Source organism: Bradyrhizobium xenonodulans, from assembly GCF_027594865.1.
Classification (GTDB): Bacteria; Pseudomonadota; Alphaproteobacteria; order Rhizobiales; family Xanthobacteraceae; genus Bradyrhizobium; species Bradyrhizobium xenonodulans.
Genome location: NZ_CP089391.1, coordinates 902,962 through 958,171 on the forward strand (window position 1 = coordinate 902,962; position 55,210 = coordinate 958,171).

The 55,210-nt window shown below is 65.1% G+C and carries 58 protein-coding genes and 1 tRNA gene (2 of these 59 running past the window's edge); 35 read left to right on the forward strand and 24 right to left on the reverse strand.

Annotated elements, in window-relative coordinates; translation table 11 throughout:
- The 3 genes in view from I3J27_RS04235 to I3J27_RS04245 are tightly spaced (at most 12 nt apart) and all read left to right on the forward strand, a layout consistent with a single transcriptional unit that may run on beyond the window.
- A protein-coding gene (locus I3J27_RS04235; RefSeq protein WP_270165610.1) for a TRAP transporter permease crosses the window boundary here: on the forward strand, positions 1-156 show its end. Its footprint begins 1,965 nt before the window's first position; the window shows 156 of its 2,121 coding nt (coding positions 1,966-2,121); its start codon lies beyond the left edge, outside the window; the stop codon is at positions 154-156.
- Positions 117-536: a DUF1850 domain-containing protein gene (locus I3J27_RS04240; RefSeq protein ID WP_270173033.1), complete on the forward strand. Its 420-nt coding sequence runs from the start codon at positions 117-119 to the stop codon at positions 534-536. The genes I3J27_RS04235 and I3J27_RS04240 overlap by 40 nt, the downstream gene beginning before the upstream one ends.
- Before the next feature lie 12 nt (positions 537-548).
- A complete protein-coding gene (locus tag I3J27_RS04245) occupies positions 549-1,355 on the forward strand; it encodes an SDR family NAD(P)-dependent oxidoreductase (protein ID WP_270165612.1) in 807 nt (268 codons plus the stop codon).
- Between the two features lie 182 nt (positions 1,356-1,537).
- Here I3J27_RS04245 and I3J27_RS04250 read toward each other — a convergent pair whose 3' ends face one another.
- Both I3J27_RS04250 and I3J27_RS04255 read right to left on the reverse strand, forming a co-directional pair.
- Positions 1,538-2,308 carry a hypothetical protein gene (locus tag I3J27_RS04250; RefSeq protein ID WP_270165618.1) on the reverse strand — a complete coding sequence of 257 codons (771 nt, stop codon included), beginning with the start codon at positions 2,306-2,308 and terminating at the stop codon, positions 1,538-1,540.
- 86 nt (positions 2,309-2,394) lie between these two features.
- Entirely contained in the window at positions 2,395-3,972 is a 1,578-nt protein-coding gene (locus tag I3J27_RS04255; protein WP_270165620.1) for a cation:proton antiporter, read from the reverse strand.
- 91 nt (positions 3,973-4,063) lie between these two features.
- On the opposite strand from I3J27_RS04255, the gene I3J27_RS04260 reads away from it, so the two are divergent.
- The 5 genes from I3J27_RS04260 to I3J27_RS04280 all read left to right on the forward strand — a co-directional run bounded on the left by I3J27_RS04260 (position 4,064) and on the right by I3J27_RS04280 (position 9,792).
- Entirely contained in the window at positions 4,064-4,828 is a 765-nt protein-coding gene (locus tag I3J27_RS04260; protein ID WP_270165622.1) for a tetratricopeptide repeat protein, read from the forward strand.
- Between the two features lie 130 nt (positions 4,829-4,958).
- Positions 4,959-6,344: a tetratricopeptide repeat protein gene (locus I3J27_RS04265; RefSeq protein ID WP_270165624.1), complete on the forward strand. Its 1,386-nt coding sequence runs from the start codon at positions 4,959-4,961 to the stop codon at positions 6,342-6,344.
- Positions 6,345-6,527: 183 nt separating this feature from the next.
- Positions 6,528-8,438 carry a propionyl-CoA synthetase gene (locus I3J27_RS04270; protein WP_270165626.1) on the forward strand — a complete coding sequence of 637 codons (1,911 nt, stop codon included), beginning with the start codon at positions 6,528-6,530 and terminating at the stop codon, positions 8,436-8,438.
- A gap of 171 nt (positions 8,439-8,609) precedes the next feature.
- A complete protein-coding gene (locus I3J27_RS04275; RefSeq protein WP_270165628.1) occupies positions 8,610-8,870 on the forward strand; it encodes a hypothetical protein in 261 nt (86 codons plus the stop codon).
- A 163-nt stretch (positions 8,871-9,033) separates the two neighbouring features.
- Positions 9,034-9,792: an OmpW/AlkL family protein gene (locus I3J27_RS04280; RefSeq protein WP_270165629.1), complete on the forward strand. Its 759-nt coding sequence runs from the start codon at positions 9,034-9,036 to the stop codon at positions 9,790-9,792.
- Between the two features lie 66 nt (positions 9,793-9,858).
- On the opposite strand, the gene I3J27_RS04285 is transcribed toward I3J27_RS04280, so the two are convergent.
- On the reverse strand, positions 9,859-10,554 hold the full coding sequence (locus I3J27_RS04285) for a DUF1013 domain-containing protein (protein WP_270165631.1): 696 nt from the start codon (positions 10,552-10,554) through the stop codon (positions 9,859-9,861).
- 264 nt (positions 10,555-10,818) lie between these two features.
- Here I3J27_RS04285 and ispH point away from each other — a divergent pair, with 264 nt between their 5' ends.
- Genes ispH through rnhA form a run of 3 tightly spaced genes read left to right on the forward strand, consistent with a single transcriptional unit; the run spans position 10,819 to position 13,238 of the window.
- Positions 10,819-11,787: a 4-hydroxy-3-methylbut-2-enyl diphosphate reductase gene (gene ispH, locus I3J27_RS04290; RefSeq protein ID WP_270165633.1), complete on the forward strand. Its 969-nt coding sequence runs from the start codon at positions 10,819-10,821 to the stop codon at positions 11,785-11,787.
- Between the two features lie 6 nt (positions 11,788-11,793).
- Positions 11,794-12,777 (forward strand): homoserine kinase, encoded by a 984-nt coding sequence (locus I3J27_RS04295; protein WP_270165635.1) that lies wholly within the window; start codon positions 11,794-11,796, stop codon positions 12,775-12,777.
- Positions 12,774-13,238, forward strand: coding sequence for a ribonuclease HI (gene rnhA, locus I3J27_RS04300; protein WP_270165637.1), 465 nt, complete (start codon positions 12,774-12,776; stop codon positions 13,236-13,238). Before I3J27_RS04295 ends, rnhA begins: the two co-directional genes overlap by 4 nt.
- A 161-nt stretch (positions 13,239-13,399) precedes the next feature.
- Here the strand turns inward: rnhA and I3J27_RS04305 are convergent, their stop codons facing one another.
- From I3J27_RS04305 to I3J27_RS04330, 6 genes are all read right to left on the reverse strand, one after another.
- Complete coding sequence (locus I3J27_RS04305) at positions 13,400-13,885, reverse strand: peroxiredoxin (protein ID WP_007597501.1); 486 nt, start codon at positions 13,883-13,885, stop codon at positions 13,400-13,402.
- Positions 13,886-13,993: 108 nt separating this feature from the next.
- Complete coding sequence (locus I3J27_RS04310; RefSeq protein ID WP_270165647.1) at positions 13,994-14,548, reverse strand: DUF924 family protein; 555 nt, start codon at positions 14,546-14,548, stop codon at positions 13,994-13,996.
- A 15-nt stretch (positions 14,549-14,563) separates the two neighbouring features.
- Positions 14,564-16,249 carry a long-chain fatty acid--CoA ligase gene (locus I3J27_RS04315; RefSeq protein ID WP_270165649.1) on the reverse strand — a complete coding sequence of 562 codons (1,686 nt, stop codon included), beginning with the start codon at positions 16,247-16,249 and terminating at the stop codon, positions 14,564-14,566.
- A 192-nt stretch (positions 16,250-16,441) separates the two neighbouring features.
- Entirely contained in the window at positions 16,442-17,908 is a 1,467-nt protein-coding gene (locus I3J27_RS04320; protein WP_270165651.1) for a D-alanyl-D-alanine carboxypeptidase family protein, read from the reverse strand.
- Positions 17,909-18,097: 189 nt separating this feature from the next.
- Positions 18,098-19,894 (reverse strand): glucan ABC transporter ATP-binding protein/ permease, encoded by a 1,797-nt coding sequence (locus I3J27_RS04325; RefSeq protein WP_270165653.1) that lies wholly within the window; start codon positions 19,892-19,894, stop codon positions 18,098-18,100.
- A gap of 92 nt (positions 19,895-19,986) precedes the next feature.
- The gene (locus I3J27_RS04330) at positions 19,987-21,036 is read right to left on the reverse strand and encodes an ABC transporter substrate-binding protein (protein WP_270165655.1); all 1,050 of its coding nucleotides are present in this window, start codon (positions 21,034-21,036) and stop codon (positions 19,987-19,989) included.
- Between the two features lie 227 nt (positions 21,037-21,263).
- Between I3J27_RS04330 and I3J27_RS04335 the strand changes: the two genes are divergently transcribed.
- The 7 genes from I3J27_RS04335 to I3J27_RS04365 all read left to right on the forward strand — a co-directional run bounded on the left by I3J27_RS04335 (position 21,264) and on the right by I3J27_RS04365 (position 26,738).
- Positions 21,264-21,623, forward strand: a complete 360-nt coding sequence (locus I3J27_RS04335) for a hypothetical protein (protein WP_270165657.1) — start codon at positions 21,264-21,266, stop codon at positions 21,621-21,623.
- Positions 21,624-21,741: 118 nt separating this feature from the next.
- Positions 21,742-22,146: a phosphoribosyl-ATP diphosphatase gene (hisE, locus tag I3J27_RS04340; protein WP_270165658.1), complete on the forward strand. Its 405-nt coding sequence runs from the start codon at positions 21,742-21,744 to the stop codon at positions 22,144-22,146.
- A gap of 50 nt (positions 22,147-22,196) precedes the next feature.
- A complete protein-coding gene (locus I3J27_RS04345; RefSeq protein WP_270165659.1) occupies positions 22,197-22,799 on the forward strand; it encodes a YqaA family protein in 603 nt (200 codons plus the stop codon).
- Positions 22,800-22,845: 46 nt separating this feature from the next.
- A complete protein-coding gene (locus tag I3J27_RS04350) occupies positions 22,846-23,367 on the forward strand; it encodes a hypothetical protein (RefSeq protein WP_270165661.1) in 522 nt (173 codons plus the stop codon).
- A gap of 30 nt (positions 23,368-23,397) precedes the next feature.
- A complete protein-coding gene (locus tag I3J27_RS04355) occupies positions 23,398-24,798 on the forward strand; it encodes an aspartate ammonia-lyase (RefSeq protein ID WP_270165663.1) in 1,401 nt (466 codons plus the stop codon).
- Positions 24,799-24,984: 186 nt separating this feature from the next.
- Entirely contained in the window at positions 24,985-25,953 is a 969-nt protein-coding gene (locus I3J27_RS04360) for an NAD(P)H-dependent flavin oxidoreductase (RefSeq protein WP_270165665.1), read from the forward strand.
- Positions 25,954-25,964: 11 nt separating this feature from the next.
- The gene (locus I3J27_RS04365; RefSeq protein ID WP_270165667.1) at positions 25,965-26,738 is read left to right on the forward strand and encodes a thioesterase family protein; all 774 of its coding nucleotides are present in this window, start codon (positions 25,965-25,967) and stop codon (positions 26,736-26,738) included.
- 333 nt (positions 26,739-27,071) lie between these two features.
- Here I3J27_RS04365 and I3J27_RS04370 read toward each other — a convergent pair whose 3' ends face one another.
- On the reverse strand, positions 27,072-28,634 hold the full coding sequence (locus I3J27_RS04370) for an AMP-binding protein (protein ID WP_270165669.1): 1,563 nt from the start codon (positions 28,632-28,634) through the stop codon (positions 27,072-27,074).
- 123 nt (positions 28,635-28,757) lie between these two features.
- Between I3J27_RS04370 and I3J27_RS04375 the strand changes: the two genes are divergently transcribed.
- The 4 genes from I3J27_RS04375 (at position 28,758) to I3J27_RS04390 (ending at position 31,741) form a co-directional block, all read left to right on the forward strand.
- The gene (locus I3J27_RS04375) at positions 28,758-29,732 is read left to right on the forward strand and encodes an NAD(P)H-dependent flavin oxidoreductase (RefSeq protein ID WP_270165670.1); all 975 of its coding nucleotides are present in this window, start codon (positions 28,758-28,760) and stop codon (positions 29,730-29,732) included.
- Between the two features lie 135 nt (positions 29,733-29,867).
- Positions 29,868-30,116 (forward strand): hypothetical protein, encoded by a 249-nt coding sequence (locus I3J27_RS04380; RefSeq protein ID WP_270165672.1) that lies wholly within the window; start codon positions 29,868-29,870, stop codon positions 30,114-30,116.
- A 132-nt stretch (positions 30,117-30,248) separates the two neighbouring features.
- A complete protein-coding gene (locus I3J27_RS04385) occupies positions 30,249-30,956 on the forward strand; it encodes a hypothetical protein (RefSeq protein WP_270165674.1) in 708 nt (235 codons plus the stop codon).
- Positions 30,957-31,039: 83 nt separating this feature from the next.
- Positions 31,040-31,741 (forward strand): hypothetical protein, encoded by a 702-nt coding sequence (locus tag I3J27_RS04390; protein ID WP_270165676.1) that lies wholly within the window; start codon positions 31,040-31,042, stop codon positions 31,739-31,741.
- A gap of 9 nt (positions 31,742-31,750) precedes the next feature.
- Here I3J27_RS04390 and I3J27_RS04395 read toward each other — a convergent pair whose 3' ends face one another.
- Positions 31,751-33,331: a GMC family oxidoreductase gene (locus I3J27_RS04395; protein ID WP_270165678.1), complete on the reverse strand. Its 1,581-nt coding sequence runs from the start codon at positions 33,329-33,331 to the stop codon at positions 31,751-31,753.
- A gap of 121 nt (positions 33,332-33,452) precedes the next feature.
- Complete coding sequence (locus I3J27_RS04400; protein WP_270165680.1) at positions 33,453-33,677, reverse strand: cysteine rich repeat-containing protein; 225 nt, start codon at positions 33,675-33,677, stop codon at positions 33,453-33,455.
- A 236-nt stretch (positions 33,678-33,913) separates the two neighbouring features.
- On the opposite strand from I3J27_RS04400, the gene I3J27_RS04405 reads away from it, so the two are divergent.
- Positions 33,914-34,195 (forward strand): hypothetical protein, encoded by a 282-nt coding sequence (locus I3J27_RS04405; RefSeq protein WP_270165682.1) that lies wholly within the window; start codon positions 33,914-33,916, stop codon positions 34,193-34,195.
- 135 nt (positions 34,196-34,330) lie between these two features.
- Here the strand turns inward: I3J27_RS04405 and I3J27_RS04410 are convergent, their stop codons facing one another.
- From I3J27_RS04410 to I3J27_RS04420, 3 genes are all read right to left on the reverse strand, one after another.
- Positions 34,331-36,247, reverse strand: a complete 1,917-nt coding sequence (locus tag I3J27_RS04410) for a sensor histidine kinase (RefSeq protein ID WP_270165684.1) — start codon at positions 36,245-36,247, stop codon at positions 34,331-34,333.
- Positions 36,244-36,927 carry a response regulator transcription factor gene (locus tag I3J27_RS04415; RefSeq protein WP_270165686.1) on the reverse strand — a complete coding sequence of 228 codons (684 nt, stop codon included), beginning with the start codon at positions 36,925-36,927 and terminating at the stop codon, positions 36,244-36,246. The genes I3J27_RS04410 and I3J27_RS04415 overlap by 4 nt, the downstream gene beginning before the upstream one ends.
- A gap of 158 nt (positions 36,928-37,085) precedes the next feature.
- Positions 37,086-37,319 carry a hypothetical protein gene (locus I3J27_RS04420; RefSeq protein WP_270165688.1) on the reverse strand — a complete coding sequence of 78 codons (234 nt, stop codon included), beginning with the start codon at positions 37,317-37,319 and terminating at the stop codon, positions 37,086-37,088.
- A 105-nt stretch (positions 37,320-37,424) separates the two neighbouring features.
- On the opposite strand from I3J27_RS04420, the gene I3J27_RS04425 reads away from it, so the two are divergent.
- Complete coding sequence (locus tag I3J27_RS04425) at positions 37,425-37,919, forward strand: DUF6314 family protein (RefSeq protein ID WP_270165689.1); 495 nt, start codon at positions 37,425-37,427, stop codon at positions 37,917-37,919.
- Positions 37,920-37,953: 34 nt separating this feature from the next.
- On the opposite strand, the gene I3J27_RS04430 is transcribed toward I3J27_RS04425, so the two are convergent.
- Both I3J27_RS04430 and I3J27_RS04435 read right to left on the reverse strand, forming a co-directional pair.
- Entirely contained in the window at positions 37,954-38,256 is a 303-nt protein-coding gene (locus I3J27_RS04430) for a hypothetical protein (protein ID WP_270165691.1), read from the reverse strand.
- Positions 38,257-38,433: 177 nt separating this feature from the next.
- A tRNA-Leu gene (locus I3J27_RS04435) sits at positions 38,434-38,518 on the reverse strand.
- Positions 38,519-38,676: 158 nt separating this feature from the next.
- On the opposite strand from I3J27_RS04435, the gene I3J27_RS04440 reads away from it, so the two are divergent.
- Positions 38,677-39,216, forward strand: coding sequence for a disulfide bond formation protein B (locus tag I3J27_RS04440; protein WP_270165693.1), 540 nt, complete (start codon positions 38,677-38,679; stop codon positions 39,214-39,216).
- Here I3J27_RS04440 and I3J27_RS04445 read toward each other — a convergent pair whose 3' ends face one another.
- Together I3J27_RS04445 and I3J27_RS04450 are read right to left on the reverse strand one after the other, a co-directional pair.
- Positions 39,217-40,302 (reverse strand): AbrB family transcriptional regulator, encoded by a 1,086-nt coding sequence (locus I3J27_RS04445; protein WP_270165695.1) that lies wholly within the window; start codon positions 40,300-40,302, stop codon positions 39,217-39,219.
- 101 nt (positions 40,303-40,403) lie between these two features.
- Positions 40,404-40,685, reverse strand: coding sequence for a PsiF family protein (locus I3J27_RS04450; protein ID WP_270165697.1), 282 nt, complete (start codon positions 40,683-40,685; stop codon positions 40,404-40,406).
- A 209-nt stretch (positions 40,686-40,894) separates the two neighbouring features.
- Here I3J27_RS04450 and I3J27_RS04455 point away from each other — a divergent pair, with 209 nt between their 5' ends.
- Positions 40,895-41,386 carry a hypothetical protein gene (locus I3J27_RS04455; RefSeq protein WP_028159201.1) on the forward strand — a complete coding sequence of 164 codons (492 nt, stop codon included), beginning with the start codon at positions 40,895-40,897 and terminating at the stop codon, positions 41,384-41,386.
- A gap of 59 nt (positions 41,387-41,445) precedes the next feature.
- Here the strand turns inward: I3J27_RS04455 and I3J27_RS04460 are convergent, their stop codons facing one another.
- Positions 41,446-41,994, reverse strand: coding sequence for a TetR/AcrR family transcriptional regulator (locus I3J27_RS04460; RefSeq protein ID WP_270165700.1), 549 nt, complete (start codon positions 41,992-41,994; stop codon positions 41,446-41,448).
- Positions 41,995-42,095: 101 nt separating this feature from the next.
- Between I3J27_RS04460 and I3J27_RS04465 the strand changes: the two genes are divergently transcribed.
- From I3J27_RS04465 to I3J27_RS04475, 3 genes are all read left to right on the forward strand, one after another.
- Positions 42,096-42,524, forward strand: coding sequence for an acyl-CoA thioesterase (locus I3J27_RS04465; protein WP_270165702.1), 429 nt, complete (start codon positions 42,096-42,098; stop codon positions 42,522-42,524).
- 3 nt (positions 42,525-42,527) lie between these two features.
- A complete protein-coding gene (locus I3J27_RS04470; protein ID WP_270165704.1) occupies positions 42,528-43,001 on the forward strand; it encodes a PaaI family thioesterase in 474 nt (157 codons plus the stop codon).
- Positions 43,002-43,102: 101 nt separating this feature from the next.
- On the forward strand, positions 43,103-43,759 hold the full coding sequence (locus I3J27_RS04475) for a DsbA family protein (protein ID WP_270165706.1): 657 nt from the start codon (positions 43,103-43,105) through the stop codon (positions 43,757-43,759).
- A gap of 84 nt (positions 43,760-43,843) precedes the next feature.
- Here the strand turns inward: I3J27_RS04475 and I3J27_RS04480 are convergent, their stop codons facing one another.
- The 3 genes from I3J27_RS04480 to I3J27_RS04490 form a co-directional block, all read right to left on the reverse strand.
- Complete coding sequence (locus I3J27_RS04480; RefSeq protein ID WP_270165708.1) at positions 43,844-44,050, reverse strand: hypothetical protein; 207 nt, start codon at positions 44,048-44,050, stop codon at positions 43,844-43,846.
- An 81-nt stretch (positions 44,051-44,131) separates the two neighbouring features.
- On the reverse strand, positions 44,132-45,202 hold the full coding sequence (locus I3J27_RS04485; protein ID WP_270165710.1) for an alpha/beta hydrolase: 1,071 nt from the start codon (positions 45,200-45,202) through the stop codon (positions 44,132-44,134).
- Between the two features lie 36 nt (positions 45,203-45,238).
- The gene (locus I3J27_RS04490; protein ID WP_270165712.1) at positions 45,239-46,210 is read right to left on the reverse strand and encodes a S1C family serine protease; all 972 of its coding nucleotides are present in this window, start codon (positions 46,208-46,210) and stop codon (positions 45,239-45,241) included.
- Positions 46,211-46,478: 268 nt separating this feature from the next.
- Here I3J27_RS04490 and I3J27_RS04495 point away from each other — a divergent pair, with 268 nt between their 5' ends.
- The 6 genes from I3J27_RS04495 to I3J27_RS04520 all read left to right on the forward strand — a co-directional run bounded on the left by I3J27_RS04495 (position 46,479) and on the right by I3J27_RS04520 (position 53,782).
- Positions 46,479-47,897: a M20 family metallopeptidase gene (locus tag I3J27_RS04495; RefSeq protein WP_270165714.1), complete on the forward strand. Its 1,419-nt coding sequence runs from the start codon at positions 46,479-46,481 to the stop codon at positions 47,895-47,897.
- A gap of 262 nt (positions 47,898-48,159) precedes the next feature.
- Positions 48,160-49,950 carry a peptide ABC transporter substrate-binding protein gene (locus tag I3J27_RS04500; RefSeq protein WP_270165716.1) on the forward strand — a complete coding sequence of 597 codons (1,791 nt, stop codon included), beginning with the start codon at positions 48,160-48,162 and terminating at the stop codon, positions 49,948-49,950.
- 29 nt (positions 49,951-49,979) lie between these two features.
- The gene (locus tag I3J27_RS04505; RefSeq protein WP_270165718.1) at positions 49,980-50,939 is read left to right on the forward strand and encodes an ABC transporter permease; all 960 of its coding nucleotides are present in this window, start codon (positions 49,980-49,982) and stop codon (positions 50,937-50,939) included.
- Complete coding sequence (locus I3J27_RS04510; protein WP_270165720.1) at positions 50,905-51,822, forward strand: ABC transporter permease; 918 nt, start codon at positions 50,905-50,907, stop codon at positions 51,820-51,822. The genes I3J27_RS04505 and I3J27_RS04510 overlap by 35 nt, the downstream gene beginning before the upstream one ends.
- Positions 51,822-52,817 (forward strand): ABC transporter ATP-binding protein, encoded by a 996-nt coding sequence (locus I3J27_RS04515; RefSeq protein WP_270165722.1) that lies wholly within the window; start codon positions 51,822-51,824, stop codon positions 52,815-52,817. The genes I3J27_RS04510 and I3J27_RS04515 overlap by 1 nt, the downstream gene beginning before the upstream one ends.
- Positions 52,814-53,782: an ABC transporter ATP-binding protein gene (locus I3J27_RS04520; protein ID WP_270165724.1), complete on the forward strand. Its 969-nt coding sequence runs from the start codon at positions 52,814-52,816 to the stop codon at positions 53,780-53,782. Before I3J27_RS04515 ends, I3J27_RS04520 begins: the two co-directional genes overlap by 4 nt.
- Before the next feature lie 48 nt (positions 53,783-53,830).
- On the opposite strand, the gene I3J27_RS04525 is transcribed toward I3J27_RS04520, so the two are convergent.
- On the reverse strand, positions 53,831-55,210 hold the 3' portion of the coding sequence (locus I3J27_RS04525) for a sensor domain-containing diguanylate cyclase (RefSeq protein WP_270165726.1). The gene runs 525 nt beyond the window's last position; only the last 1,380 of its 1,905 coding nucleotides appear in the window; its start codon lies off the right edge, out of view; its stop codon occupies positions 53,831-53,833.

The window sequence follows — 55,210 nt, forward strand, 5'->3', positions numbered from 1 at the left end:
CGGCTGACGCTGGTCGAGCGCGCCGTCGCGCTCGGCGCCGCGTTCTGCCTGCTCGGCGATTTCCCGTTCAGCGACACCGCGGGCTTTGTGCTCGCTGCCGCGATCGTGCTGTGGCAGTGGCGGCAGCGTCCGCCGACGGCGGTCGAGGCGGTGTGAGCCTCTGCTTCGCAACAGCCGGAGGCGTGAAAGCGCTGGCGCTGTCCGCCTTCACGCTTGTCTGGACGCATTCGATCGCCAAGGTCGATTGGCAGGAAGACTGGCGCGTCACGCCAGCCGGCCTCGAACTGGTGCAGGCCCGCGTCAAGGGCACCGGCCCCGGCATGGAGCCGCCACCCGAGGCGCGGCTCGTCGACGGCTGGTTTCAATGGCAGCCCGCGCGTGCGCCGATGCAGGAAGTGGTGCTCGGCAATTCCGGCGCGGCAGGTGAATGGCGGCTATGCCATGACGGCAAGTGCCGGACGTTGTCGGAGATTGTCGGTCATCCGATTGGTGCTAACGTCACCAAAATGAGCATCTGCGACGAACAGCAGAAATAAGGGAGAAACGCGATGGATCGGCTCAAGGGCAAGGTTGCGATGGTGGTCGGCGCAGGTTCGATCGGGCCGGGCTGGGGCAACGGCAAGGCAACCGCGGTGACCTTTGCGCGCCAGGGCGCGCAGGTGTTCTGCGTCGATCGCAACGGCGCTGCGGCCGAGGAGACCGCGAAGATCATCACGGGTGAAGGCGGCAAGGCGACAGCGTTCACCGCCGACGTGTCGCGCGCGAGCGAGATCGAAGCGATGGTGGCGGCGTGCCTGAAGGCCTACGGCCGCATCGACGTGCTCGACAACAATGTCGGCATCGCCGAGATGGGCAGCGTGGTGGACGTGACAGAGGAGAGCTGGGACCGCGTCTTCACCGTCAACCTCAAGAGTGCCTATCTCGCCATGAAGCACGTCATTCCCGTCATGGTGAAGCAGGGCGGCGGCTCCATCATCAACATCTCCTCGATCGCCTCGATCCGCCATGTCGGGATTTCCTATGTCAGCTACAACGCCAGCAAAGCGGCGATGAACCAGTTGACGCGCTCCACCGCGATCGAGTTCGCGAAGAATCATGTGCGGGTGAACGCGATCCTGCCCGGCCTGATGAAGACGCCGATGGTGGAGCATTCCGCGGGTCTCGCGAACAGCTACGCCAAGGGCGACGTCGAAGCGATGTGGCGCGCCCGCGATGCGCAGGTGCCGATGGGGCACATGGGCGAGGCCTGGGACGTCGCCAATGCCGCACTGTTTTTAGCGTCGGACGAGTCGAAATACGTGACGGGGATCGAGCTCGTGGTGGACGGCGGGATCACCTGCAAGGCGGGGGCTTAAGCGCCGCCTCATACTCCACCGTCGTCCCGGGGCGCGCAGAGCGCGAACCCGGGACCCATAACCACAGGGAGGAGTTGCCGCGCGAGCTGGCAACTCCGAGTCTTCGCCAAACCAAATCCTGTGGTTATGGGTCCCGGATCGGCGCTCCGCTTGTCCGGGACGACAGTGGAGTGTTTGGCGATCTACTGCGCCAGCGCCAGAATCCCGCCGGCAAACGAATGCCACGCCGCGCTCTCGCTGATCGGCCAGTTCAGCACCTTCACCGCGAGCAGCGCGAGCGTGCCGGTGATGTAGACCGGATGCACGCGGCCTTCGCTGCGCCAGTCCCGCACCATGGCGACGACGAGCAGGAGCGAGGCGACCACAGCCGGCGCGATGGTGACGGGCACCGGCGGTGGACCAGGCGGTCCCGGAGGCGCCAGGAAGGTCAGGAACCAGCGCGCGATTGCGGCATCGAGGATCGAGACCGCGGCGAGCAGCATCAGGCGCTTGTGAATCTCGGGCTTCCGCGTGTTCATGATGGCGAGCACGAACACCACCGCGAAGAACGCAATCCCACTCATCGGCACGATCGAGAAGCCGATGCCGGCCTCTTTCTGCCCGAGCGCGGCGGCGTGCTGCATCACATGAACGGAGGCGAGGAAGCCGAAGATGGTCATCGCTGTCGCAAGCGACACGCCGGCGATGCCGAGCGCACGGTGATTGACCACGCGGCCCGAGGCCGCGAGCCAGGTCTGGATCACGAAATAGAGAGACCAGGTGAAGAACAAGAGTCCGTGAAAATGAATCACCGGGCTTGCGGACAAGGTCCGGTTGGCGAGCGGCACAAAATAGGTCGGTGCGAAGCCGAGAAACGCGGTGGCGGCGCAGGCCAGGGCCATGTGCAGATAAAAATATCGCGCAGGCGCCGCATCACGCGCGCGTACACGACGGTCGTCGATCAGGGTCGTCATCTCGAATGTGTCTGGAGAGGCGGGGTTTGGTTCAAACCCGTCGCCGTCCCCAGCCAAGCGCGAGCGCGGTCGGAAGGACCGCGGAGCTAACCCCCCGCGCTCAATTCTGCGCGATCGAGTTCCTCTTCGATCCGGTGAAATGCGTCGTCGCCGATCACCTCGGTGGCGCGGAGCTCGAAGATCGATTTGCGCGCGGCCTCGATGGCGCGGCGGCGCAGCGGATCGGCAGGCAATTCGCCGCTGGCGATGCCGCCGTTCGGATCGTCGTCCGCCTGCATCAGGATGGCGCGATATTCGAGCCTCAGGATTTCCGCCTCTTCCGACGGATCGTCTTCGATCGCATCGAGCGCGGCGCGATAGGCGACCGCGCGGGCGCGCGCGACCTCTCTGCCGACGGGATCGTCGTCCTTGAGGCCGAACGCCAGGATCAGCGGCCGCAGCGTCAGGCCCTGGATCACCAGCGAGCCCAGCACCACCGCGAAGGCGATGAAGACGATGAAGTCGCGATAGGGGAAGTCTTCCGGCAAGGCAAAGGCGGTGGCGAGCGTGACGAGGCCGCGCATCCCGCACCAGGAGACGATGAGGCCGCCCTTCGGCGAAGCGACGGCCCTCGGATCCTTCGGGTGATAGATCCCGTGCGCGATCAGCACCCGTAGTGTGGTGCGGTAGAACGTGATCCACAACAGCCGCACCAGGACCACGGTGAGCAGGATCCAGACCGCCGCCACGCAATATTCCCAGCGCACTTCCGCATCGAGCCGCGTCCAGATCGGCCGCATCTGCATGCCGATCAACATGAACGCGAGCACGTTGAGCACGAACACCATCGTCTCCCACACCGCATAGGACGGCACCCGCAGCCGTGCCGGCATGCGCGCCCCGGCCGTGCGCGCCATGGTGATGGCGTAGACCACGATGGTGAGGATGCCGGAGAGGCCGAGATGCTCGGCGGCGATCCAGACCATGAAAGTGGTGGCGAACTGCACGATGATCGCGCTTGGGGCTTCCGTCACGCGTTCGATGAACAGCGGGATGATGCGGCCCGCCAGCAGGCCGGCGATGACGCTGCCGACCAGCGCCAGCGCCATGGTCGGTGCGACCTGGCTCCATGTCAGATGCTCGGTGGCGACTGCGCCGACCGCGATACGATAGATCAGGAGCGCGGTAGCATCGTTGAGCAGGCTTTCGCCTTCCAGCACCTTCACCATGCGGTGAGGCAGCTTCACCTGGCTCAGGATCGCGACCGCGGCCGCGGCATCCGGAGGCGCCACGATGGCGCCGAGCGCGATGGCGGCGGCCCAGGGCATGTCAGGCATCAACCGGTGCGCGACATAGGCCACGCCGACCGTGGTCAGGCCGACCGCGGCCACCACCAGGGTCGAAACCGGAACCCAGTTGTTGCGCAAGTCGCGCAGCGAGGTGTCGAAGGCGGCATCCAGCAGGACCGGTGCGACAAAAAGCGCCAGTGCGAGGTCAGGTTCGAGCGTCCAGGACGGGCTGTTCGGCACGAAGGCGATCAGCGCGCCGCCGATGGCGAGAAAGGTCGGGTAGGGGACCTTGATACGCCGCGCCAGCGCCGATAAGGCGACGGCGCCAAGCAGAAGCGCGATGATCCATTCGAATGTCGACACAATTGTCCCCAGAACCGATTTGAGCGGCGCCACAAGCTAGCACCAATCCGGCCGTATGATGGATAGTGCGGCCTCGAGGCAAGACCTCAAGACCTTAAGACAAGACTTTCCGACTGCAACAAGCATGCGATTTCGAAATCTCATTCAATTGTCAGCGGCTGTGGCGCTCCCCTTTCTTTCGCTCAGCGCGGCCCATGCCGCGACCGGTGGGGAGCCGGCGGCCGTCGTGCAGGTGGACGTCGCGCCGTGCCTCGCCGCCAGCGCGGCCGACGACATGGACAAGGCCAATTCCGCCTGCGCTTCCGTCATCGATAACGCGAAGACGGCGAAGGCGGATCTGGTCAAGGCGCTGATCGCGCGCGGCGCGCTTCTGGCGCGGCATGATCAGATCGACCGTGCAATCGCCGACGACAGCCGCGCCCTTCTGCTCGATCCGACCCTCGCCGACCTGTTCAATGCCCGCGGCGAGCTCTGGCTGAAGAAGGGCGACAAGCCCAAGGCCGTGCAGGACTTTGGCGCGGCACTGCGGATCGATCCCAACCACGAGAAGGCCAGGGCCAATCACAAGGCGATGGCGCGCGAGCTCGAGCGGATCGGGGCGCAGATGGCGGTTGCCGGCAAGCCCAGCTTCAATTGCAGGAATGCGGCCCGGGCTGTCGAGAAGGCAATCTGCGGCAATCGCGAGCTCGCCGATCTCGACCGCGAGATTTTTGCGTCGAACGCGCGCGTGATCCGGGAGGCGCGCAGTGTCGCGGAGGCCAAGGCACTCCAGCGTGAGCAAGACGACTTTATCGCCCGCCGCAATGCGGGGTACGGCCGGCCTGAGTATGATCTGAAGAAAGCGATGCAGGAGCGCTTGCGGCGGATCAACGGAGTGGACGGGTATTGAGTTCTTCGCCTCTCCCTGCAAGGGGGACGAGGGAGCGAGACAGCTGTACGCCCCCAGCGACCGGCCGAATTGAACCGATCCCGTCCCCGCCGCGACAATGGTGAAAACCTGATGTCATGGAGCCTTCCCAATGTGCGGCACGCATCCTTCCGCGCAAATGTTCCCGTTTGCCAAGATCTCGCTTCGCACCTTGCTGCTCGGTGCCACCTTGAGCCTTGTCCTCATCGTCCCGGCCTCGGCCGGCGTCGATTGCGTGATGGGCAGCAAGGCGGCCCCGGCCGAGCTGATCACGGCCTGCAGCGCCATCATCGACCAGGCCTCAAATCCAGCGGCCGATCGCGCCACGGCCCTCTTGGTCCGTGCCGATGCCAATGCGCGGATCTCGGGCGGGCTGACGCAGGCGCTGCGCGACATCGATCGTGCCATCGCGCTCGACGGCAAGAATGCAAAGGCCTGGCGCCTGCGCGGCGACCTCTTGCGCGAGGCCGGCGGCGATCTCAACCGAGCGGCAGCCGATCTCAGCAAGGCGATCGAGCTCGATCCGCAGGATGCGGAATCCTATGAGCTGCGCGGCGTGGTCTATACCAACCAGCGCCGGCTCGACCGCGCGCTCGCCGATTACGATCAGGCGATCAAGCTGAAGCCGGATGACGCGCAGGCCTGGTCCGATCGCGGCGTGAACTACTATCTCGGCGGCGACAACGAGAAGGCGATCCGCGATCTCAGCGAGGCGCTGCGGCTCGATCCAAATCGACCGCGCAGCTACACCAATCGCGGCGCCGCCTACAAGAAGCTCGGCCAGCTCGACAAGGCGGTGGCCGATGACGGCGAGGCAATCAGGCTCGATCCGAAGGTGCCGGAATATTTTGACAATCGCGGGCTCACCTACGCCGCGATGAAGGACTACGACAAGGCCATCGCCGATTATGATCAGGCGCTGCGGCTGGCACCAAAGCCGAACTTCTTCACCAACCGCGGGGATTCCTACCAGTTCAAGGGCGAGTTTGGTGCAGCGCTGAGCGACTATAATGAAGCGCTGAAGCTTGATCCGAACTTCGCGAAGACCTACAACAACCGTGCCGTGCTCCATACCAAGATGGGTGAGCGCAAGAAGGCGCTGGCCGATTACGAGACGGCGCTGAAGCTCGACCCCGGCAATTCGAACGCCGCTGCCGGCCGCCGCACCATGATCGCCGAGATCGCGAAATTCGGCGCCGAGCCGCTGCGGCCGCTCGCGGCGAATTCCGGCAACGGCCCCTCGTTCGACTGCGCCACCGCCAGGCGCGAGGTCGAAAAGGTGATCTGCGCCGATCCGCAACTCGGCGTGCTCGACCGCCAGATCGCGGAGACCTATGAGCGGGTGCTGAAGGTTTCGAAAGGGCGCTCGGCCGGCGACCTGCGCAAGACCCAGCGCGATTTCCTGGCCACGCGGAACGCGAGTTTCGGTCGTCCGGGCTATGATTTGAGAAAAGTCATGCAGGATCGCCTGCAGCGGCTGACTGCGATGGAAAGCTAGCGGCTCTTCGCCTCTCCCCGCATGCGGAGAGGGGGAGAAGATATGTCGTTTTCAGCTTGAACCGCGGCCCGTTCCCGGGAAAATAGCCCTCAAACAGCGCCGGTGCTTGATCCCTGTCATGGCGGGACATCCGTCCTGCCGCAAGGTCAAGGCCAGGCGAATAAAGGGAACGGGAGCGCGGGAATGAGTATCCAGGGGAAAAGCAATTATCACGAGATCCATGCGCGCTCGCTGGCCGATCCCCAGGGCTTTTGGGCCGAGGCAGCCACGGAGATCGACTGGATCGAGCCGCCGAAGACGATCTTTGATGCCTCGCAGGGCGTCTATGGCCGCTGGTTCACGGGCGGCGTCGTCAACACCTGCTACAACGCGCTCGATCGCCATGTCGAACGCGGCCGCGCCGACCAGGTCGCGCTGATCCATGATTCGCCGCTGACGAACAGCATCACCAAATTCACCTATGCCGAGCTGTTGGGTGAGGTGCAGGTGCTCGCCGCCATCATGCAGGATTTCGGCGTCGCCAAGGGCGACCGCGTCATCCTCTATATGCCGATGGTGCCGGAGGCCGTGGTGGCGATGCTCGCCTGTGCGCGGATCGGCGCGGTGCACTCGGTGGTGTTCGGCGGCTTTGCCGCGAAGGAGCTCGCGACCCGCATCGACGACGCGCAGCCGAAGCTCATTTTGTCCGCAAGCTGCGGCATCGAGCCGGGCCGCATCGTGCAGTACAAGCCGCTGCTGGACGAGGCGATCAAGCTCGCGGGCAGCAAGCCGAAGGCCTGCATCGTGCTGCAACGTCCGCAGCACATCTGCGACCTCGCGCCGGGCCGCGACTACGACTGGGCGAGCCTGCGCCGCAAGGCGATGAACGACGGCAAGAGGGCGCCCTGCGTGCCCGTTGCCGCCACCGATCCGCTCTACATCCTCTACACGTCAGGCACGACCGGCATCCCGAAGGGCGTGGTGCGCGACAATGGCGGCCATCTCGTCGCGGTGAAGTGGTCGATGTTCAACCTCTATGGCGTCAAGCCGGGCGAGGTCTGGTGGTGCGGCTCGGACATCGGCTGGGTTGTCGGCCACAGCTACATCATCTACGGCCCGCTGCTGCACGGCGCGACCTCGATCATGTACGAGGGCAAGCCGATCGGCACGCCCGACGCCGGCGCGTTCTGGCGCGTCATCAGCGAGCACAAGGCGGTCGCCCTCTTCACCGCACCGACGGCGTTCCGCGCCATCCGCAAGGAGGATCCGGAAGGCAAGTTCATCCGGCAATATGACCTGTCGAAATTCCGCACGCTGTTCCTCGCCGGCGAGCGCGCCGATCCGCCGACGGTGGAATGGGCGGAACAGCAGTTGAAGGTGCCGGTGATCGACCATTGGTGGCAGACCGAGACCGGCTGGTGCATCGCCGGCAATCCTGTCGGTCTCGGCATGCTGCCGGTGAAGCACGGCTCACCCACGGTGCCGATGCCCGGCTATCAGGTCGACGTCGTCGACGAAGCCGCAAAGCCGGTCGGCCCGAACACCATGGGCTCGATCGTCATCAAGCTGCCGATGCCGCCTGGCTGCCTGCCGACGCTGTGGAATCAGGATTCGCGCTTCAAGGAAGCTTATCTCAGCGAATTCCCCGGCTATTACAAAACCTCCGACGCCGGCTACAAGGACGAGGACGGCTATGTCTTCGTCATGGGCCGCACCGACGACATCATCAACGTCGCCGGCCATCGCCTCTCGACCGGCGGCATGGAGGAAATCCTGGCCTCGCACCCTGATGTCGCCGAATGCGCCGTGCTCGGTGTCAAGGACGCGATCAAGGGCGAGGTGCCCTGCGGCTTCCTGGTGCTCAAGGCCGGCGTGAAGCGCGCACCTAGCGAGATCGAGAAGGAAATCATCGCGTTGGTGCGCGACAAGCTCGGTCCCGTCGCCGCCTTCAAGCTCGCCATCACCGTCGGCCGCCTGCCCAAGACGCGCTCCGGAAAGATCCTGCGCGGCACCATCAAGAAGATCGCCGATGGCGAGACCTGGACCATGCCGGCCACGATCGAGGACCCCAAGGTGCTGGACGAGATCGGCGAGGCGTTGAAGGGGAGGGTGTGAGGCGGTCAGATGGGGCTTGAATAGGCCGCATTTTTCCGCTCAACCCTCATCCTGAGGAGCGCGCCCCGGCGCGCATCTCGAAGGATGAAAGGCCCGCTGCTGCATCCGGGCCTTTCATGGTTCGAGACGCCCGCTGCGCGGGCTCCTCACCATGAGGACGAAAGAGCTGCCATGTATTCGAAACCGTTTCTTGCGTTTGTGTTTGCGGGCCTCGTTCTCTCCGCCTGCTCCGCGCGCTACCAGACGCCGGTGGCGATGGGCGGCGACGATGACGATGCGGTGTGCCAGAGCCGCGGTTACGCCCAGGGCTCGCCGGAATACGTGGCCTGCCGCAAGGACCGCGACGTCCAGCGCAATGGGGCGATCGCCCGTTCCGACCGCCGCCAGCGCGATCTCGGCGAGTACATGCTGAACCATCCCGATCGGCCCTGACATCACGTGCGGCACTATCCTGCCGCGATACATCCGCAACGCCGCGACCAAATCGCGAGGCATTCGTCCTGATTTGATCGGCGTCAAATCTTTCATCATCCCCTTTCTGCTCTGACGCTGATGTCGCGCAACGACGCGCGAGAGAAGGCTGAAGGGGAATGCAATGAACGGAACGATAAGAAACGTAGCGCGGCTCGCGACGCTCGGAACGATTCTTGGCGCAATGCTCGCGGGGACTTTGGCCTCGGTACAGGCTGCCGATTTGCCGGTCTACAAGAAGGCGCCGCCGCCAGTGGAGGCGTTCAATCCCTGGATGGTGCGTCTGCGCGTGCTCGGCGTGTTGCCGGATGCCGGCGGCTCCTCCGTCAATGTCGCGGGCGTGCCGTCGCTGTCGTCGCCGAATTCAGGCCTGTCGATCAGCGACCAGGTCGTGCCTGAGCTCGATATCAGCTATTTCTTCACCAAGAACATCGCGGCCGAGCTGATCCTCGGTGTGACCAGGCACTCGATCAGCGGCACCGGCTCGCTCGCGAACCTGCCGATCGGCAAGACCACGCTGCTGCCGCCGACGCTGACCTTGCAATATCACTTCGACAGTTTCGGCGCGTTCAAGCCGTATATCGGCGCCGGCGTGAACTACACGGTGTTCTTCAACAACTCCGCCGCCAATGCGCCGGCCGCCATCGCAGGTCCGCCCGCGATCGTCGCCACCGCCACCAGCCTTCATGTCAGCAATGCCTGGGGCGGCGCCGTGCAGTTCGGCTTCGACTACATGCTCGACCGGCATTGGGGTCTCAACGTGGACGTCAAGAAGCTCTGGCTGCGCCCGGATTACTCCGCGACCGTCTCAGGCCTGCCGGTCACCGGCACCGCGCATATCGATCCGTGGCTGGTCGGCGCCGGCGTGACCTACAAGTTCTGACACAAACAAGAACGCGGCGGGTTGGCCCGCCGCGTCTGCATTCGATGACGAACGGAGGAGGGACGACTACTCCTCCTCTTCGTCCTGCTTCTTGCCGCCGAGCGTCTTGAGCTTGGCGAACACGGCGTCGACGTTGAGGTCGTCGCTCGAGCGCTCGGCCGGCTCGTACTCGTCCTTCTTGGTGGTCTCGGAGGCCGGCAGCAGCGTGGCGCCGCCATAGGCGGCGTCGACCGGCTTTTCCTTCGCCGCGCGCGCCACTTCGAAATCGAGTTCGATCTGCGAGCAGAGGCCGAGGGTCACCGGGTCGATCGGCGTCAGCTGCGAGGTGTTCCAGTGGGTGCGGTCGCGGACGCTGGCGATGGTGCTCTTGGTGGTGCCGACCAGACGCATGATCTGGGCGTCCTTGAGCTCCGGATGGCTGCGCAGCAGCCAGAGGATGGCGCTCGGGCGCTCGTGGCGGCGGGAGACCGGGGTGTAGCGCGGGCCCTTGCGCTTCGGCTGGGGCGGCAGCACGACCTTGCTCTCCTGGAGGCGGAGCCGGTAGTCCGGATTCTTCTCGCCCTTCTCGATCTCCTCGCGGGTGAGCTGGCCGTTGGAGAGGGGATCCATGCCCTTGATGCCCTGGGCTGCGTCGCCGTCGGCGATCGCGCGCACCTCGAGGGGATGCATCTTGGTGAAATCGGCGACCTGGTCGAAGGTCAGCGCGGTGTTGTCGAGAAGCCAAACGGCGGTCGCCTTGGGCATCAGAGGTGCGTTGCTCATGGCAAATCTCCTTTGTGCTTCGCCCACCCCTCTGGAGGCGAAACCGGTGGTCATCAGCGATGACAGGGAATTCGGGCTATATAAGCCCGGAGGGGGTAGCCACGCAATGGTTCTGCTATAGATAGTGCCTTGACAGCGCCCGAAAGGGAGCCCAATTCCCTTCAAAGACGCCGTAAGGTCCAAGCAGACCGCTTTTAGCCCTTTCCATCCATTGACCGCCCCCGCCAGAAGGCGAAACGGGTGATTCGGTCCCGAGATCGCTCAATGTCAGCCAAACCAGACCTCAAGATCGTGCTTTGTTCTCCCCGCGGCTTCTGCGCCGGGGTGGTCCGGGCGATCGACACCGTGGAGCGGGCGCTCGATAAATATGGCGCCCCCGTCTATGTTCGCCACGAGATTGTGCACAACAAGTACGTCGTCGACGGGTTGAAGAAGAAGGGCGCCATCTTCGTCGAAGAGCTCGCCGAAATTCCGGAAAACACCACCGCGCCGGTCGTGTTCTCGGCCCATGGCGTGCCGAAATCGGTTCCGGCCGACGCCACGTCCCGCAACCTGTTCTCGCTGGATGCGACCTGCCCGCTGGTGACCAAGGTGCACCGCGAGGCCGCGATCCATTTCAAGCGCGGTCGCGAGATCTTCCTGATCGGCCACTCCCATCATCCCGAAGTGGTCGGCACGCTCGGCCAGCTTCCGGTTGGCGCCGTGACTCTGATCGAGACCGCCGAGGACGCCAAGACCATCTCCCCGAAGGACCCGAACAACCTCGCCTTCGTGACCCAGACCACGCTGTCGATCGACGACACCGCGGAGATCGTGGCGCTGCTCAAGGAGCGCTTCCCGAACATCAACGGGCCGCACAAGGAAGACATCTGCTACGCCACCACCAACCGCCAGCTCGCGGTGAAGAAGGTGGCGCCGGTGGTCGATGCGCTGATCGTGGTCGGTGCGCCCAATTCGTCGAACTCGCAGCGCCTGCGCGAGGTCGCCGAGCGCGAGGGTTGTGGGATCGCCGTGCTGGCGCAACGCGCGGCCGACATCGACTGGAACAAGTTCGGCAACATCACGAGCCTCGGCATCACCGCGGGCGCATCCGCCCCAGAAGTGATCGTCGAGGAGATCATGGACGCGTTCGCCGAACGCTACACGCTGCATGTGGAGACGGTCTCGGCTGCGGAAGAGAACGAGTTCTTCCCGCTGCCGCGTCAGGTGCGCCCTGAAGCTGCCGCCGAGTAGACTTTTATGGCGGTCTACACCGACGTTGCCGCCGACGAGCTTGCGGATTTCCTGAGGCAATATGATCTCGGCGAATTGCTCTCCTACAAGGGCATCGCCGAGGGCGTCGAGAACACCAACTTCCTGCTGCATACGAGCAAAGGCTCGTTCATCCTCACGCTCTACGAGAAGCGCGTGGCGAAGAACGATCTGCCGTACTTCCTCGCGCTGATGACGCATCTCGCCGAGCACGGCGTCAACTGCCCGCTGCCGGTGAAGGGAAGAGACGGCGAGGCGCTGCGCGAGCTGTCGGGCCGGCCGGCCGCGATCATCACCTTTCTCGAAGGCGTCTGGCCGCGCAAGCCGAACGCCGTCCATTGTTCGGGCGTCGGCGAGGGGCTGGCCTGCATGCACCTGGCCGGCGCCAATTTCGTGATCAAGCGGGCGAATGCGCTCTCGGTCTCGGGCTGGCGGCCGCTGTTCGATACAGCCGCAAGCCGGGCCGACGAGGTGCAGCCGGGCCTGTGCGCGTTCCTCGCGGCCGAGCTCGACCACCTCGAGAGCGGGATCTGGCCGAAGCATTTGCCCGAAGGCGTGATCCACGCCGATCTCTTCAACGACAACGTCTTCTTCCTCGGCGACAAGCTCTCGGGCATCATCGACTTCACCTTCGCCTGCAACGATATGCTGGCCTATGACGTCGCGATCTGCCTCAACGCCTGGTGTTTCGAGCCGGATCACTCCTTCAACGTCACCAAGGCGCGCGCCTTCCTCAACGCCTATGGCCGTGTACGAAAACTCTCGGAAGCCGAAGAGGCCGCGCTGCCGCTGCTGGCGCGCGGCGCCGCGATCCGCTTCCTGCTGACGCGGCTGGTGGACTGGCTCAACGTACCGCCGGGCGCGCTGGTCAAACCGAAGGACCCGCTCGAATATGTCCGCAAGCTGCGCTTCCACCAGAGCGTCTCGAGCGTGCGTGACTACGGGCTGATGCCGTCTGGACTGGTCGCGTGAGCGAGCTTCCCAACGTCACGATCTACACGGATGGCGCGTGCTCGGGAAATCCCGGGCCCGGCGGCTGGGGCGCGATCCTGAAGTTCGGCGACAAGGAAAAAGAGCTGAACGGCGGCGAGCGCCACACCACCAACAACCAGATGGAATTGATGGCGGCGATCTCCGCGCTCGAAGCGCTGAAGAAGCCATGCACCGTCGATCTCTACACCGACAGCCAGTATGTGCGGCAGGGCATCACCGGCTGGATCCACGGCTGGAAGCGCAACGGCTGGCGCACCGCCGACAAGAAGCCGGTGAAGAATGTCGAGCTATGGCAGCGTTTGGATGCCGCGCTGAAGGCGCATGACGTGCGCTGGCACTGGGTCAAAGGCCACGCCGGCCACCCCGAGAACGAGCGCGCCGATCAGCTCGCGCGCGACGGGATCGTGAAGGCACGGTTGCAGCAGCGGGTGGCGGAGTAGGCGCGCCGTTCGCGCCGACATCGCCTCATTCTCAACTGTCATCGCCCGGTTTCGTAGGGTGGGCAAAGCGAAGCGTGCCCACCGCTGCTTTTAAATCGAGGAAAGATGGTGGGCACGGCGCTGACGCGCCTTTGCCCACCCTACGGCATTTCTGCCGTGGCTCAGAGCTGCCCCAGCAGCGTATCGCCGCCTGATACCTCGACCTTGCCGGGCATCGCTTCGAGGTTCAGCTTCTTGACCACGCCGTCCTCGACCAGCATCGAATAGCGCTTGGAGCGGATGCCGAGGCCGTTGCCGGAGGCGTCCAGCTCCATGCCGATCGCCTTGGCGAAATCGGCATTGCCATCGGCGAGGAAGATCGCCTCGTCGCGCTGGTCGGTGTCGCGCTTCCAGGCGTTCATGACGAAGGCGTCGTTGACGGAGACGATCGCGATGGTGTCGACGCCCTTGTCCTTCATGGCGTAGGCGTTGAGGAAGATGCTCGGCAGATGCATCTTGTGGCAGGTGCCGGTGTAGGCGCCGGGCACCGCGAACAGCGCCACCTTCTTGCCCTTGAAAATATCGTCGGTGGTCTTCACCTGCGGGCCTTCCGCCGTCATCACGCGGAATTTCGCCTCGGGCAGCTTGTCGCCAGTCTGGATCGCCATCGTCAGTCTCCCTGAAAATCGGTCCCGCTTTTTAGACCGTGCGGCGGCCCTGCACAATATTGCCAACGGGGGAAGCGGCCGGGCCTGCGGCCCTTCACCGTTATGTCATCAGCCGGCAAAACCGCCGGCATCGAGGAAGGCCTGCTCGTCCTCGGTGGTGTCGCGGCCGAGCAGGCGGTTGCGGTGGGGGAAGCGGCCGAACCGGCGGATGATATCGGCGTGCTCCCGGGCGTATTTCAGGTTCTCGGCATTGTCGGTGTTCTGAAACAGCGCGACGCAGTGCAACTGATCGGGCAGGTGCTCGGAATGCATGAACGGCATGTAGAGGAATTCGAGCAGGATGGGATCGACCCTGCGGTCGAGGCCCCGCTCGATGGCGCGGCGGGCGACGTCGCGCGCCAGCGCGTCGCTGGCAAAGGCCTGCTGCGTGCCGCGGAACATGTTGCGGGGAAACTGGTCGAGCACGATGACGAGCGCGAGCGCGCCGTCGTCGCTGGCCTCCCAGGACGCCAGCTCGCCGGCGGCCGCCTTCTGCCACAAGGCAAGAAAGCGGCGCCTGACCTCTGCGTCGAACGCATCGTCGCGCTTGTACCAGCGTTCGCGGCCGACCTCGCGCCAGAAGGCGAGAATGCCTGATGGTGTGATGTCGCCGAAATCAGTCATGAACGAAGGAGGCGCTTACGCCGCCTCCGCCTTCTTCTCGTCGCGGAGCTGCCGGCGCAGGATCTTGCCGACATTGGTCTTCGGCAGGTCGGTGCGGAATTCGATGTGCTTGGGCACCTTGTAGCCGGTGAGCTGCTCCTGGCAGAACTTGATCACGGCTTCGGCCGTGAGGTTCGGGTCCTTCTTGACGATGAAGGCCTTCACCGCCTCGCCCGACTTGGAATCGGGGATGCCGATCACCGCGCATTCCAGCACGCCCGGATGGCTCGCGATCACTTCCTCGATCTCGTTCGGATAGACGTTGAAACCCGAGACCAGGATCATGTCCTTCTTGCGGTCGACGATCTTGGTGTAGCCCTTCTCGTCCATCACGCCGATGTCGCCGGTGCGGAAATAGCCGTCCGCGGTCATCACCTTGGCGGTCTCCTCCGGCCTGTTCCAGTAGCCCGACATCACCTGCGGGCCCTTGGCGCAGATCTCGCCGGGTTGGTCCAGCGGGACTTCGTTGCCGTCGTCGTCGCGGATCGAGATGTAAGTCGACGGCACGGGAATGCCGATCGTACCCGTGAACTCGGTTGCCGTTGCCGGATTGCAGGTCAGCGTCGGTGAAGTCTCCGACAGGCCATACCCCTCGGCGATGAAGCAGCCAGTGATCGCCTTCCATTGATCGGCCACGGGGCGCTGTACCGCCATGCCGCCGCCGTTGGAGATCTTCAGCTTGGAGAAGTCGAGCTTCTTGAAGTCGGGATGGTGCATCAGCCCGTTGTAGAGCGTGTTGACTGCCGGGAAGCTGTTGACCTGGTACTTCGCCAGTTCCTTGACGAAGCCGGCGATGTCGCGCGGATTGGGGATCAAGAGATTGCAGCCGCCGGCGCGCACCGCGAGCAGGTAGCAGGCCGTCAGCGCGAAGATGTGGTAGAGCGGCAGCGCGCAGACGACCATGAGCTGGTCGACATGCGGCGGCGAGGTGAGCGCCGGCTGCAGCCATGCGTCGTTCTGCAGGACGTTGGCGACGATGTTGCGATGGAGCAGGGTGGCGCCCTTGGAGACGCCGGTGGTGCCGCCGGTATATTGCAGGAAGGCGACGTCGCCCGGCGACAGTTTTGGCTTGTTGAAGGTCAGGCTACGGCCGGCGGATATGGCGTCGTTGAAAGACACCGCGCCCGGCAGCGACCAGGCCGGTACCATTTTCTTGACGCGGCGGACGACGAGGTTGACGATCACGCCCTTGAAGCCGAGCAGGTCGCCCATGCTGCCGACGATGACGTGCTTGACCTGCGTCTTCGCGATCACCTGCTCGACGGTGTGGGCAAAGTTCTCCAGCACGATGATGGCTTCGGCGCCGGAATCCTTGAGCTGATGCTCGAGCTCGCGCGGGGTGTAGAGCGGGTTGACGTTGACCACGGCGAAACCGGCGCGCAACACGGCCGCGGTGGCGACCGGATATTGCAGCACGTTCGGCATCATGATCGCGACGCGGGCGCCGCGCTGGAGGCCGCGTCCCTGCAAATAGGCCGCCATCGCCAGCGACATCTGGTCGAGGTCGCGATAGCTGATCGACTTGTCCATGCAGATGAACGCCTTGCGGTCGGCGAACTTGTTGAAGCTCTCCTCCAGGAGGTCGACCAGCGATGCATATTGGGTCGGCTCGATATCAGCAGGCACGCCGGGCGGATATTGCTTGAGCCAGATGCGCTCCATGGAAAACTCCCCTCATTTACCAGAGCCCGTTGTGTCTCGGGCTTGCCTCATTGCCGCCAGTATCGAGCCTGCCGGAACAGGTGGCAAGCCGTTGACGCTTAGGACAAAGGTCAGGGAGTGGCTACTGGAATCGTCGCAAACCGCGGCTTGCCGCAAGTGCGAAGCGGGCGCGCGGCTTTGCCGTGGGCGCCGTTAACTGTTGTTGGCCGGCTTGGCGGGGGGCTTGGTCGCAGCCTTGGGCTTGGCGGGCTTTGCCGCCTGGTCGCCGCTTGCCGCAGGCTTCTCGGCGGGTTTCGCCGCCGCATCGTGCTTGGCCGCGGCATGCCTGGTCCCGGCCGGCTTGGCTGCGGTCTTGGTGTCATTCTTGGCGTCGGGCTTGGCATCCGGCTTCGCCGCGGCCGTCTTGCTGTCCTTGCCCGCGTCTTTCGGCTTGTCGGTGGCGTCAGGCTTCTTGGCGACGCGCGACTTCTTGCCACGCGGTTTTGATGCGGCCTGCTGGTCGGCATCGGCCGCGACCGCCGCGATCAGGGCGGTGCCGGTGCGGGTCGGGCCGGTATAGACCAGCACGGGCTCGGCCGCCGCCGGGGCCGAAGCCATCAGCTCGGAGGCTTTCATCAGGGGCGGCTGGAGGCCCGCGGTGAAGAAGGTGACCTGGGCTTCGCCGCCGGTCATGGAGGCCGATCCTGCCGTGCCACCACTGGCCGCGATCAGCGCGTCGTCGTCGTCGCTGGCCGGCCGCTTGCGATGGCCGCCGCACATGTCCTCGCGCAGGTTCGGCGGCGAGGCGTCGACCGGCACCAGCTTGTCGACGGTGCCGAGCGAGGGGCGGAGCCAGGTGAGATTGTCCTGGCCGAAGCCGCGCTCGAGCAATTGCGCCGCCTTCACCGCGCGCGCAGTGCCGGAATTGGCGCCGAGCACGACGGCGATCAGCCGGCGCCCGTTGCGCGTCGCCGATGCCACGAGATTGTAGCCGGAGGCGCAGATGAAACCGGTCTTGAAACCGTCGGCGCCAGGATAGCGGCCGATCAGCTTGTTGAAATTGCCGGTGACGCGCTTGCCGAAGCGGATTGCCGGGATGTGCACGAAATATTCGTATTCCGGCAGGTCGCGCAGGAACGAGCGTGCGAGGATACCGAGGTCGCGTGCCGAGGTGATCTGGCCGTCGGCGGGAAGGCCGTTCGGATTGACGTAGCTCGTCTGCGTCATTCCGAGCCTCAGCGCCGTATCGTTCATCATCGCGGAGAAGCCGTCGATCGAACCGCCGACGCCTTCGGCGAGCACCACGGCCATGTCGTTCGCCGACTTGACCATCATCATCTTCAGCGCGTTGTCGACGGTGAGCTGCGTTCCCGGACGGAACCCCATCTTCGACGGCGACTGCGAGGCCGCCGTCGGCGACACCGTGAGCAGCGTGTCGAGCGTGAGCCTGCCGTCCTTCACCGCCTTCAGCGTTACATAGGCGGTCATGATCTTGGTGACGGACGCGGGATACCACGGGACGGTCGCGTTCTCCGCCTGCAACACCTTGCCGCTGTCGGCCTCGATCAGGAGCAGCGCTTCGGCGCTCGCCGCGCGCGGCGCAAGCAATGCGGCGCATGCGAGCGTCGCAGCGAACAGGTTGAACAGGGATTTGCGAAGCAGCGGGCGAAGGGCGTGCACTATCCGATTCCGGTCCTTGGAGACCCGCCTGATACGGTCGGCTCTCGTGATCTGATGTTCGGTTCTGAAATCCAGCGCCGCCGCTTGCGGCGTCGCAAACCTATACCGGCTGGTGCGCCGAGAACAGGGGCTTCCGGGCGGTATTCCGCAATGAAATAGGCCGAATTTCGACGGTCCTGTGGGGACTTGCTATGGGGACTTGGCAGCGGTCGCGGCAGCCTCAGCCGCCGTCACGCTGGCCCGTGCCGTCTCCTGAACCATGAACTGGGCCCTGGCGAGCTCCGCAAAATGGCCGCCTTTGGCCACGAGTTCATCGAAAGTTCCGATTTCGATCACACGGCCATTCTCGAACACCAGGATCCGCGTCGCATTGCGGATGGTGGAAAGACGGTGGGCGATCACGAAGGTGGTGCGGCCTTTCATCACTTCGTCGAGAGCGGCGTTCACCTTGGCCTCGGTGACGGCGTCGAGCGCGCTGGTGGCCTCGTCCAGGATCAGGATCGGCGGATCCTTCAGCAGCGCGCGGGCGATCGACAGCCGCTGGCGCTCGCCGCCGGAGAGCATGCGGCCGCGCTCGCCGGCATTGGTCTCGAAACCGCCGCTGCGCTCGATGAAGTCGAGTGCCTGCGCGCGCTCGGCGGCCTTGCGCATCTCGGCCTCGGTCGCATCCGGCTTGCCGACGCGCAGGTTGTCCTCAATGGAGCGGTTGAACAGCAGCGCCTCCTGGAACACCACGCCGATGTTCCGCCGCAGCGAGGTCAGCGTGACGCCGCGCACGTCCATGCCGTCGATCTTGATGAAACCGGATTGCGGATCGAAGGCGCGATGCAGCAGCGCGATCGCAGTCGATTTGCCGGCGCCGGTCGGGCCGACCAGCGCGATGGTCTGGCCGGGCAAGGCGGTGAAGGAGAGGTCCTCGATCGCCGGGCGCTTGCCATCATAGGAGAAGGTGACGTCGTTGAACTCGACGAGGCCGGACAGCCGCCCCGCATCGATCGCGTCGGGGCGGTCGTGCACCGCGGGCACGGCATCGAGCACATTGAAGAACTCGCGCAGGCGCGGGGCTTCCATGAACACGTTGTTGATGAAGCTCACGACCTGCTCGAGCTTCTGGATCAGCATCGTCGCGAAGCTCACGAACATCACGATCTCGCCGACCGAGGTCATCCCCTGGTCGTGCAGGGCGATGCCGAGCGTGAAGATCGCGAGCACCGTGATGGTGGTGGAGGCACGCGTGATGACGGTGACGAGTGCCCACCAGGACAGCACCGGCATTTGTGCGGCGAGCAACTCGTCGGCGACGGAACGCAGTCCCTTCACCTCGGATTCGACGCGCACAAAACTCTGCACCAGCGCGACGTTGCCGAGGGCGTCGGAGGCGCGCGCGGAGAGCTCGCTATATTGCTCCTCGACCGCCATCTGCATGCCGAAGGTCTTGCGTACGACGAAGGTGGTCAGCACGGTGAAGACGATGCAGAGCACGAACAGCAGGATCGCGAGCCGCCAGTTCAGATAGAGGGACAGCGGCAGCAGCACCGCGACCGAGAGGATGGCGGCGAAATGCTCGCGGAAGAAGCCGAGCCACAGCCGCCACAGCGCGTCGGTGCCGTTGAGCATCACCTTCATCAGCCGGCCCGAATGGGTGCCGGAGTGGAACGTCAGCGGCAATTGCAGGATGTGCTCGAAATAGTCCGTCAGCACCGCCTGGCGCTGGCGGTGGGAGAGCCGGTCGGCCTGCAGGGCCACGAGTGCGCTGCAAGCGATCGTGAACAGTCCGAACGCGACCCAGGCGGCCAGGAACGGCCAGGCCGAGTTCGACCCGGCCACAGCCTTGCCCGAGAGCACGTCGACGATCCGTCCGAACAGCACGGGTTCTGCGAACTGCGAGGCCGCCAGCAGGAGATTGGCGACGGCAAGCAGCCAGCCCAGCCGCGCCTCCTTGCCGAGCAGCTCGAGAACGCGGGTGTAGAGGCGGAGGATGGACATGCGGGCGAAGAACTCGGGCTCGTCGTCGAGAGGTGAGCCCATATTCTAAGCAGGGATCGTCCGCGAGATACAGCGGAAGCTTTCGGTTTTGCTCAATTGATCAGCCGTCCTGCCACCGGCGGCAGGAACCGGTCGTCGAAGATGTCGCCCGCCGCCGGCTTCTTGCGGAATTTGAAGCCCTGCGCGATCTGCTCGATCGAGCGGTCCAGGCGCGCCGGGTCGATGCCGCCGAGGCCGTTGCGCCTGACCTCGTCGGTCAGGATGTTGTCGGCGAGCACCGTGCGCAGGCGTTCCAGTTCGAGATCGCGGTCGCCATCGTCGATGCGGCTCGCGGCCTCGTTCACCGCACGCGCCGGCTCCTTGACGGTTGCGGCGATGCCCGCGATCAGCGCGCGCACGAAGCCCTTCACGGCATCCGGCTTCGCCGCGGCGAAGGCCGGATTGGCCACCACGGCAAAGCCATAGGCCTCGCAGCCATAGTCGGCATAGCGCAGCACGACGAGATCGGCGCCGGGGACGCCGCGGTCGCGCAGGTTCACCGCCGAGAGATAGCTGAAGCCGGCAACCGCATCGACTTGTCCGGCGGAGAGGATCGGCTCGCGGACCGCTGCGCTGATCTTGTGGAATTTCACATGCGAGGCGTTGATGCCGTTCTGCTGCGCCAGCGCCGGCCACAATCGCATCGACAGATCACCGTCGGCAACGCCGACGGTCTTGCCGTCGAGATCGGGCAGCAGGTGGACGCCGCGGCTTCTGCGCGCGACGATCGCGTAGGGCGCGCGGTTGAACAGCACGAACACCGCCTGGACCGGCGCCGCGTCGTCCTGGTCGCGAAAGCGGATCAGCTCGTTGATGTCGACCAATGCGAGCTCGCTGTCGCCCTTGGCGACGCGCGCGAGCGCCTCCGGCGATCCTGCCGCGCTGTTGAAGGAGACGTTGAGGCGCTCGGCGCCGAACCCGCCGTCCTTCGCGGCAAGGAAGAACGGCGCCATGCTGGCGTCCAACGGGCGGTCGAAGGTGAAGTGGATCGCAACGGACGGTGCGATCGTCTCGGCCGCGCTGACATCGCGTGCAACGCATGTTGCAAGCGCGATCGCGAGAGCCAGCAGACCCCGAAGGGCGATCGTCTTGAATCCTGCCATCGATTGCGCCGGTCCCGCATTGTTATGGTTTGGTGACGCTCGCAGCGCCGGCTGGCCGGTAGCCTGCGCGCGCCAACATGAACGGCGGATGAGCGGCGGTTGCGTCACGATTACGCAACCCCGTTCAGCTTGTGTTGGGGGTGGGGAACCCAACATGGGATGCGGGTGTTTGAGAGACATGAGCCTGTCGTCAGGCACCATTCGAGGTCCCAAGGAGGGTCCAGGACATGTTTGACAGAGTTTCGAAATTCGCCGGCCGCAAGGCCGTTCTTGCCACTGCCGCCGTGGTGGCTCTGACCGCCGTTGCACCCACCGCCTCTTACGCGGGCGGTCGTCATTGGCATGGTGGTGGTGGTGGCGCTGCTGCTGCCGCGGTCTTCGGTCTGGCCGCGACCGGCCTCGCGATCGCAGCCAGCCGCGATGCCTACGCCTATGGACCGGGTCCGGGCTACTATTACGAAAGCGGCCCGACCTACTACAGCGGCCCCGGCTATGGTCCCTATTATTACGGCTCGGGCTACCAAGAGCGCTATGGCGGCTACGACAAGGTCTGCTCGCACGGCTATTCCGGCTACGGTTGCTATTAACCGATCGGTAATACGTCATCGACGAACGGGCTGTCGCGCTAGCCGCGCCGGCCTGTTTTCTGATTTTATTGTCGCGCGTTAACGCGCTCGCCATTGGTTTAGGGTAGTTTCGAGTTCCATGAGTGATTCGCTTGAGCGGCTATATCTGGCTGTGCTCGCGGCCAGAGATCTTGATCCGGCAACATCGCGTACGGCCCGGCTGTTTCAGCGTGGGCCCTCCCAAATGGCGAAGAAGCTGGCCGAGGAGGCTATCGAAGTCGTGATCGATGCGGTCAACGGCGACACCGAGGCCGTGATCCGGGAAAGCGCCGACCTGCTCTACAATCTCACCGTGCTCTGGGCCTCGGCCGGCGTGCGTCCCGAGGACGTCTGGCGCGAGATGACGCGGCGAGAAGAGATGCTCGGCATTGCCGAGAAACTGCCGAAATCTTCGATGAAACTGCCCAAAGTCGCGTCACCCAGCGTCGCCGCCAGGCGGCCAATTGTCGCGATCGAGGGCCGCGTGGCGCGCAAGCGCCACTAATTCAAGCGCCACCAGAACGTCACAAAACTCGCGATGGACAAATCCGTCCCATGGTGCTTCATCGCGGCGCCATGCTGAAACGTATCTACGACTGGTGCATCGACGCCGCCCACAAGCCCTACGCGCTCTGGATCATGGGAGCCGTGGCTTTCGCAGAAAGCTCCTTCTTTCCGGTCCCGCCGGATGTGATGCTGATCCCGATGTCGCTGGCGCGCCCGCAGCGCGCCTGGGTCTATGCGGCGATCTGCACCATCACCTCGGTGCTCGGCGGCCTGCTCGGCTACGCCATCGGCGCGCTGCTGTTCGACTCGGTCGGCCACTGGCTGATCCAGGTCTATGGCCTCGGCGACAAGGTTGATGCCTTCCGTGCCTCCTATGCCGAGTGGGGCGCGGTGATCATCCTGCTGAAGGGTCTGACGCCGATCCCCTACAAGCTGGTCACCATCACCTCGGGCTTTGCCGGCTACAATCTCATTCTTTTCATCGTGTGCTCCATCGTCGCGCGCGGCGGACGCTTCTTCATCGTCGCGATCCTGCTCAATCGCTATGGTGACTGGATCCGCGTCAAGATCGAGAAGCATCTCGGTCTCGTGGTGGCGGTCGGCGCCGCCGTGCTGGTGCTGGGCTTCGTGGTGGCGGTCAAGCTGATCTAAACCGCAGCACTTTGATGCTGCGCCGGCTTCGGCTACGCTTGCCGTCATGATGGTTCGATCCGGCAATCCGGCTGTGCGGCTTAGGACGATGATGTCAGCAGTGCTGCTGTTCCTGCTCGCTGCCGGCGGGACTGGATGGCCGCAATCCGCGCCGCCGGTGCTTGGTTTGCAGGAGCAGGGGCCGCCACCCGCGACGCCCTCGGCCGCGCCGGCGCGCGAGGAAAATCCCGGGCTGATCAATGAAATGGGCAAGCTGTTCGACAAATTGCCCTCGATCCTGCCGCCGATCAAAAGCCCTGGTGAGACCATGAACGATCTGTCGCGGCTGGCGAAGCCGTCGACCATGGTGTCGGGGCGCGTGGCCTGTCCGGCCTCGTCGAACGGCGCGCCGGACTGCAAGCTCGCCGCCGACCAGCTCTGCCAGAGCAAGGGCTACAAGGAAGGCAAGAGCCTGAACGCCGATTCCGCGGAAAAATGCTCGGCCAAGGTTCTGATCCCGGGCCGGCAACGCAAACCGGATGACTGCCGCACCGATACCGTCGTCACCAGCGCGCTGTGCCAGAACTAAGGACGTCGCGCGAGCAAGCAAGGAGCGCCCATGAGCCGCACGGAGCAGGACTTCCTCGGACAGCGTGAGATCGCCGACGACATCTACTACGGCGTCCAGACCATTCGCGGGAAGGAGAACTTCCACATCACCGGCATTCCGATGAACCAGGAGCCTTATTTCGTGAAGGCGCTTGGTTACGTCAAGAAGGCCGCGGCCATGGCCAACCGCGATCTCGGCGCGATCGAGGCCAAGGTGGCCGATGCGATCATCCTCGGCTGCGATCGCGTCATCGCCGGCGACATGATGGACCAGTTCGTCACCGACTTCATCCAGGGCGGCGCCGGCACCTCCACCAACATGAACGCCAACGAGGTGATCGCCAACCTCGCGCTGGAATCGCTCGGCTTCGGCAAGGGCGACTACCAGCATGTCAGCCCCAACGATCACGTCAATTACGGCCAGTCGACCAACGACACCTATCCGACCGCCTTCCGCCTCGCGCTGATCCTGCGGCTCGAGAGCTACATGACGGCGCTGCGCCAGTTGCAAGAGGCCTTCTTCACCAAGGGGCGCGAGTTCGACCGCGTGCTGAAGATGGGCCGCACGCACCTTCAGGACGCCGTGCCGATGTCGCTCGGCGCCGAATTCCGCGGATGGGGCACCACCATCGGCGAAGAGGTCGACCGCATCTCGGAGGCGCGCGCGCTGCTGCGCGAGATCAATCTCGGCGCCACTGCGATCGGCACCTCCGTCACTGCGGCGGTCGGCTATCCCAAGCTCGCCGTCAGGCATCTCAGCGCGCTGACCGGCGTCGACTTCATCCTTGCCGGCGATCTGGTCGAGGCGACCTCGGATACCGGCGCCTATGTGCAGCTCTCCGGCGTGCTCAAGCGCACGGCGAGCAAGCTGACGAAAATCTGCAACGACATTCGCCTGCTGGCCTCGGGCCCGCGCGCCGGCTTCAATGAGATCAACCTGCCGCAGCTCCAGCCGGGCTCCTCGATCATGCCGGGCAAGGTCAATCCCGTGATCCCCGAGGTCGTCAACCAGACCAGCTTCCTCGTCATCGGCCTCGACACCACGGTGACGCTGGCGGCTTCCGCCGGCCAGCTCCAGCTCAACGTGATGGAGCCCGTGATCTCGTTCGCGCTGTTCTTCTCGATCCGCACCATGGAGCGCGCGGTCAACAGCCTGCGCGAGAACTGCGTGCTCGGCATCACCGCCAACGAGGAGCACACCCGCAACATGGTGCTGAACTCTCTCGGCATCGTCACCGTGCTGAAGCCCCTGCTCGGCTACAAGCAATGCGCCGAGATCGCGCGCGAGGGCTACAAGAGCGGCAAGTCGCTGCACCAGATCGTGGTGGCCGAACGCAAGCTGCTGACGCAGGAAAAATGGGACGAGATGTTCTCGTTCGAGCGGCTGATCAACCCGGATCTGATTGGGTGACACTGCTGCCGCGTTGAAGGTGCCGCCCCTGCCATGGGGAGAGGTGAAGTCAGAATTCCGCGCGTTGGAATTGCGGTAACGGCGTCCGCGCCGGCGCCAAAACGCAATACTTGACAGTGGAAAGATTGCCTTGTTGGTATGGCTCCCAACCTTCCATTTCGTCGGCCAATAGAGGATCGCTCCGCAATGTCCATGCCTGCCTTGTTTAGGGGACGCCTCTCGATCCCTGTGATCGGTTCCCCGCTCTTCATCATTTCGGTGCCCGATCTCGTGATCGCGCAGTGCAAGGCGGGTGTGGTCGGCTCGTTCCCGTCGCTGAACGCGAGGCCGCCGGAGCTGCTCGACGAATGGCTGGCGCGGATCACCGAAGAGCTCGCCGCCTATGATCGCGCCCATCCCGACAAGCCGTCGGCGCCGTTCGCGGTGAATCAGATCGTGCACAAGTCGAACAACCGGCTCGATCACGACATGCAGCTCTGTGCCAAATACAAGGTGCCGATGATCATCTCCTCGCTCGGTGCACGCGAGGAGCTCAATCAGGCGGTGCATGGCTGGGGCGGCATCGTTTTCCACGACGTGATCAACCAGAAATTCGCACACAAGGCGATCGAGAAGGGCGCCGATGGCCTGATCCTGGTCGCCGCCGGCGCTGGCGGCCATGCCGGCACGATCTCGCCGCTGGCTTTCGTCGCCGAGACTCGGAAGTGGTTCGACGGCCCGATCGCGCTGTCGGGCGCCATCGGCAATGGCAAGGCGATCCGCGCCGCGCGCATTCTCGGCGCCGACTTCGCCTATATCGGCTCGGCCTTCATTGCGACCAAGGAAGCCAATGCGGTCGAGAAGTACAAGGAGATGATCGCAGGCTCGACGGCCGACGACATCGTCTATTCCAACCTCTTCACCGGCGTGCACGGCAATTATCTGAAGCCGTCGATCCTCGCCGCCGGCATGGATCCGGAAAACCTGCCGACCTCCGATCCGTCCAAAATGAATTTCGGCACCGATGCCTCCGGCGAGCGCGCCAAGCCGAAAGCCTGGAAGGAGATCTGGGGATCGGGCCAGGGCATCGGCAGCGTCGACGGCGTCGTCCCCGCCGCCGAGATGATCGCGCGCTTCAAGAAGGAGTACGACGAAGCGATCGATCCGCCGTTGTAATGGCTCTCGCAATGACCGCCATTTACCGCGTCGACGGCAACAGCGTCGTCACCAGCCCGGACGCCGCCGGCCCATGGGACCGACGCATGCAGCACGGCTCGGCGCCTGCCTCACTGGTGACATGGGCGGCCGAACGGATTCCGACGCCGGTGCCGATGAACATCGCGCGCGTCACCATCGATCTGATGCGCCCGGTGCCGGTGGCGCCGCTGACGATTGCGACCGAGGTTTTGCGCGAGGGCCGCAAGATCCAGCTTTGTGAGGTCAAGCTTCTGGCCGACGGCGTCCAGGTCGTCGGCGCCACCGTGCTCAAGATCAAGCAGCAGACACTGGCGCTGCCCGACGATGTCGAGGAATTGCCAGTCCAATTGCCGTCGCCCGAGGACTCTCTCGTCGAGGACGGCCATGCCGCCACCAGCCCGTTCGTGCGTTCGGTCTCGATGCGCGCCGCCCGCGGCCGCTTCGGCCAGGCCGGCGCCGGTGCCATCTGGTTTCGTGTCGACAATCCGCTGATCGAAGGCGAAGCGGTCTCGCAGGCGATGCGCGCCGTCGTCGCCGCCGATTTCTCCAACGGTACGGCGTCGACGCTGGATTTCCGCGCCTGGACCTACATCAACGCCGACCTGACTGTGAACTTTGCACGCCAGCCGGTCGGTGACTGGATCCTGCTCGACGGCGAATCCTGGATCGGCCCCGACGGCGCGGGCCTTGCGATGTCGCGGCTGGCCGACAGGCAGGGATATTTTGGCCGCGCGGTGCAGAGCCTGGTGATCGAGAAGCGGTGAGCCGCGCTGCGGTGCTCTTCGCGTGATTGAACGGCAGGCTTCCGCCGCCGCGGAAGGGATGCCTGGTCGTGTTTGACGCCAGTATCCTGCCTGTTCACAGGCCGTAGAAGATCTTGATCTCCCACAGCATCACGATAATTGCCGTGATCAACGTGACCGCGGCTACTGCACTTTCCAGGGAAGCGACTCTCATGTCCCACTCCGCTTCCCAGCCCCATCAGCGGTCTAGTTGATTCCCTGATTCGCCGGCAATCGCGCGGGCGCCGCCCGCGGACACTCCGTCGCGCATTGTGGTGCCGGGGCCACAACGACACCGTAGAATCCCGGGGGTATTCACCCCACCATCCGGTCGCGTCCGCTCCAGAACCCCGCGCGCAGCACCTTCTTGTCGACCTTGCCGACGCCGGTCATCGGCAGCTGCTTGACGAACTGGATCTGTTTCGGCGCATGCGCCGAGCCCTTGCGCGTCCTCACCATATTGATCAGCTCGTCGGCATCCGGCTTTGTGCCTTCGCGCGGCACGACGACGGCGGTGACGGCCTCGCCCCATTTGTCGTCGGGAACGCCGACGACCGCGACCATCGCGACATCGGCATGCTGCGACAGCACGTCCTCGACCTCGCGCGGAAAGATGTTGAAGCCGCCGGTGACGATCATGTCCTTCTTGCGGTCGAGGATGAACATGTAGCCGCGCTCGTCCTTGCGCGCGATGTCGCCGGTGTGGACCCAGCCGTTCTTCAGCGTCTCGGCGGTGATATCAGGCCGCTTCCAGTATTCCGCCATGACATGCGGGGCGCGTACGCAGATTTCGCCGGCCTCGCCGGTCTTCACCTCCTGGTCGTCGTCGTCGAGGATTTTGACCTCGCAGGCCGCGATCGGGAAGCCGCAGGACAGAAACAGTTCCGGCGTCCTGGGATCGTGATCCGCCTTGCGCAGCACCGAGACCGGATAGCATTCGGTCTGGCCGTAGAGCTGCGAAAACACCGGCCCGATCCGTTCGATGCCCTCGAGCAGCCGGCTCGGCGACATCGCGGAGGCGCCGTAGAGCACGAGCTCGAGCGATGACAGGTCGGTCCTGCCGAGCGCGGGATGATCGAGCAGCACGTAGATCATCGTCGGAACGAACAGCGTGAAATTGATGCGCTCGCGCGCGATCGTCGCCAGCACGGCCTCGGGATCGAATCCCTTCAGCATGTGCACGGTGCCGCCGCGCATCAGGGTCGGCAGCACCTTCGTGCCGGCGACATGGCTGATCGGGGCGACCGTGAGATAGCGCGCGCCATCGGGGATTTCAAAGTCGGCGAGGATCGCGGCAGCAGCTCCGGCATTTTCGCGATGGTAGCGCAGCGCGCCCTTGGATTTGCCGGTCGTGCCGCCGGTGTAATTCAGCGTCGAGAGATCGTCGGGGCCGGCGAGGCACAGCGGGCTGGTGTGGCCTTCGATCTCGATCGCCTGCAACAGATCGACGCCGTAGTCGGCCGGTCCCATGGTGAAGACCGCTTTGAGCATGCCCGCTTGGGCGGCGAGCTCGCCGCCGCGCTCGCGGAAGGCGGCGGCATCGACCACCAGCACCTCGGCCTCGGAATCCTCGAGCTGAAAGAGCTGGTCGGCCTGCGATCCCAGTGGATGCAGCCAGGTGATGCAGAACCGCGACAATTGCGCGGCGACGCCGGCGCACCAGCTGTCGGCGCGGTTCGCGGTGAGGAAGGCGACGCGCGCGCCGGGCTGCAATCCGAGCCGCATGAAGACACCCTGGATACGTCCGATCAGGTCGATGGTGCCCTCATAGCTCAGCGATCCGCCGGGCCAGGCGAAAGCGGTGCGCCCGGGATAACGCGACAGCGCGCGTAGCGTCTGCGCGCAAGTCGGGGACGATGCGTGAAGCGGATCTGACATGCGTTTCCTCGCTGCTTTGTCATCGGCTTCTGGCGTGCCAATGTTGCTGATGACGCTAGCACAGAGAATGCGGGATGGAACGACAAAGCCCGCGCTGCGGGCGAGAGTGACAGGGAGGCTTGAGTGACATCCGATCGACTGCAGCATTTTCGCGATCGCCTCAGCCTGCCTTTGATCGCAGCGCCGATGTTTCTGGTGTCGGGCGTCGAGCTCATGGTCGCGGCTTGCCAGAGCGGTGTGATCGGCAGCTTTCCCACCGTGAATTGCCGCAGCACGGAACAGCTCGATGCATGGCTCACCGAGATCGAAACGCGACTGCGGCAGCACGAAGATCAAACCGGCCGCAAGGCCGCGCCGCTCTGTCCGAACCTGATCGTGCATCGCTCCAACGCGCGGCTGGAGCAGGATCTCGCCGTGCTGCTGCGGCAGAAGCCCGAGATCGTCATCACGTCGGTCGGGTCCCCGGCGCCGGTGTTGGAGCCGCTGCACGATGCCGGCGTGCTGGTGCTGGCGGATGTTGCCTCGATCCGTCACGCCGAGCGCGCAGCGGAAGCCGGTGCCGATGGTCTCGTGCTGCTCACGGCGGGCGCGGGCGGGCAGACCGGCTGGCTCAATCCGTTCGCCTTCGTCCGAGCGGTGCGTGCGTTCTACGACGGCATCATTGTGCTCGCGGGCGGCATCAGCGATGGTCATGCGCTGCATGCGGCCGAAGTGCTCGGCTGCGATCTCGGTTACATGGGCACGAAGTTCATTGCGACGCGCGAGAGCATGGCGGACGAGCGCCATAAGCGGATGCTGGTCGACAGCAGCGCCGACGATATTCTGCTCACCACCGCGTTCACGGGCTTGCAGACCAGCATGCTGAAGCCGTCGATCGTGGCTGCTGGTCTTGATCCCGACGATCTGCCGGCCCGTGGCGCGATCGAGATCGGCAAGGATATCGACGTCGGCGCGCGCGAAAGCCGTCCGAAACGCTGGCGCGACATCTGGAGCGGCGGGCACTCGACGTCGGGCGTGACCGACGTGATGGCGGTCGATGGTCTCGTCGCGCGGACGGTCGCCGAATATCGCGAGGCCGGCGGGCGTTCGTCCCCGTAAAGACCCGGAGAAGAGCGCGCCGCCTGATCACAGTTAATCGAGCGCTCCTTCAAACCCCCTCACTTAACGGCAGATTAACCAACGCCCGCCAAGAATCCCTCTCACGGCCGCCAATCAGGACGAGAGGGACAGGCGATGGACTTCGATTTTCTCAACAGCAAGACCGCCGCGACGCTGGATGAAATCCGCGTTCGCGTCGCCCATGCGCTGGCCCGCCACCCGCTGTGCCGCAACGTGCGCTTCGACATCGTCAAGGTCCCCCGCACCCGCCGGGGCGGCAACTGGACGGTGACGTTGCAATCGGTCGAGCCGCGCGCGGTCTGGGAGGCCTCCGAGATCGTCGCCGACATCCAGGATGCCTACGACCTGGCGCTAGCTGCCTGATTTTCTAGAGATTTCAGGGGCATGTCGCCCTAGTCCGCGCGATTGCCGCCGCAATGGCACGGTTAAGCCTTAATTATCGCCCAGTTTCCGGGCACTGATCACGTGGACTTGAAGCTGGGCGCGGAGAGACGTTTGTCGAAAGCCATCACCATCGTCGTGCTGACCTGTTTCCTCGTGCTCGGCGCGGCCACCACCGCCATTCTCGGCCGTGACAGCGTGCCCAGCGTCAGCGCGGAGATGATCACGCAGGCCCCGGCGAAGCCGCTTTCGACCAACCGCGCCGCCAAGGCCGACCGTCTGGTCCCGACATTGGCCCTCGCCTCGGCGGCGATCGATCCGGTGCAGGTGCCCGCCGACAAGCTTTCGCAGACGCCGGTGCTGACCGAGCCGTTGCGCCAGGCTTTTGCCGCTGCAACCCCTGCCGATTTCCCGATGCCCAAGGCAAGTGTGAACGAGGCCCCCGCCGCCGCAGAGGCTCCGCCGGCCGAAGCCCCGGCCAAGCCGAAAGTCGTCGCCAAGCCGCAGCCGCAGAAAAACTATTCGCTGCTGTCCGAGGCGCAGATCGCGGGCATCAGGGATCGTCTGAAGCTGTCGTCGTCGCAGGAATATTATTGGCCCTCCGTCGAGACCGCCCTGCGCAATGTGGTCCGCAAGATCTCGGCCAACAAGCTTTCCAACCCGAACGCGCCGGGCGTGCCGATCGATCCGAATTGCGATGAGGTCCAGCAATTGAAGTCGGCCGCGATGCCGCTGCTGTTCCAGTTGCGTGACGACCAGAAGGAAGAAGTGCGCAAGCTCGCCCGCATCATCGGGCTGGAGAAGGTCGCGCAGCAGATCTAACGCAAGTTCCTTCGGGAACTGCGCCCCTATCAGGAACATCCGGTAATCGACAGCGTTGCCCGCTCCAAACAGGGAGTGGATTAATGCGCGCCGCGACAGCCTATTTCGTCGGTGCCGGAACGATCGTCGTCGCCATCGCCATTGGTCTCGGCGGCGGTATCGTCGCCGGCAACATCATGAATCCGATCGCGCCCAAGCAGGGCCCGGACGCCGGCAAGATGGCGCAGCGCGCTGAAGCCGCCGCCCAGGCTGCTACACCTGCCACGACCAGCGCGCCCTCCGAGCGCGTGCAATATCTCACCGGCACGCAGGCTTTCGGCACAGTGATCGCCGCGCCCGCGCAGGCAAAGGACGAAGCCACGCAGGCCACCCAGGCAAGTGCCGAGCCACCGGCGCCGCAGCCTTCGCAAGCGGCCGCGGTCGAGCCGCCCAAGGAGCAGATCAAGGAGCCGCTCAAGCCGGCATCCACTTCGCCTCCGCCGGCCGCAAAACCTGCCGAGCAGCAGGCGTCGACAGAACCATCCTCTTCACCTGACAACGCTTACGCCAAGGCCCGGGATTCCGACGTGAAGCGCGCCGCATCCGAGCGGCGCCGGATCGAACGCCGCGAGCGCTGGACCGAGCGCCGCTACTACGACTCCCGCGAGCCGCGAGGCATGCGCGATCGCACCGATTGGGACGATGTCGCGCGCAACGTCCGCGAAGATTCCGACGGGCGTGACTATGCCAGCCGTCCGCGCAGCGGCTTCCCGCACATCAGGCTGTTCGGACCTGACGACGACTAATACTTGTCGTCAGCCCAGGATCGCGGCCGCCGCGCATTCGGCGATCAGGATGGTCGGCGTCTGGATGTTGCCCGAGATCATGATCGGGATCGCCGAGGCGTCGGCGACATGCAGGCCATCGATGCCACGCACCTTCAGGCGTTGCGGATCGACGACGGCCAGATCATCCGTGCCCATTCGGCAGGTTGAGGCGGCGTGATAGAGCGTCGTGCAGTGGCCGCGAATGTAGTCGGCGATGTCGGCATCGCTCACGGCCTCCGCACTCGGCGTGACCTCGCCCTCGATCAATTCCTTCAGTGGTGATTGCGCCGCGATGCGGCGGTTGATGCGTACGCCTTCGATCATGGTCGCGATGTCGTTGCCGCTGGCGTCCGACGCGAAATAGCCGGGATCGATTGCGGGATGCTCGATCGGATCGGCGGAGCGCAGCGCGATCTGGCCGCGGCTGTTCGGCCGCTGCAAGGTCGCATGCAGCGTGATGCCAGGCCTGGACGACAGAAAGCGGACGTAGTCGCGGTGCGGGCTGATCGCGCCATAGAGCTGAAGGTCGGGCTCGACGCCGGGGCGGCTGCGTACATGCGCGCCGGCGGCGACCCAGGGCGAGGTGCGCGGACCGCTGCGATGCGCCTGCCACTCTGCGAGGCTCGCGGCAAGACTCTCGTCGGTCCAGGCGCCGACCCCTATCTTCTCATTGGTGTAGAAGGTGATGGGAATGTTGATGTGGTCCTGGAGATCCTTGCCGACGCCGGGTAGATCATGCACGACGTCGACGCCGACCGCCTTCAATTCGTCGGCCGGACCGACGCCCGACAGCAGCAATTGTTGCGCCGAGCCGATGGCCCCGGAGGCGAGCACGACCTCGCCGGCGGCGAAGGCGCTCTTCGGCCGTCCATCCTCGAGATATTCGACGCCGATCGCGTGGCCGCGCTCGATGATGACGCGGGTCACGCGTATGGCTGTCTTCAGCGTGAGATTGGCGCGCGTCAGCGCCGGGCGCAAATAGGCCTTGCCGGTGCCGAAGCGCTCGCCGTCCTTGATGACGAACTGGAAGAAGCCTGCGCCTTCCTGGGTGGGGCCGTTGAAATCGGGATTGTGCGGGAGACCCGCGGCCTGCGCCGCCTCCAGCCATTTCAATTCATTGGGATCGACGAAGGGAACGTCGGCGACGTGCAAGGGGCCGCTCGTGCCGTGGAAGGGATCATCGGCGAAGCGCGCATTGCCCTCGAAAGCGATGAATTTCGGCAGCACGTCGCGCCACCCCCAGCCCATGCAGCCCGCTTTCTCCCAGCCGTCATAGTCTGAGGGCAGTCCGCGGATATAGATCATCGCGTTGATCGCACCGGAGCCGCCGACCATCTTGCCGCGCGGCCAGAAGATCCGCCGTCCGCGGCAGCCGGCCTGCGGTTCGGTATAAAAGCCCCAATCGACGGCGGTGTTGAACATCGTCGGCCAGTCGGACGGAATGTCCGAGGCGAGCGGCGCAGCGCGCCCGGCCTCCAGCACCAGCACCTTGCGATGCGGATCGGCCGACAGCCGGCCCGCCAGCACGCAGCCGGCCGAGCCGGCCCCGACGATGATCGTGTCGTACATTGAAGAGCACTCCGAAAGTCACGGCGTCATGACGCAGAGCGCTTGCAAGATTCGTGCTTTGGAGGCGATCTCGACATGCCGGGATGCGTGCGCGGCACGCAGGCCCGGAATGACAGAAGGGTTAGCCCCCGTGCGATTCCACCACCTTGCGGCAGGCGTCGGAGAGCTTCGTCTTGTTCTCGCGCAGGCAGGCATTCATCTGCGGCGGCTTGCCGACATGCTCGGCGCAGAATTTGCTGGCGTCGCCGCGGCAGGCCATCTGCTCCTGCAACGTCGGACCGGATTGCGCCGTGGCGGGCAGGGTGGCGGCGGCGAGCAGCAGCGCGGCAAGAACTGAAGTCTTCATGAAGCACCTCTTTGGAATTGGGATGGGTCCCGCTTGGGATCGGGTGAGCCGAACCATCTCGCGGAGGCCCGCCGCCGGTCCATGCCATGTTCATGGCATCGGCCGGCCGTCCCGGCGGGCCGCACCCCCATCTTCATGGCATGTATCCGCGCGCCGTCTTTTGCCATTCAGGCTGCACGTCGGCTGCGAGACCCGGTGACTGCATCGGGACGCCGAACGGGAAGCAGGAGAGCAAGATGTCGAAAAGAGTGGGAGCGCTGAGCGCCGGGCTGACGGTCATGATGCTCGCGGGCGCGGCGATGGTGTCGCTGGGTACGAGCCCGGCGCAGGCGGTGGTCTATTGCAAGACGGTCGGCGTGCCCAAGGGTTGCGTGGTGCGGCCGACTGGGGCGGTGGTGGTTGCACCAGCCGCCGCGGTCGCGGTGGCGACGCCCGGCGTGGGCGCGCCCGGCGTCGGCGTCCGTGCGGGCACGCCGATGAACCGCGGCGGTCCGGTCAATCGCGTCGGTGTGCGCTGACGATCGCGTTCGATTGAGTTGATTGCATTACTTCGGGCGCAAGGATGACTTGCGGACGAACCCCCCGTCCTCCGCATGACCATAATCCGGCCCGTTCCCCCTCTCCGCGCGTCCCACACGTTCGGGGAGGGGCTTTCAGCCGGCAGCCGCGTCGCTGTCGGGAAAAATCTGCGGCAATTGCAGCCGTACGCGCGTGCCCGAGGCGTCCGAGAACAGGTCGAGCACCACGCCGCAGCGTGCGGCGCGGCTTCTCATGTTGCGCAGGCCCCGCGCGTTCCGGCCCGCGCCGGCGGCCTCACCATTGCCCTCCGGCGCAAAACCACGGCCGTCATCCGTAACGCTGATCATGCCGTACGGCCCTAGGCCGTCGTCGAGCGTCTCGATGGTGACCGCGATATTGCAGGCCTGGGCGTGCTTGACCGCGTTGGTCACGGCCTCGTCGAGGATACGCACGATCTGGACGACGTGCCATGGCCGCAGTTCGGGATGCAGCGGCAGGCCCTGCGGCGTCGCCACGCGCCAGTCGAGCGCGATGTCGTGCGGCCGCAATTGCGCCGTTGCGCGCTCGCGCCAGGAGCCGAGCGCAAGCATCAGGTCGCCGCCGATGTCGTCCATGGAATCGATGACGAGGCGTAGGTCCTTCAGCGCAGCGCGCGCCGCATCCGTGATGGTCGCGCCCTCATGGCCGCGCTCGGAGAGCGCGACGATGCTGACGAGCTGGCCGCCGAGGCCGTCATGCAGGTCGCGCATCAGCCGCGTGCGCTCGTTGGCGAGCGCGGCGGCCCGCGCGCGCTCCTCCTCGCGGGCAAAGCTCGCCTTCAGCCGCTCCTCCGCCTCGCGCACGCGCGTCACGAGCTGATTGGCAAAGCCGTCGACCTGGTTCAGCGCGCGGGCGAAACGCCAGGTCAGCCCGGCACCGATCGCGACCAGCATCGCCGAATAGGACAGGCGCGACACGAAGATGCGTTCGTTGGACATGATCTCGAAGACCGCGAGCATGTCGTGGACCCAGCAGATCAGCACGATGGTCACCGCGCAGCCGAGCGTGAAGCTCGCCGCATCCGGGCGCCGCGCCACCTGTGCCGCCGTGATGCCGGCCATCAGCAACAGGCAGATGCCGACCATGGGGATGCCGAGGACCAGGAACAGTATGCGTGGCAGCGGGGGGCCGCCCAGCAGTCCCACCACGAACACCACGACGCCCGGCAGGAACAGCAGCATGCCGTAGCGCGGCCAGCGCCAACCGAAGAACAGCAGGGCGAACACGACGATCAGGGCGCTCTCGATCGGGGCCGACGCCAGCAGCACTGCGGCGAGCCGCGACGTGGTGGCCGGCGGCACCGGCGGCGGCATGAACGCCTGCGCCACGCCGAGCACCATCGCCACCGCGAGCACGCCATAGACCGGCTCGTGGCGCCGCATCAGCCACATGATCGCGAGGATGACGGCGAGGATCGATTGCCAGGCGGAGAACGCCACCGGCAATGTGACGAACAGCAACGTGCGCGTCTCGTAGGACGGACGCAACGCGGTGTCGGGTCCGACATAGACGGTGTCGAGAAAGCCCTTCAGCGGACCCCAGACGAACAGCCGCACCGTGATCTCGTTGCTGCCGTCGCGCAGCAGCGAGGCGGGGATGAGCGCGATCTGCGGCGTGTTGCGGTCCGGCCGGTTGGCATTGGCATCGCGACGGGAGTCGAGCACGACGACGCCGTTGATGGCGACCTCCACCGCGTTGCTGAAGCGCGGCAGGTACACGGACCATCCGGCACCGCCGTTTCTGAAGGTGAAGGCGCCGGTGTAGAGCGGAGGATCGGCGAGCGAATAGCGTGACGATGTGAAATGTGGCAGCATCACCGGACGGCTCGCGCCGTCCTCCCGCAGCGAAAATCCGCCCAGCGCGAAGTCTTCGGGGTCGGTCGGCTGGAGCAGCCGCAGCCCGAGGATGGTCGCGATCACGATCAAGACCTGGAGCAGCAGATACGGCGCGAGGCGCGAGGCAATCAGCCGGCGCTGCATGCGCATGGGTGGCTTCGCCGCAACCTCGCTCACAGCTTGATCAGGCCCTGCTGCACCGCCTCGAACACCGCTTCGCTACGGGTGTGCACCTCGAGCTTGCGATAGATGTTCTTGATGTGGCCGGGCACGGTCTGCCTGGACAGGCCGAGATGGCTCGCGATCTCGGCGTAGCTGAAGCCCTTGGCAATGCCCCAGAGGATGTCGATCTCGCGTGGGGTCAGTCTTGCGGTGTTGAGCACGGGGCCCGGCGGCGGCTCGGCCGAGTTCTGCGCGGCGCCTTGCGTCCTGCGCACGATGAAGCGGGCGATCGAGGCCGAGATCGGCGAATGTCCCGCGACCAGATCGCGCACGGTGGTGGCGATGTCGGTCGGGAAAGCATCTTTCAGGAGATAGCCGGTGGCGCCGACCGTGATCGCCGAGATCACGCTTTCCTCGTCCCCCAGCGCCGAGATCACCATGATCTCGGTATCGGGAAAGCGCAGCCTCGTCTCGCGGATCAGCTCGACGCCGTGGCCGTCGGGCAGCCGCAGGTCGGTCAGCAGCACGCGCGGCGCGCCGCCGTTCAGGGCCTGACGCGCCTCACCGAGCGTGCCCGCGCTGCGCACCTCGTAGCCGGCCTTGGCCAGGGCATCCTGGAGCCGCCAGCAGGTCGGCGCATCGTCCTCGACGAGGAGGATGGTGATGACCTCACCCGTCTCGCCCTGTTCGCTCATGTCCAATCGTCCCGCGACCCGCGTGTCCCCCGCGGCGCGAGGCCAAGCTTAGCCGCGGCGCGGACGCCGCGACACCCATAATCATGGGGGCATCGACCGTCCGGCAGACGCTATGACCTGCGGTGCGGGGCTAGCCTCTGGATCGTCCTGGACATGCTCTACAGAACGTCCACCCTTGGCGGCGGATAGCGCCGCGCCAGCGCGGACAGTGGCAGATGCCGCTCCTCCTCCGGCAACGCCAGATAGGCCAGCACCAGCGGCCGCTTCCAGTCACCGACGCCGAAATCCATCGCCATCCATTTCTGCGGCTCGGGACCTTCGAGGCCCCGGACCCAGACGAAATAGCGGGGGAGATCGTCGGCGTCAGTGTCCGTCGTGCGTCTCCTGACCATCAAAGCTGCTCGCTGCATCAACATCCGTTGCGGTAGGATATAGGTATCGGCTCGCTGAAGTCGAACTCCCAGTTGTCGGTCCTGGGAGGCTGGACCGGTTGGTCAATGCGCAGGCCTGAAGATATGAATGGAGCCACGATCGTTGGCTGGGGTGACGCCTCGCAAGTTGCGAAAAGGCTGATCGGCTCGTGGTCCTTCGACCGGGTCATCGAAGGCCAGGCTACGATGCAGGGTACTGCGACCTTCACGCCGCTGGACAGGGTGCGGTTGGCCTATCGCGAACAGGGATATTTGAAGCTTGCGAACGGCAACATTGTGCAGGCCGAGCGCGAATACGTCTTCAGCAGCAGCGGCTTCAGCAGCAGCGGCGGAGGATTCAACGTCTTCTTCAAGGAAGATCCACCGCGGCTGTTTCACGAGATCTCACTGTCTGCATCTCCCGGAGGAGAGCTGAGCGGACATGCGCGCCATCTTTGCAAGCGCGACGAATATCTGTCGACCTACCTGTTTCTGCCGGATGGAACGTTCGCCATCCGTCACGTGGTGCGGGGTCCACGCAAGGACTACACGATGAACACGACCTACACGCCCCTCGCGTGATCAAGCCGCGCGATGGCGATAGCCGTGCCGTCTTTCACTGCCAGAGCCGGCTCTCCGCTACGCGGTTGATATCTTGGAGCCGCCGGCCGGCGTCGGCGTTCAGATCGATACTGGCCACCAGCGCCAGCAGACGGTGATAGGCGCCGTCGGCGATTTCGACCGGCAGCGGGGCCTCGTCAAAGGCCTCGACATAGTTGCCGACGAGACCGCTCAGCAGGCGGCAAAGACCGCGCTGCGCGGGGTCGTCCCGGCCGAGCGTCTCGAGTTTTTGCTGGAATATCCGGAAGGTCCGCAGACCGTGGTGCTGCTGCGAAAGCCACGTATGCAGGTCGTTCATATGAGCTCCTTCGAGTTACGGAAGAAGCTACCGGCTTATACAGTGGGGACGGGCGGATGGCTAGGGAGGGGAGCGGAGCTTCGTTGAACCAGTCCGTCTTCGCCAAGAGGCTTCGCCGGACACGCTTCACCATTCGGTTCAGCGGGGCTGCGCCACGCGAAGCCCGAGGGCGAAGCGTGGTGCCCCTGGCCGGAATCGAACCAGCACTCCTTGCGGAACTCGATTTTGAGTCGAGCGCGTCTACCAGTTCCGCCACAGGGGCCCTCGGTCGGCCCCTCCAGGGAGGGCGTCGCGAAGTCGGCGGACTATAGCCATGGAAAGGACGGGGTCAACCCGCGCCAAAGTGATCCCGGCCGTTCTCGACAGCCGCATGGGCCGGGGTTACAGCCTTGAGAAAGTGACCCACCGGAAGAGGCTGCCGTGACCACCCAGAGTGCCGCAATACCTGCATTCAGGCCTGCTGCGAGTGGTCCCGCGCTGACCGCCTCGGCGCTCGTCACGCTGATCGCCGCAGCGACCATCGCCGGTGCCTGGTTCTTCCAGCTCGTGCTGGAAATCCTGCCCTGTCCGCTGTGCCTGGAGCAGCGCTACGCCTATTATCTCGCGATCCCGGTCGGTGCGCTCACGGCGCTCGCGGCGCGGAGCGGTGCGCCGCGGCCGCTGCTGCTCGCCGGTCTTGCGATCCTCGCGCTGGCGACGCTCGCCAATGCGGGCCTCGGCACCTACCATGCCGGCGTCGAATGGGGCTTTTGGAAGGGGCCGACCGATTGCTCCGGCCCCGTCGTCAATCTCGGCAGCGCCACCGATCTCTTGTCGCGGCTCGACACCGTGAAGGTGGTCCGCTGCGACGAGGTGCAGTGGCGCTTCCTCGGCTTGTCGCTCGCCGGCTACAACGTGCTGATTTCGCTGCTGATGGCGGTGATCGCGGCGTGGGGATTTGCGCGGACGGTGAAGCGCTAGTCAATCATCCACATCGTCCTGCGTACGGCCGAACAGGTGCACGATGCCGGGCGTCGCGATCGTCACGAACACGAAGCGCGAGAGGTGGTGGGCGCCGACGAAGATCGGGTCGATGTGCAGCGTCAGCGCCAGCGCCAGCATGGCGTCCATCGCGCCCGGTGCGAAGGCGACGACGACGTCGGAGAATTTCACCTGCGTGGTGAGCGCGACAATGCCGACGAAGACCGCGGAGACGGCGATGGCGACAGTGAACGAGCCCAGCGCCGCGCTGATGTGGCCGGCGAGCGTCTTGATCCGCATCCGCGCGAAGCGGCTGCCGATCAGCGCGCCGATGCCGATCAGCGCCACGCCGCGCCCCCAGTTCGGCAGGCCGCCTTCGATCCAGTCCGCGCCATGCAGCACGCTCGAGGCGATCATCGCCCCGAACATCCAGCTCGCCGGAAATTTGATGAGCCGCAGAACGAGTGCCGCAAACAGCGAAGCCGCGACCAGCGCCACGAGCTCGAGCGGCGAGGCGATCGCCGTCGCCAGCGATGGCGCCGTGGAAGGTGCGACGCCCGCGATGGCCAGTACCATCGGCAGCGCTGCGGTGAGGATGATGACGCGCATGGTCTGCACCACCGCGATGCCCGGCAGGTCGGCGCCGCGTTCGACCGCCAGGATCGTGATCTGCGACAGCGCGCCGGGGCTGCCGGCCAGGAAGGCCGAGGTGCGGTCCCAGCCATGGATGCGCTGGAGGTAATAGCTCGAGCCGAAGGTCGAGCAGAAGGTCGCGAGTGCAAGCAGGCCGATGGTGAGCGGATAGGCGCTGACCTGTTGCAGCAGATGGCGCGAGACGACCGAGCCCAGTGAAATGCCGAGCAGCACCAGCACGGTCTGGGTCAGGATCGGCGGCAGCGTCAGCTTGCGTCCGGCGATCGCGGCGATCCCGACCGCGATCATCGAGCCCGAGATCAGCCCGCCGGGAAGGCCCGCAAGCAGAAATGCCAGGCCGCCGGCGGTGCCGATGACGAGCGTCTCCACCGTGCTCAAGATCTCGGCACGGCTCGGCCATTCGAACGGCAGGGAGGCGGTGATTTGCTTCACGCCACCTTATCGCAAATCAGCGAGAGGCGCACAATTGCAGGCTCGTCATGCCGCAATGCGCGCGCCTCTCACGGATGCTCATGGGCCGTAATGGGACGGATTTACTTCTTGTCGGCGGCGGGGGCGGCGGGGGCGGCAGTGCCGGCCTTCGCTTCCTTCTTGCACTCGCGGCGGAATTTCTTGCGCTCCTTGCCCTTCAGTCCCTTGGCGTCCGCCTGCTTGGAGCACTCGAGCGACTCGGCCGATCGCTCCTTCGTTACCTTCTTGTCGGCGGTGGCGGCCGTGTCGGTCTTGGCAGCCGGCGCGGCCGTCTGCGCGAAGGCGGTGCCGGTGGCGAGCAGCGAGGCGAGGGCGACGACGGCGAGGCGGGACGTGAAGGTCATGGTGTTGCACTCTTCTTTGCGAGAATTGCGAAGGGATTGGAACGTCTGCTTGGGTTGCTGAACGCGACATGAATAATCCGAACGGCAGCCATAACTAAATTTTGGCGGCGGGAGCCGTCGCTTCCTTGTCGCAAATCGCCGACACGCTAGGATAGCAATCCTCGTTTCGCTTCCCCGGGGAAAGACCAAGGACAAGGAGGAGACCAAGGATGACCATCCAATCAAAGCTGCTGTGTGCCGTTGCGTTGACGGGCTTTGCCGCGCTGGTGGCGAGCGCGCCGGCCCAGGCGCTGACCTCGCAGGAGTGCAGCGCGAAATACCAGGCCGCCAAGAAGGACGGCTCGCTCGGCACCATGAAGTGGAATGACTTCCGCAAGGCCCAGTGCGGTGCGGATGCGACGCCTGCCGCGGCGCCGACAGCGGCGGCTCCGGCTGCGCCGGCCGCTCCCGCCGAGCCGAAGCAGGCCAAGAAGGAGGCGGCCCCCGCTGCCGCGCCGACTCTGCCGGCGGGACCTGCGATCTACCCGAACGCCGTCGATCCGAAATATGCCAAGGAGACTGCCGGCAAGGCGCGCCTTCACACCTGCGTCGACCAGTACAACGCCAACAAGACCACCAACGGCAATGGCGGCATGAAGTGGATCGAGAAGGGCGGCGGCTACTACAGCGAATGCAACAAGAAGCTGAAGGGCGCTGCCTGAGCTTCGCATTGACGCGATGGCCGGAGCAACGCTCCGGCCATTTTGCTTGGTCCTGTCGCTTAATCCAACAGCTTCTCGGCCGATTTCGCCACGAGCTGCGATCGCTTGCGCGGGCCGCGCTCGACGAACAGCAAGCTCTGGCCGAAGATGAAGCAGTAGAACAGAAAGGCCTGCGCCTCGGCCGCCTCGGCCTCGAGGCCGGTCGCGCGATAGAGTTCAGTGACGTGCTTGAGCCGTGCCGCGTCCACGTTCGCCACCGCCGTCGCGGCGTTCTCGTCCGACCGGGCCCATTGCCGGATCGCGAGCTCGATCGCCATGCCTTCCGGGTTGAGCCGCTCCGAATAGAGCTGGATCACCGCCTTCAGTCGCTCGCGGGGCGCCTGTCCGTCGAGGCTCGTCTGCTGCGCGATCGACGCCGCGCGTCCCTCGCGCCAGCGTTCCAGCATGGCCTGGAGCAGCGCGGCGCGGTCGGCGAAGCGGCGGTAGAAGCCGCCCTTGGTGACGCCGAGATTCTTGGCCAGCACCTCGACCCGTACGCCCTCGACCCCTGAGCGCGCCAGCTCGGTAAATCCTGCCTCGACCCAGACGTCGCCCTTGCCGTCGCTCATGAAGAAAGCCTCACCGGTTCTTGATACGGTGCCGTATTGCTAGCGCGGCGCGACCCTGATACGCTACCGTATCAAAAAGTAAAAAAGGGCAGGAAATGGCGATGGAGCAGGAGGCGACCTATCGCGGCACGGTCTATCCGTGGCAGTGCGATCACGTCGGCCACATGAACATCATGTGGTATGTCGGCAAATTCGACGAGGCCAACTGGAATCTGTTCGCCCGCCTCGGGCTGACGCCGAGCTATCTGCGCAGCTCCGGCCGCGGCATGGCCGCCGTGCAGCAGAACATCACCTACAAGCGCGAGCTGCTCGCCGGCGACATCGTCGAGATCCGCAGCCATCTGCTCGAAATCCGCGACAAGTCGATCCGCTTCCGGCACGACATGACCAATGCCGAGACCCGCGAGATCGCCGCGTTCTGCGAGATCACCGGTGTGCACATGGATCGCGGCTTGCGCAAATCGGTGCCGTTCACCGATGCGATCCGCGCGGTCGCCTCGAGGTATCTCACTCAGCCGGCCGAGGCCTGAGCCATGGCCGCGTTCGAGCCGAAAAATCCGGGTTATCGCGCTGCTGCCGTTGCCATGTTCGACGGCCAGCCGGCGATGCGCACGCTCGGCATCGTGATCGTCCGCCTGGCGCCGGGCGAGGTCGAATTGGCAATGCTGCATTCGGCTGCCTTCACGCAGCAGAACGGTTTTGTCCATGCCGGCATCATCACGGCGGGCCTCGACAATGCCTGCGGTGTTGCCGCCTTCACCCTGATGCCGCCCGAGGCCGATATCCTCACCGTCGAGTTCAAGACCACGCTGCTGGCGCCCGCCCGCGGAGCGCGCTTCGTCTTCAAGGCAGAAGTGGTCAAGCCCGGTCGCACGCTCACATTCTGCGAAGCCAGGGCCTTTGCCGAACACGAGGGCAAGACCACGCTGATCGCCACCATGACCGGGACGCTGATGGCGATGCTGCCTCGCGTTGCGGCTTCGCATGCGCCGGCCGCGGCCCGTTGATAGCCCGGCGATGACATCGCGCCCGCAACGCTCTATATGACGCGTAACACTTCCCGGTCCCGATCCGTATCTGCGGCGATGGGACCGAAACGGGACGAGATATGGCTGAATTCAGGAATAAGGCCCTTTTGGCGACGCGGCGCGCCGCGCTGACGCTGATCGGGGCGGGCGCCCTCGCAGCGGGTGGGATCACCCTGGCACGCGCTGCCGACGATGACGAGGTCTTGACCGAAGCCAAGGTGCTGCGCGACCCCGATGTTCCCGTCGCCGGCAATCCCGACGGCAACATCAGCATCATCGAATGGTCCGACTACAATTGTCCTTATTGCCGCAAGCTCGAGCCGGAGCTGCGCCAGGTCGTCCAGGACGATGGCAAGGTCAGGCTGGTGATGAAGGACTGGCCGATCCTCGGACCGGTCTCGGTCACAGCGGCGCGGGTCGCGCTCGCGGCGAAATTCCAGGACAAGTACCATCAGGCCCATGACGCCATGATGGGCGTCAGCTCGCGCCTGACCGAGCCGCGCATCAATGAGCTGCTCGCGGCTGCCGGCGTCGACATGGACCGCCTGAAGCGTGATCTCACCGACCGCGCCAAGGATATCGACGCTGTGCTCAAGCGCAACAACGAGCAGGCCGAAGCCTTCGGGTTCAACGGTACCCCGTCATTCATCGTCGGCAAGTACCGCGTGCCGGGCGTGCTCAGCATGACCGAGTTCGAGCAGGTCATCGCCGATGCCCGCAAGGCCAAGATGAACTGACACGAGCGATCATCCATCATTGCGCACAACACAAAGGCGCCGCCGCGAAGTTCGCGACGGCGCCTTGTTCATGATGCGGCATCGTTACTTCGACGAGATCCGGACCCAGTCCTTGTGCGCGCGGTCGCGCAACGCGTCCCAATCGGCCTTGGCGACATCCCAGTTGACGATGGTGCGATTGGTCGTCGCGACCTCGCCATTGGCGACTGACGACGTCTGCATGGAGTCATAGACGTAAACGCCGCACGCAAGCAGCAGCGCACCCAAAATCATTCCGAAAAAAGTCTGCATGGCGAACCTCCGGTGACGGGCGATAACGTCGGCCCGGAGTGATGGTTCCGCGCCAGTACGGCGCAGGTAAGGACGAGCCGTTCATTCGCCATTCAGCCACTGCACCAGCTCCGCGTTGATCTCGCGCGGATATGTATGGCTGAGGTCGTCGATCTCGCGATAGGCGACGTCGGCGCCGGCGGCGGAGAGCGCCGCCTGGGTCTGTCGTGCGGTCTGTACCGGAAACATCCAGTCGAGCTTGCCGTGGGTAATGAAGATCGGCAGGCCCTGCAGGCGCGCCGCGTCCGCCATCTCCGCCATCAGCGGATGGAAGGTCGCTGAGACCGGCGCAAGATGCGTGAAGGGCGAGGCGCCGTCGAGGCCGGTGACATAGCAGAAGGTGCCGCCGTCACTCATGCCGGTCAGAAGCAGGCGCGAGGCATCGACGGTCCAGCGGCTGCGCACGGTCTCGAGGATGCGCATGAGGTTGGGCGTGTCGGTATCGTCGCCCATCAGCGCCCAGGTCGGGCCGGTCGCGGTCGGTGCGACCAGGATCGCGCCGAGGCTGCGGGCATCGCGGAGCCAGCTCCACAGGAAGCCGCGGCCGTTGCCACTGCCCCCATGCAGCGCCATCACCAGCGGCATGGCGTGATCCGGCGTGTAATATTCGGGGACATAGGCCGAGAAGCCGCCGCGGCTGCCGGGCTCGTTATGGTCGTGGAAGATGCCGGTGTCTTCGCTCGCGCCGGCTTCCAGCCGCGACAGCAGATCGTCATTTCCGCGATTGGCGGCGTTGAGAAAGGAATTGCTCACCGGCGGAAACTGGGCCGACAGCGGATACAGCGCCTCCTGTGCGCGAGGCACATGGCGCAGCGCGCGGAAGACTGCGACGAGATCGCCGCTGCCGCGCTCGACCTCGCGGATGCCGGCAAAGGCGGCGAGCGTCTCGTTGCAGGCACGATCCAGGCGCTCGCGCAGTCCGGCGAACTGCTCCGGCCATTCTCCGATCGCGGCATGTGCCGTTTGCAGCACCTCGTCGGGCGTGCCGATCGCATTCATCACCGAGGCAAAGGCCGGCGGATGCAGATGCCGCTGGAAGAAGCCAAGCGCTTCCAGCGCGTTGAGCAGCGGCGGCAGCACGGCCACGATGTCGTCGATCACGGCCTCGCTCATTGCAGCTTCCCTTGGCGGCATCCTCGAGCGTTGGGATCAGTGCAGCTTCGGCGCCTTCAACAGCCTGAAGCGGTCGGTCGAGGTCACCGTGACATCGAAGGTGACGCCCTCATGATGCACGGTGAGCGGGACGTCGACGCCGGCGGCGCCGAGCCCCCACATCTTCTTGTAGAACGCCGTCTGGCTCGTGACCTTGTCGCCGTCCACGGCGAGGATGACGTCGCCGGTCTTGAGCTCGGCGCGAGCGGCCGGGCCGTTGGCGGAGATCCCGATCACCACCACGCGGTTGTCGATCTCGGTCGAGTAGAGCCCGAGCCAGGGCCGCGCCGGCTTGTTGACGCGGCCGAATTTGCGCAGGTCGTCCAGGATCGGTTTCAGCAGGTCGATCGGCACGATCATGTTGACGTGCTCGGCCTTGCCGTCACGTTCGCGCTCGAGCTGGAGCGAGCCGATGCCGATCAGTTCGCCGCGCTCGTTGAGCAGCGCCGTGCCGCCCCAGTTCGGATGCGCGGGAGAGGTGAAGACGGCCTCGTCCAGCAGATATTCCCAATAGCCGGCGAATTCCTGCTTGGCGACGATCTGGCTTGCGACCGAGCGCGTGCGTCCGCCGGCGCCGCCGACCACGACGCGGTCGCCGAGCCGGGACTGCGCCGAAATGCCGAGCGGCAAGGGCTCGACGTCGAGCTGGCCGAGCGCCTGGACGAGGCCAAAGCCGGTGACGGAATCGAAGCCGAGTGCGTGGCCTTCGACGACGCGCCCGTCGGCGAGGTGCAGCCACACCGATTCCGCCTCGGTGATGAGATAGCCGATGGTGAGCACCAGCCCGTCGTCGATCACGACGCCGTTGCCGGCGCGCTCGGTGCCCAGCGTCTCGGCGCTGAAGGCATCCGGCGGAATGATGGCGTGCAGGCCGACGACGGACGCGAGCGCGCGGTCGAGATTGAAACCGTAATCGCTCGCGCGCGGCTGATTGGCCGGCGGCACTCTCCATTCGGTCAGGGTGGACATGGAGTTCTCCTGGCTGAGTGCATCGCTCCGCCGTTTCTAGCGGAGCGACGCACGCATAATTTAGGCCGGAGGAGCCTCGTTCCGCAACTATTCCGGAGAACGGCGTGTGAATTCTTCGAAAGGCAGGAACGGTACGTGCACAGATGACAGGCGGCTGCTCATTCCGGCCTCAGCCGCATGGCTGGTGTCTCGCGAGGTGCTAGGCGGGGTGCAACGAAGCTGCTAACCATTGCCGCTTCGTTTGACCAAGAGATCACGGACCGAAGCAATGGATAATCGCAGCGACATCTGGCGTGGCGTCGACACGATCAAGGCGCGTTTCATCGACCTCAGCGACAAGGTCTGGGGCATGCCGGAGGTGTGCTATACCGAGGCGCGGTCCGCCGCCGAGCATCTCGCCGAGCTGCGTCACCAGGGTTTCCGTATCACCGAGAACGTCGCCGGCATTCCGACCGCGCTGATGGGCGAGTGGGGCGAGGGCGGTCCGGTCATCGCGTTCATGGGTGAATACGACGCGCTGCCCGGCCTCAGCCAGGAGGCGGGCGTCGCCGAGCATCGTCCGGTCGAGACCGGCGGTCACGGCCATGGCTGCGGTCACAATCTGCTCGGTTCCGCAGCGCTGCTCGCTGCGACCGCGGTGAAGGACTGGCTGGCCGAGAACAAGGTGCCCGGTCGCGTGCGCTATTATGGCTGTCCCGCGGAAGAAGGCGGCGCGGCAAAGGCCTTCATGGTGCGCTCCGGTGCGTTCGAAGACGCCGACATCGCCATCACCTGGCACCCACACAGCTTCTGGGAAGTGGCGGTGACGCCATCGCTCGCCAACACGCGCGCCGACTTCATCTTCACCGGCCGGACCTCGCATGCCGCGGCTTCGCCTCATCTCGGCCGCTCCGCGCTCGATGCGGTGGAACTGATGAATGTCGGCGTGAACTACATGCGCGAGCATATGCCGAGCGATGCGCGCGTGCATTACGCGTTGCTCGACACCGGCGGCATCGCTCCCAACGTGGTGCAGGCGCATGCGCGCGTACGCTACTCGATCCGCGCCCGCGATCTGCCCGGCATGAACGAGTTGGTCGGGCGCGTGAGCAAGATCGCAGAAGGTGCGGCGTTGATGACCGAGACCAAGGTCGAGATGAAGATCATCTCCGCGGTCTCCAACATCCTGCCGAATACGCCGCTGGAACAGGCGTTGCACCGGGTGATGGAAGAGCTGGGCCCGCCGCATTTCGACGATGCGGACAAGGGTTTTGCCAGCCAGATCCGCGCGACGCTGAGCGACAAGGACATCGCGTCGGTCTACTACGCGATCGGCATGGAGCCGACCGATCGGCCGCTGGCCGACTTCCTGGTGCCGCTCGATGCCAAGCGCAATCCGCTGGTCGGCTCGACCGACGTCGGCGACGTGAGCTGGGTGGTGCCGACCGTGCAGGTTCACGCACCAACGGTTGCAATCGGCACGCCCTTCCACACCTGGCAGGTGGTGGCGCAGGGCAAGAGTGGACACGCCCACAAGGCGATGGTGCAGGCGGCGAAGGCGATGGCCGGTATCGGCATCAAGGCGCTGACGGATCCGGAACTGATCACGGCTGCGAAAGCGGACCTGAAGAAGCGGACGACCAAGACACCCTATGTATGCCCGCTGCCGGACGACGTTGCGCCGCCACTGGATATGTCCGTCGCGTAGAATTCGGCCTCGATACTTCGTCTGATCCGGCGAACAAATTTTCCGCAGTGCAGCGCGGATTCCCGCGTGTTTTGGCGCAGGATTGCCGAACGGATGGGCTGCGGAACGCGGTTTTGCCCAACGGACAGACAGAAGACCGTTTGCATACACACGGTCCCAGTTGACGAGGGGCCCATTCGGTGTGCCATCTACCGCCAGCAAAATCAGGCGGCCGTCTCTTGCGGCCGCCTGTATCCATACGGGAACCAGACGGGGGACAACCATGCTGGATAAAGAACTGCGTTCGATGATCGGCAAAGTGAAGGACGGGCGGATGGATCGCCGCGCCTTCATCAAGCGCATGGCCGCGGTCGGCCTGACGGCGCCCCTCGCCAACCAGATCCTCGCGCTCGGCGGCGTCGCCATGGCAGAAGGTGCCCAGACCTACAAGCCGACCAAGCGCGGCGGCGGCGGTGCGCTGAAGCTGCTGTGGTGGCAAGGCCCGACCCTGCTCAACCCGCATTTCGCCACCGGCACCAAGGACCAGGACGGCTCGCGCCTGTTCTACGAGCCGCTCGCCTGCTGGGACCCCGACGGCAATATGAAGCTGGTTCTGGCGGCCGAAATCCCCTCGATCCAGAACGGCGGCCTGGCCGCCGATGGCAAGTCGGTGACCTGGAAACTGAAGCCAGGCGTGAAATGGCATGACGGCAAGCCGTTCACCGCCGACGACGTCGTGTTCAATTGGGAATACGCGAAGGATCCGGCGACCTCCGCGCTGACGATCGCGACGCATCGCGACATCACCGTCGAGAAGGTGGATGATCTCACGGTTCGCATCCTCTTCAACAAGCCGACGCCGTTCTGGGCCGACGCCTTCGTCGGGGCTCCCAACACCATCATCCCGAAACATCTGTTCGCGGACTACAAGGGGTCCAAATCGCGGGAGGCGCCGACCAATCTTTCGCCCGTTGGCACCGGTCCCTACAAGTTCGTGGAGTTCAAGCCGGGCGATCTCGTGCGCGGTCAGCTCAATCCCGACTACCACATGCCGAACCGGCCCTACTTCGACACGGTCGAGATGAAGGGCGGCGGCGATGCCGTCTCGGCCGCGCGTGCCGTGATCCAGACCGGCGAGTATGATTTCGGCTGGAACATCCAGGTCGAGGACGACGTCCTCTTGCGCCTGGAGAAGGGCGGCAAGGGCAAGACCATCTACGCCGTGGGCGGTGACACCGAGTTCATCGCGCTCAATTTCACCGATCCCAACACCGAGGTCGACGGCGAACGTTCCTCGATGAAGACCAAGCATCCGCTGTTCTCCGATCCTGCGGTGCGCAAGGCGCTGTCGATGCTGGTCGATCGCGAATCGGTGAAGAAGGCGATCTACGGCCGTGCCGGCCGCACCACCGCCAACTTCCTCAACGGTCCGGAAAAATTCGTCTCGAAGAACACCTCCTGGGAGTTCAGCGTCGAAAAGGCTTCGAAAGTTCTGGACGACGCCGGCTGGAAGCCGGGCGCGGACGGTATCCGCGAGAAGGACGGCAAGAAGCTGAAGCTCGTCTACCAGACCTCGATCAACGGCCCGCGTCAGAAGACGCAAGCGATCATCAAGCAAGCTTGCCAAAAGGCCGGCATCGATGTCGAGCTGAAGTCGGTGGTGGCGTCCGTGTTCTTCTCCTCCGACGTCGCGAACCCCGATACCTATGCGCATTTCTACGCCGATCTCGAGATGTTCCAGATCCCTCTGAGCCAGCCGGATCCGTCGCAGCATATGCGCCGCTATATGTCCACCAACGTCGCCACGAAGGAGAACAAGTGGCAGGGCACGAACTTCCCGCGCTGGGTCAACAAGGACTACGACGCGGCCATCCTGGCTGCCGAAAGCGAAATGGATCCGGTCAAGCGCGCGACGTACTACATCAAGGCCAACGATCTCATGTTCCAGGACATCGTATTCATTCCGGTGCAGCACCGGTTGAAGGTGGAAGCGGCGGCCAACAATTTGCGCCCGATCATCAGCGGCTGGGCCAACGAAACCGACAACCTGCACGACTGGTACCGCGAGGAATGATCCCCCAGCTCTAGACGGGATCTCTCCCAATGAGTCAGTACGTCCTGCGTCGCCTGATGATCGCGATTCCGAGCCTGCTCGGAATCTCGGTCGTGCTGTTCGTCGTGCTCGCGCTCGCGCCGGGTGATCCCTTCGCGGAGCTGGCGACCAACCCGAACGTGCCGCCCGAAGTGCAGGCCGCACTTCGGGCCAAGTTCGGGCTCGACGATCCGATCCACCTCCGCTACCTGCACTGGCTCAACGCCATGCTGCACGGCGACTGGGGGTTCTCCTTCGTCAGCCGGATGGATGTCGACACGCTCATCCTTCAGCGTCTGCCGGCCACGCTCTACGTGATCGGCTCGGCGCAGATCCTGGCACTGCTGATCGCGATTCCCGTCGGCGTCTACGCGGCGACGAAGCCCTATTCGCTGTTCGACCAGGTCGCCAACACGCTCGCCTTCGTCGGGTTCTCGCTGCCGACCTTCTTCACCGGCATCCTGTTCATCCTGATCTTCTCGGTCACGCTGGACTGGCTGCCGTTCGTCTATACCACCGACATCAAGGGTACCGGCATCCACTGGGTGCTCGAGATGATCCGTCAGGCGATCATGCCGGTGGCGGTGCTCGGCCTGTTCCAGGCTGCGTCGATGACGCGCTTCGTGCGCTCGGCGATGCTGGACGTGATCCGGCTCGACTATGTCACGACGGCGCGTGCCAAGGGCCTCGGCCAGGCCAAGGTGATCGTCAAGCACGTGATGCGCAATGCCATGATCCCGGTCGTCACGCTCATCGCGCTGCAGATGCCGGCCGTGTTCGGCGGCGCCATCGTCACCGAGCAGATTTTCCGCATCCCCGGCATCGGCTCGCTGCTGATTTCCTCCATTCTTTCCAATGACACCCCGGTCGTGATGGCCGTGACCTTCGTGTTCGCCTGTCTGGTGGTGCTCTTCAATCTCATCGCGGATGTCCTGTATGGCTGGCTTGACCCTCGCATCTCCCTCCGTTGAGCGGCGGGGCTATTCGCCCTGGCGCGAGACGTGGCGGCGTTATAGCCGGCACAAGCTCGCCGTCGTCAGCGCCTTCCTGCTGCTCATTCTCATTCTCGCCGTGGTGTTCGGGCCCTTCATCTGGCGCGTCAAGATCGACGACATCGATATCGTGGCGGGCATGCAGGGGCCCTCGCTCGCCCATCCGTTCGGGACCGACGATCTCGGCCAGGATATTCTCGCGCGCATGATCTATGGCGGGCGTATCTCGCTTGCGGTCGGCTTAGCCGCGATGCTGGTCTCGGTCTTCATCGGTGTGCTGATCGGCGCGCTCGCCGGCATGTCGCGCGGCGCGCTTGGCCACGGCCTGATGTGGCTCACCGATCTCTTCCTGTCGTTGCCGCAATTGCCGCTGCTGTTGCTGCTGATCTATCTGTTCCGCGACGGGTTGAAGCAGATGTTCGGTCCGGAAGGCGGCATCTTCATCCTGATCGTGCTCGTGATCGGCGGCTTGCGCTGGATGCCCGTGGCACGCCTCGTGCGCGCGCAGTTCCTGTCGATCCGCGAGAAGGAATTCGTCGAGGCTGCCCGCGCGCTCGGCGCCAGTCCGGTGCGGCAGGTGGTGCGGCACATCCTGCCCAATGCGCTGGGCCCGGTGATCATCGCCGGCACCATCGACGTCGCCGCCGCCATCATCGCGGAATCGACGCTGTCCTTCCTTGGCCTCGGTTTCCCGCCGGATACGCCGACCTGGGGCCGGCTGCTGTATGACGCCAAGGATTTCCTCGACATCGGCCCGCACTGGGCGCTGTTCCCGGGCGGCGCGATCTTCATCGCTGTCGTGGCCATCAACTTCATCGGCGACGGCCTGCGTGACGCGCTCGATGCGCGACGGGTGATCTGATGGCGCCGCTGCTCGAAATCAAAGGGCTGAAAACCCATTTCTCGACCGACGACGGCATTTTGCAGGCCGTCGACGGCGTCGACATCTCCATCAACCGGGGCGAGACGCTCTGCGTCGTCGGCGAATCCGGCTGCGGCAAGACCGTCACGGCGATGTCGATCCTGAAGCTGATCGCGATGCCGCCGGGCCGCATCGCCGCGGGCGAGATCATCTTCGAGGGCCGCGATCTCGTGCCGCTGACGAGCAGTCAGCTCGACGAGATCAGGGCCAAGGAGATCGGATTCATCTTCCAGGAGCCGATGACCTCGCTCAATCCGGTGCTCACCATCGGCGAGCAGATCGCCGAGAGCCTGCGCCGGCATGAAGCGGTGACCAGGAAGCAGGCGCTCGAGCGCACCATCGAGATGCTGAAGCTGGTGCAGATTCCCAACGCCGAAGGCCGCGTACACAATTATCCACACCAGTTCTCCGGCGGCATGCGTCAGCGCGTGATGATCGCGATGGCGCTGGCCTGCAGGCCGAAGCTGATCATCGCCGATGAGCCGACCACCGCGCTCGACGTCACCATCCAGGCGCAGATCCTCGACCTTTTGCAGGACATGAAGGAGCGCTTTGGCATGGCGGTGATGCTGATCACTCATGCCATGGGCGTCGTCGCCGAGACCGCCCAGCGCGTCGTCGTGATGTATGCCGGCAAGGTGGTGGAGGAAGCCCCCGTCAACGACCTGTTCGGAAGTCCGGGCCACCCCTATACGCAAGGTCTGATCCGCTCGATCCCGCGCATCGATCTCGACAGCGAGCACAAAACGCGGCTGGAGGCGATCGGCGGCTCGGTGCCGATCCTGATCAATCCGCCGGTCGGCTGTCGCTTTGCCCCGCGCTGCAAGTTCGCCATGAACGTCTGCACCGAGAAGGAGCCGCTGCTGCGCGAGATCGCGCCCGGCCACCGCATGGCCTGTCACCTCGGGGACACCCAGTTGGGAGGCACGGCATGACCGAGCCCTTGCTCCGCGTCAGCGGCTTGAAGAAATATTTCCCCGTGCTCGGCGGCCTGCTGTCGCGCCAGGTCGGCAGCGTCTACGCCGTCGACGGGGTCTCGTTCTCGGTCAACCGCGGCGAAACCCTCGGTCTCGTCGGCGAGTCCGGTTGCGGCAAGTCCACGACGGGGCGCTGCGTGCTGCGCCTGATCGAGCCGACCGACGGCGAGGTCGTGTTCGACGGCCAGGACGTGCGCCAGCTCGGCGGCAACGATTTGCGCGCGATGCGGCGGAACATGCAGCTGGTGTTCCAGGATCCGTTCGCCTCGCTCAACCCGCGCATGACGGTCGGCGCCATCCTCGGCGAGGCCTTCACCATCCATAATCTCGCGACCTCCGCCAGGGAGCGGGAGGATCGTGTCGCGGGCCTGCTCGTCAAGGTCGGGCTGAAGGCCGAGCACATGCGCCGCTATCCGCATGAATTCTCCGGCGGCCAGCGCCAGCGCATCGTGATCGCGCGCGCGCTGGCGGTCGAGCCGAAGCTGATCGTCTGCGACGAGCCGGTCTCCGCGCTCGACGTCTCGATCCAGGCCCAGGTGATCAACCTGCTGGAGGATCTCCAGGCCGAGCTGAACCTCACCTATCTCTTCGTCGCGCACGACCTCTCGGTGGTCGAGCACATCTCCGACCGCGTCGCGGTGATGTATCTCGGCCGCATCGTCGAGCTCGCGAAGGCGAGCGATCTGTACCGCAATCCGCAGCACCCCTACACCCGCGCGCTGTTGTCGGCGGTGCCGGTTCCCGATCCCAAGCTCAAGCGCGAACGCATCCGCCTCAAGGGTGACGTGCCGAGCCCGATGAAGCCGCCGTCCGGCTGTCACTTCCACACCCGCTGTCCGATCGCCCAGCCGCGCTGTGCGGAGAGCGCGCCGGAGCTGAAGGAAGGGGCGGGCGGACATTTCGTGGCGTGCCATCTCGCCTGACCGGCGAGGCGGCGTTCGTTCGCTAGCCCTGGTGAGCGGTCAATCCCGTCACGCTCTCTTCGCGGGCCACGAGACGACCTGTCCCGACACCACGAGCCGGTCGCGGCCACTGTCCTTGGCGGCGTAGAGTGCGCGGTCGGCCGCCGCCACCAGCGTGCTGCAGTCTGTCGTGGTCTGGGACGGAAGGCTGGTCGCGGCGCCCACGCTTGCAGTGACCAGTCGCGAGGGTGGATTCTGCGCATGCAGCATGGCGAGCTCGTGCAGCGCCCGGCGAATCCCTTCGCCGACCTCGGCGCAGCCGTCCGGACCGGTGTTCGGCAACAGCACGGCAAACTCCTCGCCGCCGTAGCGCGCGGCGAGGTCGGCCGGGCGCTTGGCGTGGGCCGACAGGATCCGGCCCAGTGCCCGCAGGCAGCCGTCGCCTGCCAGATGCCCGTAATGGTCGTTGAATTTCTTGAAATGATCGACGTCGATCAGCAGGAGCGAGAGCTGCGTGCCGTCACGCCGGGCGCGCGCCCACTCTTCCTGAAGACGCTCGTCGAACGCCCGCCGGTTGGCGAGCCCGGTCAGGCCGTCGGTCGTTGCCAGCGAGGCGAGCTTGTCCTGGAGATCCTTCTGCGCGGTCATGTCGCGCACGACCGCGACGACGCCATCGATCTCGCCGCTGTCGGAGGCCCGGGTCACGTGCAAGGCCGCCTCGGCCCAGATCTCGCTCTTGTCGCGATGGCGCTGGCGATAGACGAACCTTGCTTCCTCGGCTTCGCCGTTCTTCAGCGCGGCAATGGCCTGCTCGACCCGTTCCATGTCCTCCGGATGGATGCCGGCCACCGCCGACGTGCCGAGCAGTTCCTCGGGAGACCAGCCGATGATGCGCACGCATGACGGAGAAACGTAGAGCAGCCGGTTATCCAGCCCGATCCGGGAGACCATGTCGCTGGATTGCTCGGCGAGCAGGCGGAAATGGGCTTCCTTGGCCACCAGGGCCTGCGCCATGCGCTGCCGCTGCCAGAGCTGGCGGACCAGGAAGAAGCCGATCAGCGCGATCAGCAGGACGAGGCCGAGCACGAAGACCGTGCGGATTGTCGCCGCGCCCCGCCACGGCGCCAGCACGTCGTCCTGCGACTTGCTCGCCAGCACGATCAGGGGATAGCGGCTGCTGCGCTGGTAGTAGCTCAGCCGCTGCACGCCATCGAGCGGCGACTTGAAATAGTAGACCGCCGCCGCCGGCCGCTTCTCCCACTCCTTGAACAGCGGTGCATTGGACAGGTCACGGCCGACGAAGGCGCTGGCCTCGTCGTGGCTGCGCGCCAGCATGATGCCGCTATTGTTGAGCAGCGACGCCGAGCTGTTCGGACCGATGTCGAACCGCTCGTAGAACTTGACGAAATAGCTGACGTCGATCGTGAGCAGGGCAACGCCGGCGAAGCC

Bases quoted from the DNA above. Each gene is read 5' to 3' on its own strand.
- I3J27_RS04245 (WP_270165612.1), top strand. From the start codon at position 549: ATGGATCGGCTCAAGGGCAAGGTTGCGATGGTGGTCGGCGCAGGTTCG.
- I3J27_RS04250 (WP_270165618.1), bottom strand. From the start codon at position 2,308: ATGACGACCCTGATCGACGACCGTCGTGTACGCGCGCGTGATGCGGCG.
- I3J27_RS04260 (WP_270165622.1), top strand. From the start codon at position 4,064: ATGCGATTTCGAAATCTCATTCAATTGTCAGCGGCTGTGGCGCTCCCC.
- I3J27_RS04265 (WP_270165624.1), top strand. From the start codon at position 4,959: ATGTGCGGCACGCATCCTTCCGCGCAAATGTTCCCGTTTGCCAAGATC.
- I3J27_RS04270 (WP_270165626.1), top strand. From the start codon at position 6,528: ATGAGTATCCAGGGGAAAAGCAATTATCACGAGATCCATGCGCGCTCG.
- I3J27_RS04275 (WP_270165628.1), top strand. From the start codon at position 8,610: ATGTATTCGAAACCGTTTCTTGCGTTTGTGTTTGCGGGCCTCGTTCTC.
- I3J27_RS04280 (WP_270165629.1), top strand. From the start codon at position 9,034: ATGAACGGAACGATAAGAAACGTAGCGCGGCTCGCGACGCTCGGAACG.
- I3J27_RS04285 (WP_270165631.1), bottom strand. From the start codon at position 10,554: ATGAGCAACGCACCTCTGATGCCCAAGGCGACCGCCGTTTGGCTTCTC.
- ispH (WP_270165633.1), top strand. From the start codon at position 10,819: ATGTCAGCCAAACCAGACCTCAAGATCGTGCTTTGTTCTCCCCGCGGC.
- I3J27_RS04295 (WP_270165635.1), top strand. From the start codon at position 11,794: ATGGCGGTCTACACCGACGTTGCCGCCGACGAGCTTGCGGATTTCCTG.
- I3J27_RS04305 (WP_007597501.1), bottom strand. From the start codon at position 13,885: ATGGCGATCCAGACTGGCGACAAGCTGCCCGAGGCGAAATTCCGCGTG.
- I3J27_RS04310 (WP_270165647.1), bottom strand. From the start codon at position 14,548: ATGACTGATTTCGGCGACATCACACCATCAGGCATTCTCGCCTTCTGG.
- I3J27_RS04315 (WP_270165649.1), bottom strand. From the start codon at position 16,249: ATGGAGCGCATCTGGCTCAAGCAATATCCGCCCGGCGTGCCTGCTGAT.
- I3J27_RS04325 (WP_270165653.1), bottom strand. From the start codon at position 19,894: ATGTCCATCCTCCGCCTCTACACCCGCGTTCTCGAGCTGCTCGGCAAG.
- I3J27_RS04330 (WP_270165655.1), bottom strand. From the start codon at position 21,036: ATGGCAGGATTCAAGACGATCGCCCTTCGGGGTCTGCTGGCTCTCGCG.
- I3J27_RS04335 (WP_270165657.1), top strand. From the start codon at position 21,264: ATGTTTGACAGAGTTTCGAAATTCGCCGGCCGCAAGGCCGTTCTTGCC.
- hisE (WP_270165658.1), top strand. From the start codon at position 21,742: ATGAGTGATTCGCTTGAGCGGCTATATCTGGCTGTGCTCGCGGCCAGA.
- I3J27_RS04345 (WP_270165659.1), top strand. From the start codon at position 22,197: ATGGTGCTTCATCGCGGCGCCATGCTGAAACGTATCTACGACTGGTGC.
- I3J27_RS04350 (WP_270165661.1), top strand. From the start codon at position 22,846: ATGATGGTTCGATCCGGCAATCCGGCTGTGCGGCTTAGGACGATGATG.
- I3J27_RS04355 (WP_270165663.1), top strand. From the start codon at position 23,398: ATGAGCCGCACGGAGCAGGACTTCCTCGGACAGCGTGAGATCGCCGAC.
- I3J27_RS04360 (WP_270165665.1), top strand. From the start codon at position 24,985: ATGTCCATGCCTGCCTTGTTTAGGGGACGCCTCTCGATCCCTGTGATC.
- I3J27_RS04365 (WP_270165667.1), top strand. From the start codon at position 25,965: ATGACCGCCATTTACCGCGTCGACGGCAACAGCGTCGTCACCAGCCCG.
- I3J27_RS04370 (WP_270165669.1), bottom strand. From the start codon at position 28,634: ATGTCAGATCCGCTTCACGCATCGTCCCCGACTTGCGCGCAGACGCTA.
- I3J27_RS04380 (WP_270165672.1), top strand. From the start codon at position 29,868: ATGGACTTCGATTTTCTCAACAGCAAGACCGCCGCGACGCTGGATGAA.
- I3J27_RS04390 (WP_270165676.1), top strand. From the start codon at position 31,040: ATGCGCGCCGCGACAGCCTATTTCGTCGGTGCCGGAACGATCGTCGTC.
- I3J27_RS04395 (WP_270165678.1), bottom strand. From the start codon at position 33,331: ATGTACGACACGATCATCGTCGGGGCCGGCTCGGCCGGCTGCGTGCTG.
- I3J27_RS04400 (WP_270165680.1), bottom strand. From the start codon at position 33,677: ATGAAGACTTCAGTTCTTGCCGCGCTGCTGCTCGCCGCCGCCACCCTG.
- I3J27_RS04405 (WP_270165682.1), top strand. From the start codon at position 33,914: ATGTCGAAAAGAGTGGGAGCGCTGAGCGCCGGGCTGACGGTCATGATG.
- I3J27_RS04415 (WP_270165686.1), bottom strand. From the start codon at position 36,927: ATGAGCGAACAGGGCGAGACGGGTGAGGTCATCACCATCCTCCTCGTC.
- I3J27_RS04420 (WP_270165688.1), bottom strand. From the start codon at position 37,319: ATGGTCAGGAGACGCACGACGGACACTGACGCCGACGATCTCCCCCGC.
- I3J27_RS04425 (WP_270165689.1), top strand. From the start codon at position 37,425: ATGCGCAGGCCTGAAGATATGAATGGAGCCACGATCGTTGGCTGGGGT.
- I3J27_RS04430 (WP_270165691.1), bottom strand. From the start codon at position 38,256: ATGAACGACCTGCATACGTGGCTTTCGCAGCAGCACCACGGTCTGCGG.
- I3J27_RS04450 (WP_270165697.1), bottom strand. From the start codon at position 40,685: ATGACCTTCACGTCCCGCCTCGCCGTCGTCGCCCTCGCCTCGCTGCTC.
- I3J27_RS04455 (WP_028159201.1), top strand. From the start codon at position 40,895: ATGACCATCCAATCAAAGCTGCTGTGTGCCGTTGCGTTGACGGGCTTT.
- I3J27_RS04460 (WP_270165700.1), bottom strand. From the start codon at position 41,994: ATGAGCGACGGCAAGGGCGACGTCTGGGTCGAGGCAGGATTTACCGAG.
- I3J27_RS04465 (WP_270165702.1), top strand. From the start codon at position 42,096: ATGGAGCAGGAGGCGACCTATCGCGGCACGGTCTATCCGTGGCAGTGC.
- I3J27_RS04470 (WP_270165704.1), top strand. From the start codon at position 42,528: ATGGCCGCGTTCGAGCCGAAAAATCCGGGTTATCGCGCTGCTGCCGTT.
- I3J27_RS04475 (WP_270165706.1), top strand. From the start codon at position 43,103: ATGGCTGAATTCAGGAATAAGGCCCTTTTGGCGACGCGGCGCGCCGCG.
- I3J27_RS04480 (WP_270165708.1), bottom strand. From the start codon at position 44,050: ATGCAGACTTTTTTCGGAATGATTTTGGGTGCGCTGCTGCTTGCGTGC.
- I3J27_RS04485 (WP_270165710.1), bottom strand. From the start codon at position 45,202: ATGAGCGAGGCCGTGATCGACGACATCGTGGCCGTGCTGCCGCCGCTG.
- I3J27_RS04490 (WP_270165712.1), bottom strand. From the start codon at position 46,210: ATGTCCACCCTGACCGAATGGAGAGTGCCGCCGGCCAATCAGCCGCGC.
- I3J27_RS04495 (WP_270165714.1), top strand. From the start codon at position 46,479: ATGGATAATCGCAGCGACATCTGGCGTGGCGTCGACACGATCAAGGCG.
- I3J27_RS04500 (WP_270165716.1), top strand. From the start codon at position 48,160: ATGCTGGATAAAGAACTGCGTTCGATGATCGGCAAAGTGAAGGACGGG.
- I3J27_RS04505 (WP_270165718.1), top strand. From the start codon at position 49,980: ATGAGTCAGTACGTCCTGCGTCGCCTGATGATCGCGATTCCGAGCCTG.
- I3J27_RS04510 (WP_270165720.1), top strand. From the start codon at position 50,905: ATGGCTGGCTTGACCCTCGCATCTCCCTCCGTTGAGCGGCGGGGCTAT.
- I3J27_RS04515 (WP_270165722.1), top strand. From the start codon at position 51,822: ATGGCGCCGCTGCTCGAAATCAAAGGGCTGAAAACCCATTTCTCGACC.
- I3J27_RS04520 (WP_270165724.1), top strand. From the start codon at position 52,814: ATGACCGAGCCCTTGCTCCGCGTCAGCGGCTTGAAGAAATATTTCCCC.